The following is a 57,671-nucleotide window of genomic DNA, read 5'->3' on the forward strand; positions in this document are numbered from 1 at the left end:
GCAAATGCGCTGAGTTGAGCTTGACTGAGTGACTTAGGTTCGCCAAACTCCCCCCTTCAATCGCCGAGGCGGCTGTTTTTTCATGCGGTATTGCACTTGCAGACATCGCAAAAACTGCTTCGGTGAAGACAACAGTGGGAGAACATGCCGCTGTGTCGTCGACCGAGTGCATTTCGTTCGTCACGAGATGCTTGTCAACCTACCCGCTAGACGGGCAGTTTGGCCACTCCTTCGAATGGCCCAGGTCCGTGTGTGCTCGCCAAACCACCCGACAACATGAGTCGTGACTAATATGGGAAAGAAATCCAAGCGGTATCGTTCCGCTCTCGCTAAACAACCCAAGGAACTCCAGCCGCTTCCCAAAGCGGTCGAGACCTTGAAGACCTACGACGCAACTAAGTTCGACCAGACGGTCGAAGTTCATATGCGTTTGGGTGTTGACCCGAACCAAGCGGATCAAATCATCCGCGGTTCGTTGGTTTTGCCCCACGGTATCGGCAAGACCCAACGCGTCGTTGTTTTCGCCAAGGGTGACCAAGCCAAAGCCGCTGAAGCCGCCGGTGCGGACGAGGTCGGTCAGGACGATTTGGCCAAGAAAATCAAAGACGGTTACACCGATTTCGACGTTTGTATCGCCGCTCCCGACATGATGGGTTTGGTCGGTCCTCTCGGACGGGTGCTCGGTCCTCGCGGATTGATGCCCAGCCCCCGAGCGGGAACGGTCACCGCAGACGTCGGCAAAGTCGTCGGTGAGTACAAGGCCGGTAAGGTCGAGTTCCGAAACGACAAGGGCGGCAACGTCCACGCGATGGTCGGCAAGATGAGCTTCGAGTCGCAAAAGCTCGAAGAAAACATCACCGCGTTCGTGAACTACATCGCCGGCATGAAGCCCCAGTCTGTTAAGGGCACTTACATTAAAGGCGTTGCCATCTGTGCAACGATGACCCCTAGCGTTCGAGTTGCCACCTAGAATCATGAGTAAATACGTTAAAGAACTGGTCACCCGTGACCTGAAGCGTCGTCTCGATGGTGTCACCGACGCGGTTACCGTCACCTGCTCCGGCATGGACGCGATTACAACCAACGAGCTTCGCGGCGAGTTGGAAGCCAAAAACATCAATATGATGGTCGTCAAGAATTCGCTGGCACGTCGTGCCACCGAAGGCTCGTCGATCGCTCCGGCATTCGAAGGTACCTCCGGGCAAATCGCCGTCCTATGGGGCGCCGAAGATTTCGTCTCGCTGGTCAAAGAAGTGGTTCGTCTGGATAAAGACTCCGCAAAGTACGGCAAGTTTGTTGCTGTCGGCGGCGCGATGGACGGCGAAGGCCTCGATCAAGATGCCGTCAAGGCGATCAGCAAGTGGCCCAGCCGCGAAGAACAACTCTCGATGTTGATGGGACAGATCCTAGGCCCAGGTGCCAACTTGTCTGCCGCCATGCTCGGCCCCGGCCGAATGCTTAATAGCCAAATTAAAAAGAAGGGCGAAGGCGACGAAGAATAGGTCCGTCCCTCTTCGTTTCCCGCAATCCCTCTGCTCTTACCGTTTCCGAAATTCCCGAATCACCTTTTTCGTTTTTGAGGTAGTTTGACATGTCCGATGAAGCAACTGCGACCGTTGAATACAGCGCCGAAGCAAAAGAACTCGGCGACAAGATCGCCAACATGACCCTGAAGCAAGCCAAAGAATTGAGCGATTACCTCAAGGATGAGCACGGCATCGAGCCTGCCGCCGGTGGTGGCGCTGTGATGATGGCTCCCGCCGGTGACGCCGGTGCTCCCGCTGCCGTCGAGCAAACCGAATTCGACGTCGTCTTGACCGCCTTCGGCGACAAGAAGTTGAACGTCGTGAAGGTCGTTAAGAACATCACCGGCGCTTCGCTGATGGAAGCCAAGAAGATGGTCGAAGGCGTGCCCGCCACGCTCAAGGAAGCTGTCTCGAAAGAAGACGCCGAGAAGATCAAGGCCGAAGTCGAAGAAGCCGGTGGATCGGTCGAGCTGAAGTAGTTCGAAACTTTCACGGTTTCTTACCTGCATGGAGTCCTGCCCGATTCGGTTTGTCCGTTCGGAATGGATCGTGTGGTCGATGGCTTGACTTTCGATCGCGTGGTGTCGTGGCGTCGGCCATGACTGAATGATTGCGGTGATTTCGGAAACAAACAACGACGCTTGTTGACCGTATGGTCGGCAAGCGTTTTTGCTGCGCAGTCGGCGGTCAGCCTCCATCAGAGCTGGTTTCAAAAAGCTGCTCGACCTCACATGCTGCGTATTGATTTAATCGTAACCCGAAGCGTAAGCGAGGGATTCAGCGCCATTAAATTCTTTGTAGGTATCCCTCGCTCACCGGCGTGTTGATTTAATCGTAACCCGAAGCGTCAGCGAGGGATTGAACGCCAATAAATCCTTTGTAGGTATTCCTCGCTCACGCTTCGGGTTACGATGCAAACTAAATCAACAGCCCGTCACGCTGCGGGTTGCCAAAACAACTAAACCAACACGCCGCATGCGTCCGGGAGAGCTAGCCGCCGAGATCGAAGGCACGCATGTCTTGCAACTAATAGACAATTGCTAACCGCTAACAGCCAATCGCTAATGATTGCCGGGGCTTCGCCGAAGCGGCTTCGACCCAGCCTACGCTTGACGGCGGGATACGACGGCGGCTTGTAAGTCGGCAAGGATCTCGATCGTTTCGTTCCAGCCGATGCAGGCGTCGGTGACGCTGACCCCGCGAACTAGATTATCGCCGAGCTTCTGGCTGCCTTCGAGTAGATTGCTTTCGATCATCACACCCATGATGCGTTGGTCGCCGTCGGCCACTTGGCTGCAGATGTCGCGACAGACATAACGTTGTCGTTTATGCAGCTTGCGACTGTTCGCGTGGGAGCAGTCGATCATGATGCGAGGCGACAAGTTGGCTTTCTCGAGCAGTTCGGATGCCATGTCGATGCTGGCGGCGTCGTAGTTGGTGTGCTTGCCGCCACGCATGATCACATGGCAGTCTGGGTTTCCCGATGTCGCGAAGATCGCCGAAGTGCCGTCTTTGGTGACCGAAAGAAAATGATGCGGACGGAGTGCCGAACAAATGGCGTCGACGGCGATTTGCACATTGCCGCTGGTTCCGTTCTTGAATCCGACCGGGCATGACAATCCGGACGCGAGTTCGCGGTGTCCTTGGCTTTCGGTCGTTCGTGCCCCGATGGCACCCCAGGCGACCAGGTCGGCGACGTATTGTGGGCTGATTAAATCGAGGAATTCCGTCCCGGTCGGCAAGCCGATCGCGTTAATATCGCGCAGCAATCCACGGGCGGTTCGCAATCCGTAGTTGATCTCGAAACTATCGTCGAGTTTTGGATCGTTGATCAGGCCTTTCCAACCGACGGTCGTGCGTGGTTTCTCGAAGTACACCCGCATCACGATCAGCAAGTCGTCGCTGACTTTCTTTTGTTGTTCGGCGAGTAATCCGGCGTATTCCCGGGCGGCGTCGGGATCGTGAATCGAGCACGGACCGACGACCACGACCAAACGATCATCGCGATGCTCGAGAATATCTTGGATACCCTTGCGGCCGGCCAAGACCGTTTCGGCGACGTTCGGCTCGACCGGAATTTCGTCGATCAGCTCACGCGGCGGCATCAGATTCTTGATGGCGCCGATTCGCAAATCGTCGGTGGGCGGGGTTTGTACTGGATTTGTCATTGAAGGGGGTTTGCCATTGAAAGGGGCTGGTCATCGAAAAGCTGGGAAAACCGCCGGAACGAGAGCGGGCGTGGGTCGCCGGAGACCCATTTTATCTCGGCAAGTGATTTTCATCGACCACCAATGTTGAGCTTCTAGCAATCGGCCCAGGTCGGACCGGACGCGACGTCGACTTTCAGGGGGACGTCCAATTCCATGACGCCTGACATGGCTCGGACGATCAAATCGGTCAACGGTTCGACCTCGTCGGCGGGGGTTTCGAGCAATAATTCGTCGTGAATTTGCAGCAGTAGCTTCGCCTGCAGGTCGCTTTCTTGAAGTTCACGATAGACTTTTAGCATGGCCAATTTGATCAGATCGGCGGCGGTTCCTTGGATCGGCATGTTGATCGCAATCCGCTCGGCCTCGGTCAGACTGCGACGCTTGGACTCAGGCAAACTCGCCAAATCACGAACGCCTTGAATTTCGCGGCGGCGACCGAGCATCGTCGATACGTAGCCTTCGGCGCGGCAGCGGGCGAGCGTTTCCATCATGAAGGCTTCGACACCCGAGTAACGTTGGAAATACTTTTCGATGTAATCGCGCGCGTCGTCTTTGGAGATCGTCAACGTCTTGGCCAATCCGAACGGACTTTGGCCATACACGATTCCGAAATTGATCGTCTTGGCGATCCGACGCAGGTCACTGGTGACGTCCGATTCGTCGACGCCGAACACCTCGGCGGCCACCCGCGTGTGGATGTCCGCATCGTCGCGGTACGCTTGGATCAACGCTTCGTCGCCACTGTAATGGGCCAGCACGCGGAGTTCGATTTGGGAATAGTCGGCTCCGATCAGGACCCAGCCTTCGTGCCCGGCGGTGAACGCGCCTCGGATCGCTTTGCCCTGTTCGGTGCGAATGGGAATGTTCTGCAGGTTTGGTTCGCTGCTGCTGAGTCGCCCCGTTGCGGCGACGTCTTGGCGGAACGACGTGTGGACCCGGCCGGTGGATTGGCAAATCAATTGCGGCAACGCGTCGATGTAAGTGTTCTTTAACTTGGTGGCTTGGCGATACTGCAGTAAATGATTTGCGATGTCGTGGTTGACCGCTAGTTGAGCCAGCACATCGGCATCGGTACTGATGCCGGTTTTCGTTTTCTTGATGACGGGCAACCCGAGTTCGTCGAATAGAACCACGCCGAGTTGTTTGGGGCTGTCGATATTGAATTCGCGACCGGCGGCGGAAAATACGAGAGCCTTCAGGTCGGCGATCTCTTTCTCGAACCGACCACTCATCGCTTGCAGCGTTGCCGCATCGACCCGAATGCCGTTGGATTCCATTTCGACCAACACATCGATCAAGGGCACTTCGAGTGTCTCATAAAGTTCTCGCAATTGCTCGCCATCGAGTTCGGCTCGCAACGCATCGACCAAACGGAACGGAACATCGACGTCCTCACTCGCGTAGGGTGAGACTTCGTCAACCGGCACTTCGTCCATGCGGATTTGTTTCTTGCCGGTGCCGATGAGTTCCTTGATCGACGTCGTCTTGTGCGACAATCGGCGAAGTGCCATGTCGTCGAGCGTGTGATTGCGTCCGCCGGGATGCAGCAGGTAATCGGCGATCATCGTGTCGGTCGTGATGCCACGCAAACGCACGCCGGGGTTGGCGGTTCGCAAAACGATCGCATCGAATTTGATGTTATGGCCGACCTTTTCGATCGCGGAAGATTCCAACACCTCCCGAAGCGTCTCCAAGACCACGGACTCATCTAGGGTTGCTTCGCCCAGCGGCGCACGGATTGGAATGTAGGCGGCGCGGCCGATTTCCCACGCGACCGAGATGCCGACCAATTGACAGGCGACCGCGTGTGTCGAAGTGGTTTCGGTATCGACGGCGATGCGTTGGCAATTGGCGAGTGTTCGAGCGAGTTCGTTGAGTTGTTCCGACGTGGTGATGGTTTGGTAATCGGTCACCCACTCGGCAACCGTCGGTTCGGCACCGCCGGCACCCTCGAAACCGCCCAGCAATTCGGCGGCGCGGGTTCGCAGGCGGCGGAATCCGAACTCTTGCAACAGCGCGTCGAGCAATTTCAAGTCCGCCGATGACCGTAGGCTGCGGCTCCAAGGAATCGGCGACTCGACGTCTTTCTTCAGCGCCACCAACTCGCGACTGAGCATGGCTTTGTCGCGACCTTCCAACAGGTTCTGTTTGCGTTTCGCGCCGGTTAGTTTGTCGGCATTATCTAAGACACCTTCGAGTGTGTCGTATTGTTCGAGGAGTTGTTGGGCCAACTTGGGACCGATCAACGAAATGCCGGGAACGTTGTCGACGGGATCCCCGACGAGTGATTGATAATCGATGACTTGGTCGGGGCGGATCCCCCATAATTCGTGCAGCTTGGCGGCGTCGATTTCTTCGTTCTTGCGGATGTTGTAGATCAACGTTTTGTCGGTGATCAATTGTCGGCAATCTTTGTCGCTCGTCACAACCAAGCATCGTCCCCCGGCGGCTTCGACCTTGGCGGCGACGGTTGCCAACAGATCGTCGGCTTCGTATCCGCCTTGTTCCATGATGCCGACGCCCATCGCGTCGATGGCTTGGCGGATGAGAGGGATTTGTTGCCGCAGTTCATCGGGCATCGCGTCCCGGTTGGCTTTGTATTGTGGGAACAGTTCGTTGCGAAAGGTGACTTCGGACTTGTCGAACGCGGCGATCAGGTAGTCCGGTTGTTTCCGCTGGATCAATTCCAACATGTCGCCGACGAACCCGTAGACGGCCGAGACCGGCAGGCCGCCCGAACTGGTCATCGGGGGCAGGGCGTGAAAGACCTGGTAGATCAACGAGTGCGCGTCGACGATGACCACGAGTCGATCGGTCAGATCGGGCATCGATTCGTCGGCCGCGGGTGCGATTTCACGCTGCAAAACCGCGGGCAGCGATCCTCCGTCGATGGCCACGGCGGCGTGCCGGGCGGCCCGTTGTTCGGGGTTTTCCGCTTGCGAGCGTGGTGACGCCTCGCGGACCCGACCGGTCTGCTGGGCTGCAGCGGCAGTTTCAGTTTGCCGATCGGTTTGGGCGTGTGGGGCCGGTTTCGTTTCCTCCTCGAATCCGCTGAGCAACATCTGGTCGTCGTTGTTGTCTTTGGGACGAGATTTGGCCATCGGTTTTGGGATCTCGGTTGTAGAATCACGAAGGAACGAAAACCGTGAGCCTACCAGATGACCGATGCCTCGCCCAAGTGGTCAGACCGGGCGACCGGTCTACCGGCCGGTCATCTTGTCGGATTCAATTTTCCCGTCGCGAACCCGCAAGATCCGCTGAGCCGCATCGGCGACTTCTTCGCTGTGCGTGACCGTGATCAACGTCATTTTCCGCTCCTCGTGAAGCTGAGCAAACAGTTCCAAGATACTGTCGGCGGTGACCGTGTCGAGGTTACCAGTCGGTTCATCGGCGAGCAGCAAACGGGGGTCATTGGCGAGCGAACGGGCGATCGCGATTCGTTGCCGTTGGCCGACGGACAACTGTTTGGGCAGGTGTTTGGCTCGATCGGACATGCCAACCGATTCGATCAATTGACGGGCCTTGTCCACCCGTTGGGCACCCGTCATGCCGCGACCGAACATCGGGACTTGGATGTTTTCGAGCGCCGTTAAGGTCGGCAAAAGGTAAAACGATTGAAACACAAATCCGATGAATTGGGAACGTAGTTCGTCGAGATTGGTGCTCGCATCGATCTTCTTTCCGTCGAAGGAAACGGTCCCCGAAGTCGGCCGGTCGAGCGTTCCGAGGATGCTCAACAGGGTCGACTTGCCGCTGCCGCTGGGCCCCATGATCGCCACGTATTCGCCCGAGTGAATATCGAAGGTGACGTGATCAAGGGCCCGCACATTCCCGTCGGGGTAGTCCTTGCATACGTCGTCGATGGACAGCAGAGGAGCGGATAACGGAGCCGGCGTTGACGAAGCGGGCGACGAAACGGCTTGATCGGACAAGGTGATTCCTTCCGTTAAAAACGATACAGTGCGCAGCCGACTTGGAGCCCCGAACTGAGTTGCACGATCAACCCCCATTGGCCGGAGGCGGGCAAACCCCATTGGCCAGAGGCGGGGAGACGGTCGTGACGGCCGGTCGTGGGATGGCCTTGAGACGCTAACATCGCAAGCGGCACGGCCGATGTAAAGGCGTCGGTCGTGGCATCGGCATCAAAAATCATCCGCTCGACCGGGATTCCGAGTTCGTCGCCGAGTTTCGTTCGCAAGTCGTTGCTCATCGGAGACGGCAATAGCCAATCGATATCATCGATCGAGAGGTCTTGGGATTGCAAAAATCGCTCGACGCTTTGGCCGACCGCCGGTATCAACCTGTCCTTCCAATCGGATTCGATCTTGGTTTCCAGATAGGTTTTCCCCAGCTCGTTGCGCAGGTTGGCGACAACATGGTAGGCATCTTGGTGTTCGGGGTAATGATCAAAATGAAATGCGTGGAACCCGGTTTCGCCGTCGTCGGATTCGCTCAAGATGACCGCCGACGCCATCTCGGTCAGTCCCAAATTCGCTTTGCCATCGAAGGCCGCGTTGTTTTCAATTTCCGAGGCCACGACCATCGCACGTTCGATTTCGCCGGCCCGGCCCATTTCACAGATCAGATGACAAGCGTTGAGGAACCCCATCGAACCGTTAAGCAGATCGAATGCGAACGTCTTAATAGGATCTTCGGCGGGTTGGTCGGCGTTGATGTCCAAGTCACCGGCGAGCAAAGCCGCCAACGCGGGTTCGGTCATGAATTCGCTGCGATAAACGCCGACGGAAATGATCAGCTCGATCGTCGATCGATCAATCTCGCCCTGTTCGATGCATTGCTTCGCGGCCGAACAAAGCATCGCCAATGTGTCCGGCGGGGTCGACGGAGTATTTTCCGATTTGTTGGGATAGGCGGTCGCGATGGATTCGAAACGAAACGGCACTGCCATGGCCAATTCGACCGAGGCGGCTTCGTCGTGCGTATCGTCCGTCGATGATAGTTCGCCATTGCGGTTCGACGGTGCGTCCGAATCGACCGATTGGTTGGCATTGGCCGCGCGGATGCGATCGGGCAAATCGTTGCACGTGTAGATCGCCGTTCCGGTCGTTTGGCCCGATCCAGAAATCGCGAATAGGATCTGATCACCGGTACGAATACGTCCGTTGTCGATTTGGTCGCGATAGGCGAGGAAGTGCGTCGTGCTCGCCGTGTTGCCTCGAACTTCCAAGTTATCAATCATCTGCGCCGAACAATCGGAATCGAACTCTTTGGCGATCTCATCCAGCGCACCTCGAATGGTCATTCGGGACGTTTGGTGAGGAATGATGTGTTGCACGTCGTCGACATGACGGCCGGATTGGCGGAGCGTGTGAACGGCGTGAGCGGCCGCGTGGGGCACGATCGCGGCGGTAACCTTCACCGCATCGGTATACATCACCGCGCCGCCGTGAGGTTTGTCGCTCGGTTTGGCGATGCACAGCCGACTGTAAGCGCCCAGCGTATACAGGTCCAGTTCGTTGAAGCCTTCGCCACTGCGTTGCGATCCGCACAATGCAACCGCGACGCCGGCATCACCAAGAGTCAGCGATGCCAATTGCGAATCCATGTAGCCGTCGATCTCGAGCTGCGCCGTTCGTGTCAGGTGCGAGATATACTCGCCACTGACAACGAGTGCATTGCGAACGGCACCCGAAGCGATGAACTTGTCGGCAACGTAAACCGCCGTCCACATGCTCGCGCAGGCGTTGGAGATATCAAACGCAATCGCCTGATCGAACCCCATCAGTTTTTTGAGCGCGATGGCGGTGGACGGTTCGTATCCGACGACGTTGAGGCCGTCGTAGCGGGAAATGTTGGCGCTTATCAACAAATCAAATTGGTTCTTGGCGATTCGCGAATGTTTCAGGCAATCGTCGATCGCTTTGGTCGCCAAGTCGATCGCGAACTCTTTTTCTTCGGCGAAATGCCGAGACTTGATCCCCGTTAGCCGCTCCAGCGGAACCCGCACTCGGCTGACGCACCCTTCGAGCACTTCGGCGGTAGTGACGATATTGGGCGGCAGATACGTGCCGACACTTTCGATGATAGATTGAAACGAGTTCATAGAGAAAGAGTCGTCACAGGATTCAGGAGGTGGGGCAAGAACTGGGGTGGGCCGGATTCAACTCGGGCGCACCAAGGTGTTGATGTAGATCGGCGATCGACTGGAATTCGAACAGCAATTCTGGGTTCAGCGGCTCGTCGCGCGGATTCAGTCCGGCGTCGTTTGCACGTGCGATGATCCGCAAACTGGTTAACGAGGCACCACCGAGGTCAAAAAAGTTATCGTAGATGCCGACCGGAGACACACCGAGTTCATCGGCCCAAATCTTCGCCAGCGCCGTTTGCCATGCGTTTCGCGGGGGAACATATTGATGAACGCCGCTCCGTGCGTTCAGGACCGGCATGGGCAACTTCGCGTAAGCGATTTTTCCCGATGCGTTGATCGGCAGGGATTCCAATACGACGACCCGACGAGGGACCAAGTATCGAGGCAACGTGGTGCGAAGTTCGGAAAGGATTTCCGCTTCGATGCTATCGGCGTGTTCGGCCAAAGTGGATCGGCGAGGGTCGTTATCGGTGAGCTGAACCCAAGCGATCAAGTCGGCCGACTTGCCGCCGTCCGAGGTTGTATTCTCGGTGACGTTCAATCGCACACAACTGATCGCGACCTGATCGAGTTGATTGATCGCGAGCTCGACCTCGGAGGTGTCGGCGCGGATCCCGTCGAGTTTGACTTGTTGGTCGACCCGTCCGAGAAATTCGAGGTTGCCGTCGGCGTTCCATCGTGCCAAATCGCCGGTGTCGTAAATGATTCCCGATTCAACAAAGGGATCATTGCGAAATCGAGCTCGGGTTGCATCGGGATCACGGTAATACCCGTCCGCCAAAATCGAACCACCCAGGTGCAAGTATCCGGCCGTTCCGAGCGGGCAAAGTCGACCTTCATTATCGAGCAGATACGCTCGTGTTCCGGGGCGGGGACGGCCGATCGGCGTGGTGCCGCGTGACCCGGCGGGGTCGACCTCATGAATCGTTGCGGTGATGACGGCTTCGGTCGGGCCGTAGGCGTTGAGAATTCGAACTTGGCGAGATTGCCACGCTTGAACCGATTTCCCGGGGAAGACGTCGCCCCCAAGAATCAGCAAACGTAATGATTCCAGCCCCGAGTCGTCGGCGGTTTGTTTGTCGCAATGTTGGAAGTAGGCGGGAGGCAAATTAACAATCGTCACGGAATGCTGATCGATCACTTGCCAGAGCGTTTCAGGTGACCACAGTTCGTTTCCGCGGGCGACAACACAGGCACCGACCGCCCATGCCGAGAACATTTGTTCGAGCGATGGGTCGAACGTCATGTTGCTGAACTGCAATACACGATCGTCGGATGTCATCTCGTAGACGCTGACCATCGAAACGATGTGTCGGGCGATCGCTTCATGCGAAACACAGACCCCTTTGGGAGTCCCGGTCGATCCGGAAGTGTGAAGCACGTAGGCGGGCGAGGTGGCCTGGGCCGTGCGACCGGCGAGTGCGTCCAATGACGACGATGACAAATCTCGATCGCCGTTCAAAACCGGAGCTAAGTCAGGCAGCCAGCCAACTTGGGTACCCTTATCGGTCGCCAGGTCGGCAACCTCGGATTGATCGGTGAATAAGAACTTGGCATCGCAAGACCGCATGACGCAATGCGTGTGAACGGCGGGGGCATCGACGTTGAGCGGCACGTAGACACAGCCCGCCTTCAAAATCCCAAGCAGAATTGCGGCCGAGGCCGGGCCGCGTTGATGGCAACAACCAACAAGGTCGCCCGATCGCAAGCCACGATCGATCAAGTAACCTGCGACGCGATCACCGGCTGCGTTGAGTTCCGCGTACGTTTGTTCTTCATCACCACAAACCCACGCGGTATGCTCGGGGCGTGAGTTTGCGTTCTTTTCCACCCATTGGTGAATCAGCGTCCCGTCCCACGTGGGCGGTTGATCGGTTTCACACAGGCGCATCAGTTCGCTGCGTTCTTGTGGTGAAACCAAGTCATACTGCGACAATCGCTTGTTCGGATCACGGGCGATCTCGCCGCACAGATGAACAAATTGATCGCCGATCCGCTTCGCCGTCGTCGGCGAGAAAAGATCGGTGTCGTACTTCAATGTTCCGACGAACGTTTTATCGGTATCGAACATCTCCAAGGTCAGATCGCATTGGCCTTCTTGTTGATCCATCGGGAAGGGACGGACCGGGAATCCTGAGATTTGGACCTGGGAATCGGTTTGATTCATCAATGTGGCCGCTTCACACAATCGCGGTTTTTGCAAACCGAACATGACCGTGAAAACGGGATTGCCGCTGGAGCGACGTCCGCTCGAGAAGCCCGGATTGACCTTGCCTTGATCTTTCGAATTCAGTGCCGCTTGACTGATTTTATCAACGATCGAAACGAACGGATAACTTTGGTGTTTCAACGCGCCGAGCACTTTGGCTTTGACGTTCGTTGCGAATTCCGCGAAAGTGAGTTCGTTGTCAACGTTCGAGCGAATCGCCATCGAGTTGACGAAGTAACCGATGACGGAATTGAACTCCGGTTTGGTTCGACCAGACGTTGTCGTTCCGACGATCAGGTCATCCTGGCCGGTGATGCGATGGAGCAATACCTTGAAGATCGCCATGGTCAACGCGAACGGTGTCACTCGTAGCGACTTGGATAACTCGCGAAGATCCGCCGTCAGTGACTCGGGGATCTGGAATCGAAGAGTCGCCCCACGGTATTCCGGTCTAGCCGGGCGTCGATAATCGGTCGGCAAATCGAGCGACGGCAACGGTCCGGCGAGTTCGCTCATCCAGTACTGCAAATCGTGCCGGCCTTCGACGCTGTTGATCCAGTCCTGTTGATGGATCGCGAAATCACTGTAGGTCGCTTGAGGGGAAGGCAACTTCGCGATCTGACCGCCGTGAACTTGCGCGAGAATCTGAAACAGCTCGTCTTGCAGGATCCAAAGTGACCAGGCATCAAAAACAATATGGTGCAAAGCGACCAACAAGACTTGTTCGTTTTCATTGATGCGGAACCAACGCACTCGAAGCAGCGGCCCGGTTTCCAGATCGAAGGGACGTTCGTACTCGGTCTTGACGCGTTGATCCAACGTGGCGGTGTCCATGTCACGGGCATCGACCGACGCGAAATCGACTTTGGCATCTTGGTGAATTCGACGTTTCAGATGGCCGGACTGAAACTCCATCGTCGTCCGCAGCGATTCGTGGCGTTGGACGAGAAGCTCCGCAGCGGTTTGAACCGATTGTTCGTCGACGGCGGCGACCACGCGGCAGGCCGAAGCGACGTTATACGCCGGGCTGTAGGGCGCCGACAGGTGCAAGAAGTACAAGGCTTGTTGACCGACGGTGGCCGCCTCGACGCGGCTTTCGTTCGATTTCGGAAGTTGTTCGTTTTGCAGAATCTCGATGAGTTGTTTTTTGAACTTGCGGAGCTGAGTCATCATCTCCGCATCGAGGGCGTTGTCGGGCGCACGGAACCGCAACATCTTGCCTTGGCACCAAAGCTCGACGCGACGCCGTTTGAGTTCATCATAAAGTTCGGCGGCGTTCATAACGCACCCTCCACCCAATCGTCCGATTGTTCCGCTCGTGGTCCCGCTTCGGCGATCTGTTGAAGGATTCGGTCCAAGAACGTTTCTAAGCTGATCGCCTCGAAGAACATCTCCAAAGGAATTTCGATCTGGAACTGGCTTTGCATTTCATCTCTCAATTCGAACGCCATCAAACTATCCAACCCCAATGCGTCCAATGATTTTTTCAGAGGAACCTCGTTGAGTTCCAAGCCCATGATGCTCGCAATTCGGTGATGCAGGAACTCGCGTAACAAGTCGGGGTCTTCACGTACCTCATCCAGATCCGCCTCCAGAACCGAAGCGTCGCTGGTTCGAATTTGAATCGGCTTGAGATGCATCGCTTCGATGCGAGCGACCGCTTGATCGTTTTCGTCTTGAATGATCAGACCGATTGACAGTTCGTCGTCTTGATTGATGTCGCCATCGACCGCTGCCCTGCGTGTCGCAACGACGGTCAGGATCTCATGGTCGGCCGGTTCGCGACAAAACTCAATGGAATCAAATCCGACCGGTACCCAAGTACGATCGACATCAGGAATCACCGAGGCGGCGACTTGAAAACAAGAATCCATCCACGCCGGATGGAAGCGATAGCCGTTGGCGTCGACGGCATCGGGAAGACACGCTTCACCCCAACATACATTCCCATCGGCGGACGCGGTGCGATTCCGCAATCCGGCAAATGCGGGGCCGTAATCGAGTCCATGATGACGCATCGATGCGTAGTGTTCGGTGGCATGAACGGGGACGCCATCGCACTGATCCATCAAAGTCTGCGTTGTCAGAATCGGAGCGTCGACGTGGCGTTGACTCAACACTTGAGGCGTCGGCGACTGAAAGTCGCCACCACGGATTCTTCCTGCGATACCCACTTCCGCCTGGGCGACCTTGGTCCAGCCCGATCCGTCCCGCATCGCAATGCGAACTCGACGGCATCCGGATGCCTCTTCGTCGACCGGCGCAACAATGATCTGCACGGTGCACGCCTGGTTCTTTCTCACTACAATCGGGCGGAGCAAACGCATCGATTCGATCGTGCATTTGGGCTCGCCCACCGATGCCATTGCCGCGAGTGTCAGTTCAACCATCCCGGCGGCGGGAAATAAAATGTTCCCGCGAACGACGTGGTCCCCGAGATATTCCAAACGATTCAGTTCGACCTCGAAGATCGTTTCATCGCCTGCGGTATCCAACTTTCGATCGAGCATCGGGTGGTCCGCCAGGATCCCAAGCGAGGCGTCTTTCGTTGTCCTGATTGCCGAACTGGATGCGGGCAGTTTGACCGGCAGCTCGTCCATCCAACGTTGAGTTCGCTGGAACGGGTAGGTCGGCAAATCAATCCTTTTCGAGGTCGGTTCAAACACAGAAGCCCAATCGATCGTGTCACCTCGCATGAATGCATCGGCCAGAGCCGACAACGTCGGGCTGGTGACACTGATGAGCGAACCTCGGGACGTCGGCATGGAGATTTCCGGCATGCTCGTTTGTCCGCTGGCAAATGCGTTCAATTTCATGACCAAGTCAGTGGTGGACTCGACCACGAATGCGACCCTATGTTCAAACACTTCGCGGGTCGTGGCGGCTGAATAACAGATATCCACCAATCGTTCGGGTACGCGCGAAAACTTGTCCGCAAACCTCTGGGCGTACTCCCGCAGGGCTTTGGGTGATTTAGCCGACAACACGAACAGACTTTCCGGGGAGGTTTCTGAATCGTGTTTGACGAATTCGCCCGAAATGGTGTCCGGACGTGTCGCACCTGGAGATAGCGGATTGGAAACCGGAGCGTCCGACAAGATCACATGTGCGTTGCTTCCGCCGAACCCGAACGAACTGACGCCGGCGACTCGCATCTTGGACGACCATCGTTGAGCGTGGGTCGTGATCTCGACCGGCCATTGCCAATCGATGGAGGGACTGGGGGCGTCGCAGTGCAGATGCGCGGGAATCGCGTTGTGTTTGATCGACAGGACGACTTTCAGGACACCGGCGATTCCCGCCGCACCTTCGAGATGGCCCATGTTGGTTTTCACCGAGCCAATCTTGAGTGGTTGATCGGGGCGGCGAGAGTTTGCAAAAACTTGCCGCAGCGCATCGACTTCAACCGGATCGCCGAGCGGCGTGCCGGTTCCGTGTGCCTCGATGTAATCGATTTGGTCGGGGGTCAACGAGGCGTCATTGATCGCTTCGCGGATGACGGCCTGTTGGGCATTGCCGTTGGGTGCGGTCAGCCCCACGCTGCGACCGTCTTGATTGACCGCTGTGCCGCGGACGACACAGTGGATCGTGTCTCCGTCACGGACCGCGTCTCGCAATCGTTTCAACAAAACGGCACCGCAACCTTCGCCGCGAACAAATCCATCAGCGTTGGAAGAAAACGTGTGGCACCGTCCGGTCGAAGATAACATTCCCGCTTGCGAGAAACTGATGCTCAATTCCGGTGCAAGGATGACATTGACGCCCATCGCGATCGCCATGTCGCAATCGCCATAACGCAAACTACGCGTTGCCAAATGCAAGGCGGTTAATGAGGACGAGCACGCCGTGTCGATCGCGACGCTAGGGCCACGCCAGTCCATCACATAGCTCAACCGACCTGCTGCCGCACCATGTGCATTGCCTGTGCTCAAGTAAGTATCGATCGAACTGAAGTCGCGACGATTTAGTCGATACAGGTAGTCGTTGCTGCAGATCCCGACAAACGCACCGATGCGTTGGCCTCGACTTTTGGCAGGGACGATTCCGGCATTCTCGAATGTTTCCCAAGCAATTTCCAACAGCAGACGTTGTTGAGGATCCAGCGTCGCCGCTTCGCGTCCGGTGATGCCGAAGAACCCGGCATCGAATTGGTCGATCGCATCCAACCAACCGGTTCGATTTGCCGTGATCCGTCCGGGTTGTTTTTCATGTTCGGCTTGCAAACTTTCGTCCCAACGGTCGCCGGACGCCGTTTCAACGGATCGGCCTTGATGAAGCAGATCCCAGTACTCATCCGGATTGGCCGCTCCGGGGAATCGACATCCCATCCCGATGACCGCCAACGGTTCACTCAACCGCTCGTGAACCCGCTGCATCCCCGCCTTGGTCTTACGGAGCGTTTCGAGAACGTTGTTGATATCGATCGAACGCGAGTCGTCAGGCGGCGGCAATTGAATCAAGATTCGGCTCCCCAGGTTTCGAATTGGTCGGTCAGATCGCCGATCTCTCGTAGCAAATCAGTGACTTCGTCGCGGTCGACGCCATCGGCGACCGAATCGGCTTGGATCTCGTTCATCTTCAGTGGTACATCTTCAAACGCCTCGGCCAGCGGACGCGAATTGTCCGATGGATCGTTCAATAGTTCGACGAGCCGTCCGGCCAAGGACCGCACGTCAGGGAAATTGAACAGCTCCACCGTGCTCATTCGAACGCCGAGCGTCGACTGCAAGTGATTGACCAGCTCCAACGACGTCAGCGAGTCCATCCCGAGGTCAAACAGCGGACTGTCGATGGGAACCGACTCGGCCGAAGGCATCGCCAGAGCCCCTGCAATGGCTTCGGTTAGGTGGTTCATCACCCGTTCGGCCTGCTCTTCTTGAGAATAGTCTGAGAAATTGCCTATCCAGCAAAGTTTTTCTTCGCGGAACGACCGGAATAATTCGGTTCTTTCGGAAAGTCCGGCGAACAGCGGGTCAGCCTTGAGGTGTTCAGGCAATTGCTCGATGAGCAACTTTCCGGCCGCGATCCTTGCCGGCACAGTTAATTGATGAGCGACATCGCCTTGGGTTGCCCCCAAGATTTGCTCCAATAGTTCGGCTCCTTCGTCGGGCATCAACATCCCGATCCCGGCGAGATCGCCTTTGCCGAGCCGATCTCGCTTGGCCGCCGATCCCACCCGAGCCCAAGGTCCCCAACCGATCGAAACGGCGGGTAGCCCGGCACGCCGTCGATGATCGGCCAAGGCGTCTAAGAACGCGTTCGCGGTGGCGTGGTTGGCTTGACCCGGTGATCCCAACCATCCCGACATGGACGAAAACAGCACGAACGAATCGATCGGATCGTCCAAGGTCGCTCGATGTAGATTCCATCCGCCCTTGGCTTTGGGATCCAAAACGGTTTGGAACAATTCCGTCGATTGCTCCGAGATCACGGAATCCTGCAAAACGCCCGCAAGGTGATAGACCGCCGTGATCGGACGCCCTTCGCTTCGGATTCGATCGAGCGTGGATTCAACCGAGTCCAATTGATCGATCGCCAACACCTCGACACGAACACGGGCACCGGCGCGATTCCAATCCTGCAGAATCGTCGCTTCCCGATCCGTCGGTTCTCGGCGGGTTAGCAACACGATGTCGTGAACACCACGCCGAACAAGCACGTCGCACGTCAGTAATCCCAAGCCACCTAAACCGCCGGAGATCAAATGGACGCCCGACGACGGTGCCGTGGCCGATTGTTCGGATACGTCATCACAGCGAACAATGGGCTTGCCCACGTTCAGCCCTTCCATCATCCAAGCGAACGCTTCCTCAGCATGATCGAGAGTGAACAACCGAGACGGAAGAGGATGGATCTCTTGGTCCGCTATCCGCTTCAATAAATCTTCCAAGCGACAGCGGATCGATCCCGGATGTGAGGCCAACGTTTGCGACAAGTCCAATGTGGAATAATGAATGTCGGGTCGGTTGGATTGAATTCGCCGAGTCAAGGTTTCGTTGGATAACGCGATATCGACGTAACGACCCTGAGGGGCAAGGCAACGCAAATTTTCGTCGACAAAGTCTTCTCCCAGCGAGTTCAAGACCACGTCCACGCCCCGACCACCGGTGAGACTCAAGATCGCGTCGGCGTAACCCAAATCTCTCGAATCGAATACGTGTTCCAGGCCGCCTGCGATCAAGAAATCGTGTTTCGACCGACTCGCCGTGGCGTACACGTTCGCACCGAGTGATCTGGCGATCTGGACGGCAGCCATGCCCACGCCGCCTGCCGCCGAATGGATCAATACGGATTGCCCGGCACTTAACTGGGCGATCGATTCGAGCGATTCCGACGCGGTCAAGAAGGCCACCGGCAAGGACGCCAAACCGACTTCGTCGATCCCTTCGCCGATCGGGCAAACCGAATCGACAGGCAATGTGACAAAATCAGCCAACGTATCCGGTGTGATCGCGACGACATGATCACCGACCGCAAACTCATCGATCCCTTCGCCAACCGACGCGACCACGCCGACGCATTCGGCACCCAGGGGCGGATTGCCGGGATAACTCCCCAACACATTCAAGACATCCCGAAAGTTCAATCCCGCGTAACGAATGCGTATTTCGATTTCACCCGTTTGCGGTTTGCGCCGTGGTTTCGCTTTGATCGTTAAACCGTCCAACGATCCACGCCGACGAATCGACAACTCGCGGCCTACCTTGTCGCTGATCCGAATAGGAAGATCGATTCGAGTTAGCTCGCGAACCCGACGGCCATGGATGTCGAGGCGTACTTCGCTACGGTCCGCAGCCGTGCCGACCAACTCATCGCACAACATCGCAAGAGCGTCATTCGAATCACCGTCAACAGCAACATCAATGCTCCGGCATCGCCATTGAGGATGCTCTAAGGTAGCCGTTCGCCAAAATCCGGACAGCGCATCGCTGATCATGCTCGAATCGCACCGCCGGGTGACCCAGTCGATTTGCATGTCGGGTCGACCAGACGGCAAAGACTCGGACCAGTTCTCGATCGTTTGCAATGTATCGAGGACGCACCGGCTGACAACCATCAGCCCGTCCGCCGGCGAATCAAACGCCGTGTCATCGATCTCCAGCATTAGCACCCAGTGGGTCGGACGCGAACGATCGCAGACCGCTTGGACCTGTTCGACGATCCGATCAGACGAAGTGACAGCCGGACGAGTGAACTCCACCGCGTCGATCATGGCAATCGCGTCGGAGTGGTGTTCATTGAGTTGTTGGATCAGTTGACGTTGACAATCACCGGTGCCGATTCCGACGAACCCGACCCGGCTTTCGGGTTGATTCTTGTCTTGTTGACGATGGGAACAAATCAAATGACTCGGTGAGGGCTGTTTTTCGTTGTCGACCGGGTCGATAAAACACGTGCCCTCGAAACCCGTGTTGCTCAGCAGTGATCGCCAACCATCGCACGACAACAAGGGGTAATCCGCACGCACGTCGGCGTCCGTGAATCGCCACCATCCATCGGTCAAACCGAATGTCAAATCCATCCATCGAGCCGGACGGGTGCCTTCGAGTACGATCAGACTGCCTCGCGGCGATAGCATCCGGGCGATATTTTGTAACGTCGTCGTCATGTCCGCCGTCGCGTGCAGCACGTTCGCGGCGATCACCAAGTCGTAGGTACCCAATCGAGAATCAAATCCCTGGGTGGCGGGATCGTTTTCAATGTTGAGAACTTGATAGTTCACAAATCCGAATTCTTGGAATTGCTCTTTCGCCGCGATGAAGAAACCGGGCGCGATGTCGGTGAAATCATAGCGGCATCGATCCGGCGGCAAACAAGGCAACACGGATGCGGTCGTCGATCCCGTCCCCGCTCCGATCTCGAGAATCCGCATTCCGCGTCCGGGCGGCAAGGCATCTACCATGCGTTGCACCGAAGTCGCCGCTAAATGATTCAGCCGTCGACCGCCGATCGAATCACGATAAACATGGGCGACGGTCGCTTGTCCGTCGCTCGGAAACAACAACGGCAAGGGATCCTTTCCCGTCCGCATGATCTCAGCCACTGACGCGGCGCATCGATCGAGCAAGACGAACTCGTTCTGGCCAGCGATCCGAGGCATTTCGGCGACCGTGGAAGTCGGAACGGCCTGGATCGTCCAACGCGTTTCGTCCGAATCGTGATCGGCATCGTCACGTCGTTGAGCGTCCCGCGTCAGCCATCTTTCCTCCGCCGCGATGGCGAGTATCCGATGTAGCAACCGTCCATGGGCGCGCAAGACGCCGGCCTGCGCGGAGAACTCGGATGTGGTGAAGGACCGACCAATCTCCCAACGTAGTCCCAATTCACTCAAAATATCGGCGACCCAACGACCGGCGAGGGCTTCGAGTGCGTTGCTGATCGTTAGCACGCCATGGTCCGCCTCAGGCATGCCGATGTACCAATCGACGTCGTTCAACTTGGGCGTGGGGCGATTCGCCGGTTCGGTCAAACGAATGCGGGGAACGAAGGTATCTTGGAACAGGCAATGTTGCGTATCGATCGGTGTGGTGGCTTGAACTTTCAAACCGACGATGTGGATTAAGACGCGATCGGACGACTCGCCGCTGATCCAGATTTCCGCCGTCGCGGACTCGTCGTCCTGCTCGAGAAGACTCGCCTGTACGTGAAGACGCCCGCTGAAATTGGACTCAACATCCGATGCGAATTCGATCCGTTGGGCACCGACCGGAACCCACGTTCGCGATCCCCACTGGTATCCTGCTGCGGCGATCGTCTGCAACGCACTGTCGAACAATCCGATACGATCGGTGTCGTCGGGACTTGCCGGCGCGATCACCGCGTCGACCCATTTGCCGGTCGCGCGAATCTGTTCGATACAGCGATACGACGGACCGTACTGCAAGCCGGCGTCGGCAAGTTGTCGGTAGTGTGTCGCGACGCACTGTGATTGCAATTGTCCGATCCGCGTTGCCGGCAAGGGCATCGACGGCATCTGGACAACAGAATCTTCCGATCGCACTCGCCAATCCGCATGGCGTTGCCAGCCGTTTTCGTGACGTACCGACCACTGGCCCGAACGCTGGTTCGCGTCCCCAGGTTTCAGACTCAGTTGGCTCGTTTTGGATTCGCCGGGCGACAAGACGAGCGATCGTTCGATTCGAACATTTTCCAACACCACTGGAGCCGTTGGAATTGAGCTTTTGGCCTGTTCTTGACCGGCCCGGCAAGCCCACCAAAAAATTCCCGCAGCGGGGAACACGATCGAAGACATCACTTGATGATCGATGAAATCGTCCGCCATCAAGACATTTTGGTAGACGACATCGTCGCCCGCTAGGTCCAAGCGAGTCCCTGGTGAATCGGTGCCACGGTGTGATTCGTAGGGAACTGCCGGCGGCGAAATTTGCAACCCGGGCGCAGAAGCTGGTTCTTCGGAGGACGGCGTGATCCAGTGGCGTGAGCGATCAAAGCAATAGGTCGGCAAACTGATCATTGGTGCTGGTGCTCCTAACGCCAGCCGCCAATCGATCTCCGCACCATGCAAGTATAACTTGGCGAGCGTCGCCCCGTGATTCGTTCCTGAGTCTGGATGATCGATGATGCCGGGCAACACGTCCAAGCCAAGTTTGGACGCGCGGGCCAACCCAGACAAGGTCGAGCCGGCTCCGATTTCCAGGCCGATCGTTGTGTCGTCCGACTTGCCAGCCTTATCGGCGGAGAGTGTTTTCAACGCCGAATCAAAACGAACCGTGTTTCGCAAATTACCACGCCAGTAAGCCGGTGTGGCCACTTCATCGCCCACCGGCAGACCTGTTTGCGACGAAATCATCGGTCGAGTCGGCGGACGCATTGGTATCGTTGCCGCGTAGGCTTCGAACTCGTCGAGCATCGGATCGATCAAGCGACTGTGGAATCCGTGTGTCGTCGCCATCGGTCGGGTCGTGATCCCCCGGTCGTTTAATACGACGGTTAAACGCTCGAGGGTTTCCGGCAGTGCCGCGATCAATGTTTGACGAGGACCGTTGACGACCGCGATATCCCAATCTTCGGTTCGACCTTGGCTTGCCTCTTCCAGTGCGGCTTGTGTATCGGCTTCACTTGCGAAAACCGCCAACATGCCGCCACGTTGTTGGATCGCTCCGGCAAGTCGGCTGCGGGTGTCGACTAACTTCAAGCCGTCTTCGAATTCGAACACGCCCGCGATCGTGGCCGCCGCGTATTCGCCCAAACTGTGGCCGACGACTCGGTGTGTTTCGATGCCGAGCTTTTGCCAAAACCGTGCGGTGGCAACCTGAATGGTATAGATCGCCGGTTGAATTTGGACATCGGACCAACCGTTGGCATCACCCCACACGCGAGATTTCAAATCATCGCCGGTAACGCGTTGATAGGACCTGGCGGCTTCATCGAACAAACGCGCGAAGGTGGGATTGGATTGATGCAACGACCGCGCCCAACCGGGATGAATGCCCCCTTGGCCGGTGAAGTAAAAATCCACGTGCGGATTTCGTTGAGCAGTCGCGTGAATCCAAGTCGCGTCGCGGGCGTCTCCGATCTTGGCTGCCCGGTATCGATAGTGACTGCGCCGGACGGCGAGAGAAAACGCGAGTGAAGTGTGATCCACTTGGGATGCGAGTGACTCGATCGATTCAATCTGTTGAGCGAGCGCGGGTTCCGATTTCGCCGACATGACGAGCGGATCGCCTTGGCGTGTGATCGTTTCTGGCTTCGCTGTCGCTGCCGGTGCCTCGGCGACGATCACGTGCGCGTTCGTGCCACTGAACCCGAACGAACTGACACCGGCAACCCGAGGGCGATCGACCTGACGTTTCCAATCAGTCGGTCGCGTGGGCACCGTGATGCTTTCATCCCAAGCGACGTTCGAATTGGGACGCTCGAAATGGATCTGCGGTGGCAATTGTTCGTGGTGCATCGCCAACGCGACTTTGATCAACCCCGCGATCCCGGCGGCGGATTCCAAATGCCCGATGTTGGACTTGACCGAGCCGACTTGCAAACGTGTCGAAGAACCGATCACTTCGCGGATCGCTCGCAGTTCGATCGGATCGCCCAGCGGGGTACCCGTTCCGTGGGCTTCGACGTAATCCAGATCCTCCGGCGATAAGCCTCCGTCGTGAAGAGCTTCGCGGATCAGTTCCGATTGCGCTTCTCGGCTCGGCGCGGTCAAGCCGTTGGTACGTCCGTCTTGATTGATCGCGGAGCCTTTCAAGACGCCATAGATTCGATTTCCGTCGGCGATCGCATCGTCGAGGGGCTGCAACAGGATCGCCGCGACACCCTCGCCACGAACGAATCCGTTGGCTTGATCGTCGAACGCGCGGCACACACCGGTCGACGACAACATGCCCGCTTTGGCGAAAGATTCGGTGGCTTCGTCGGAAAGAATTAAGTTCACGCCGGCGGCGATCGCATAGTCACATTCGCCGTTGCGGATCGATCGAATCGCTTGATGCGTGGCAACAAGCGACGACGAACACGCGGTATCGATGGTTAGGCTCGGGCCGCGAAAATCAAAAGTGTAAGAGATTCGTCCCGAAGCCATCGCGAGCGAGTTACCCGACGCGGAATACGCCGTCACCGACGACGCGTTGCTCAGTCGCAAGTAGTCCTGGTGACTCGAACCGACGAACACACCGACCGATCGGCCTTGCATGTGCGTGATCGGGATGCCGGCGTCTTCGAATGCTTCGTAAGTTGTTTCAAGTAGCAAACGATGTTGTGGGTCGATCGCGTCGGCTTCGCGGGGACTGATGCCAAAGAAACCCGCATCGAACTGATCGACTTGATTGAGATATCCGGCCCGGCGATAGGCGGCATCGAGGGAACTCGGTGACGAGGACCAGCGCATCACATTCGCCGCGTCACGAATCGCGTCCTGCCCGGAGCTTAGCAAGTCCCAGAACGCGTCAGGCGAGTCCGCCATGGGGAAACGACAACCGATCCCGATGATCGCAATGGATTGGCAGTCGTCGGAACGTTTGGATCGTTTAGATTGTTTAGATTGTTTGGGTAGATCGGATCGCGAAGACGGTGAGACCCCACACAGGAACGCGACGAGTGCGTTGATCGTGGGATATTCGTAAGCCAGCGTGGGTGGGATCTCGCGTCCGAGATACAGCGAAAGTTCTCCGGCCAATCGAACCGCACCGGGGGAATCGAGTCCGTACATCGAAAACGGCTCGCCGGGATCGATCGACTCAGCCGGCAACTTGACACGTTGAGCGACTTGCCGAACCAACCATTCGGTAAGCTTGGAAGCTTCGAGGTTGTTCTCGACCCGATCGGATCGATCGTCCCGAATGGAACAAGTCGTCGGCGTATCGATTGCTTGGTTTGAAAAGAGATCCCATCGATGCTCAACCCGCATTTCGTCGGCGAGGTATTGTCGTCGGGCTTCGCTTCGTTGCACCTTTCCGCTGGTCGTTTTGGGCAAGGCTCCCGGTCGCAACAGCAGGATCGAGATCGGCGGTAATTGATGTTCGTCGACGACGGCCTTTCGAATCGCATCGACGACCTCATCGGCATTCATCGTTCGCCGCGCCGACCGTCGCACTTCCTGAGCGATCACCAACGACTCGGTGCCGTCACGCGTGATCGAGAACGCGGCGCAACCGCCGGTCGCGGACGCATCGTGGGCCGATTCCGAGGTGCGTTCGATGTCTTGCGGGTAATGATTGACGCCGCGAACGATTAACAAGTCTTTGCACCGACCGGTGACATACAGTTCACCGTCTTTGGGATCGATCCACCCCAAGTCGCCGGTTCTCAAGTAGCGACGATCGGAACCCTCGAGGGTTGCTTCAAACGTTTCACGTGTCGCGTCAGGTCGTTTCCAGTAACCGGCCGCCACGGAAGGGCCCGAAATCCAGATTTCACCAGTCTGCGCCGGAGACACTTCTTTCAACGTGGCCCCGTCGACGATGCGGATGTCCATGTCCTCACGAGGCACACCACATCCGACCCAACGATCCGGAGTGGAGATCCGCACCGCTTCGTCACGCACGCTGCTGGTGACCAGCAAGGTTGTTTCGGCCATGCCGTAACAGGGGCAAAATTGCTGGTGCGAAAAACCGTACGGCTTAAATCGTTCGGCAAAACGATCCAAGACGTTCGGGTCGATCGGTTCAGCCCCGTTGAAGGCGACTTTCCATGCCGAAAGATCGAGGCCTTCCAGTTCCGAGTCGTCGATCTCGTCGACGCACAGACGGTAGGCGAAGTTCGGTCCACCACTGACTCGACCGTCGAACTGATCGATCGCCCGCAACCACCGAACCGGCTTTTGCAAAAAATCGATCGGCGACATGAACGTTAACGAAGAACCTAAGTGGAGCGGGTGCAACGCGTTGCCGATCAATCCCATGTCATGATGCAACGGCAACCAACCGGTCAGGTTGCAATCCTCGGTCGATCGGAAACTGTGTTGAATCAGCGTTTGGTTATGAATCAAGTTGCCGTGCGTCACCATGACACCCTTGGGCGTTCCGGTTGAACCGGACGTGTATTGCAAAAACGCGAGGGTGTCGGAGTTGATCTGCGGTTCAGCCCAATCGGCGTCGCTCACTCCGGATGATTCGACCGACTCGATGCTGTGCCACTGCACTTGCTTCGCATCAGCCATGGATTCTTGGACCGATTCGAGCAACCCCTGCGTCGTTAACGCGACCCGGACATCGGCGTCGGCGAGGATCGCGTGCAGCCGCTGGTCGCGTTGGTTGCGGCGTGGAGGATACGCGGGGACGGCGACGACACCCGCGTGGAGGCATCCGAAATAGGCGGTTAGGTACTCGCATCCGGGAGGAAATGCCAGCACGACGCGGTCACCGGGTGCGACCCGGTCGAGCAACCAGACGGCCATCCGCTGTGCCGCCCGCTGTAAATCAACATAGGAAAGCGTTTGGATATCGAAGTCGGCGGCGTTCTTCCCCCGACGTTCGGGCTGGTCGGATCGCGGCTTCAGGAACCGATACAACACGGCGTCATCACGTCGATCCACTCGGTCCCGCAGCAACTCGACAAGAGTGCGCGGCGTGGAGCGAGGTGGCTTGCTAAGATCGTTCATGAAGACGTTAAGAGCCCAAGATGCTATTTTCGCTGGGACGAGCCTTCGTCGGCGCGGCTGTGCGTTAATTTAGGCCGAGAAGGCAATTTATCACACCCCGTTCGGGGTGTAATTTGGTTGATCGCAGGCCACGATTGGTCAATTTCGATTCAACCGTCAGAATTCACACTGTTCCTTCACCCATTTCTTGTCGAAAGCCTGGAAAATTGACTCGATCCCTTGTCACCGGGGCCGCCGGATTCGTCGGGCGTCGCTTGGTCGCCGAGTTGCTCGCTCGCGGCGATCATGTGATCGCGGTGGATCGGTTCTCTCGTTTCGATCCCGAAGATGTCGACTGGACAGAGCCCACCGGGCACGTCGACTTGAACGAGCAGAAGTCACCCCCCCGTTCGGTTGGTCTTCCGGAGCGATTGTCGTTGGTCCGAACGGATATCCGTGACACCAACGCGATCGCCGGTGTCCTGACCGGGGTCGATCGGATTTTTCATTCGGCGGCGGCCGTCTCGACTCAATCACTGGCCCTATCACGAAGCATCAACGTCGACGCGACGGAGGGGATTGCCAAGGCGGCCGCCTTGCAACCAACGCCACCCGTGTTCGTCTATCTATCATCGCTCGCGGCGGCCGGGCCGCATCACGCCGCAGTCAACGAAATGGATGACTGTCATCCCGTATCGCACTACGGGCGCACCAAACTCGAAGCCGAGTCGCGTTTGCACGACTTAGCGGGCGAACTTCCGATCACAATCATTCGCCCTCCCTGCGTGATCGGTCCCGGCGATCGCAACCTGTTGGCATTGTACCAAACGGTGCGCTTGGGGTGGAACTTGGTGCTGTCCAAGACGGCACGCTATTCTTACATCAGTGTGGTCGATTTGGTTCCCGCGTTGCTTGTAGCTAGCGAGCGTGGCCGACGGTTGCAGGGACTGAATGAAGCCGGGCGAATCGATCAAGATCGCGTCGGTATCTATTACTTGACCGATCCCAAACCTGTTACGTTCGTTCAATTGGCCGACATGATCGCCTCAACGATTCAAAAAGACCGCGTGCGACATGTCCGTGTGCCTAAAACGATCGGATGGATGATCGGCGGTTATGGTGAAGTTTTGTTGCGAGTGTTGGGGCGACGCGTATTTTTGAACCTCGACAAGATCCGGGAAGGCGTTGGTGGTTCATGGGTCTGCGACGGAACACGGGCGGCCAAAGAATTGTCGTTCGCCCCGGCCGCGGATCTCTCCACTCGGATCGAGCAAACAACACAAAGCTATCGGCAAGCTGGGTGGGTTTAAGGGACAATCAAAAAGGCCGATTCACCCCAGCTTGATTTGCCGAGAGAGGCGGTGCCAAACTTGTGCAATTTGCGGATCGTCGCGATGCCAACCGTTCGACAGCCCGCTAGCTCGCTTTCGCGATCAAATCCAAAAGCGTTTGCCGAACGGCTTGCGGATTAGCGTTGGGGTTTTTCTTGCGAGCTTGACCGATCAACGCCCCGACGGCTTGTTGTTTGCCCTCGCGGTAATCGGTGACGACTTGCGGGTTGGCAGCGAGCAATTCCTTGCACAATTCGACAAGTGCGTCGTCGTCGACTGCTTCGATGCCGAGTTGGCGTTTCGCTTCGGTGATCGTGACGCGGTTTTCGATCAAATGTTCGAACACATCACGGGCGCGTGAATTGTCCAACTTGCCGTCGGAGACCTCTCGCACCAACTCGCCCAATGCGGTGGCCGATACCGGAAATGTTTCCACGGTGAATTCGCGGTCTTTCATCGCCCGCATCACGTCTTGCATGATCCACGACGATGTTTTCTTGCCGTCGCCGCTCGATGTCGCGGCCGCTTCAAAATATCCAATCATCGCCGGACCTTGATTGACAATCACGTCGGCGTCGTAGGGCTTGATGCCGTGTTGGGTTTGCAATCGTTCCCGCGTCGTTGCGGGGAGTTCACCGAGCGACTCGCGAATCGCATCAACAAACTCGACGGGCAATCGCACGGGCAACAGATCCGGGTCCGGGAAATATCGATAGTCCGCCGATAATTCTTTTTCACGTTGCTCGAACGTTTTCTCGGCCGCGTCATCCCATCCGCGAGTGGTTTTGGGCGCGGTGTCGATGGTCGCTCCGGTGTCTTCCCAATCCACTACCTGTCGTTGGACTTCGAACTCGATCGCGCGTTGGACGTTACGGAAGCTATTCAGATTTTTGATCTCGACGATCGGCGTGGCGACTTTTTCACCTTTGACGTCGATGTGTAAGTTCACGTTCGCGTCGACCCGCAAACTGCCCTGGGACATTTCGCAGTCGGAAACGTCCAGGTGAGTCAACAAGAGTTTGAGCTCGTTGAGATACGCTTTCGCCTCGTCGGCCGACCTTAAATCCGGTTGGCTGACGATCTCGAGGAGCGGCGTGCCGCACCGATTCAAGTCGATCTTCGTATCGGAGACGCCGGCGGCCTCGTCGTGCATGCTCTTGCCCGCGTCCTCCTCGAGGTGAGCGCGGACGATGCCGATGTGCCGCCGCGACTCATCGTCGGCGGGGTCTTGGATCTCGAGAAATCCGTCCGCACAGATCGGCAGATCGAATTGGCTGATTTGGTAACCCTTGGGCAGATCGGGATAAAAGTACTGCTTGCGGTCCCACTTCGTCACGGGCGGAATCGAGCATTTGAGTGCCAGACCGGTCCGCACGGACAGCTTGATCGCTTCGCGGTTCATCACGGGCAACGCCCCCGGCATCCCTAAACAAACCGGGCAGACTTGGGAATTGGCGGGCATTCCGAACTCCGTCGTGCAACCGCAAAACAGCTTCGTGCGGGTCTTGAGCTGGACGTGAACCTCCAAGCCGATGATGACGGTAACCGGATGGGTGCCCAAGGCAAGTAATTCAGAAGAAGCCATGAAGAATCGCTGCGTCGCGGTGGGTGGGAGTCGGCGAATGTTTCGCCGACGCAAAATACCCGATTACTACGGTCAAACGAAGTGGACCTGGCTACTGAAGCCCACCCCCATGGCCGTCGTCGTTTCGGGATTCGTCGTGTCTGGATAACGAACGCGAGCGGCCCGCCGCGAGCATTGACTTTTCGAGGTATCCGGCGATAATGAAGGGTGAATCCGCTCCCTAAAGAGGATCATTTAGGCGGAGAGGCCGCCGAACGTCTCGTGGAGTCGGTTCTTCACCCCTGTAAGATAAGCAAATTCACGTAATCTTGACGCAAATCGGATAGATCGATCGAATCTTTGGCGGATATCCTACGTCCGTTACGCATTTTTACGGTGGATGGTTTTCCATTTTACTTTTTGTTTTTACCTTCAATCGCAGACGGAACCCATGAACTTTTCACCGAGCACCCTCGCTCCCGAAAAGCCGATCAACGTCGCGTCCAACGGCTCGGCCAAGGCCCAAGCCGCCCAAACGTCCGCCGGAATCGGCTCGGAGCCCGAAACTCCCGAGATCACTGACGAGCAACTCATCGCCCGCTATCGCAAGACCGCCGACCGGGCGATCTACGAGACACTGATGCGTCGTTATGAACGGGAAATTTATGCCTACCTTCGTCGTTACATTGGTAACGCCGAAATGGCCGAAGACGCCTTCCAAGGGACTTTTTTGCAAGTCCACCTGAAGTGCCAGCAATTTGATCCGTCACGTCGATTCCGACCGTGGCTCTACGCCATCGCAACCAACCAAGCCATCGACGTGCAACGCCGTAACAAGCGTCACAAAATGGTCAGCTTGGATCGCCCGGCCGGCGGTCAAGAAGACGATCGAAGCGGCAGTTGGTCCGAGAAATTGGTCGGAGCGAGCACCGATCCTCTCGTTGAAGCATCGCGTGAGGAAAATGGCCGGTGGGTTCACGAAGCCGTCGAATCGCTCGGCGAACCGATGCAACAGGTCGTTGAATTAGTTTACTACCAAGGTCTGAAGTATCGCGAAGCCGCCGACGTATTGGGCATTCCAGTCGGGACGGTCAAAAGCCGATTGCACGCTGCGGTTAGCCGTCTGACCGGACTGTGGGACGAAACCCACGAAGATTCGATCGTCGAAACCCCATAAGCTGGTTCGACACGTAGGCTGGTTCGATACGTAGGCTGGGTCGAAGCGATAGCGGAGACCCGGCATCTCGGTACCTAAACCCCCAAGAGTCCAGCCAGCTTAGCATCGCGTGAACATTAAGTGGTGGCGACTTTCAGTCGCCAAACCCTGAAACGTCGACTGAAAGTCGACGCCACGTTAAGAATCCATCACTTATTGTTCACCCGATGCTTAGCATCGCGGTATCAATCAGCGGCGCATTCCGCCGGCGGTGACGTTCCGCCCCGAATGTCTTCCGACTCCGGCTACGATTGGCGTGAATGATTCGTTAAGGTAAACACTCGTTCGAGTTCCTTTTTCCTGACGTTCTTCACGCCAACGAAACTTCTGATGACATCCACCGCTGCTACTTCCGGTTCGGTTCGTCCGATTCGCAAAATTCTGGTCGCCAACCGCAGCGAGATCGCTACGCGAGTGTTTCGCTCGGCGACGGAATTGGGCATCAAAACGGTCGCGATCTATTCACACGAAGACCGGTATGCGTTGCACCGATTCAAGGCCGACGAGGCTTACCAGATCGGTGAGCCCGGCGAACCGATCCGATCTTATCTCAACATCGATGCCATCGTTGCAATCTGCCAACTTCACGGCGTCGATGCGGTTCACCCTGGATACGGTTTTCTTTCCGAGAACCCGGACTTCGCCAAAGCTCTTGAAGAGGCCGGCATTCTGTTTGTCGGACCGAGCGAACGTTCCTTGCGTGACCTCGGCGACAAAACCAGCGCTCGCAACTTAGCCAAGATCGCCGGCGTTCCCGTTCTCGGCGGAACCGCTCAATCGGTCACGTCGCTTGATGAAGCCGTCACCGCCGCCAACGATCTCGGCTATCCGATCATGTTGAAAGCTGCCAAGGGTGGCGGCGGTCGTGGAATGCGAGTCGTGATGACTCCGGACGAGTTGGCCTCGTCCTTGGAAGCCGCCCAGCGCGAAGCCAAGACCGCTTTCGGCAGCGACGAAGTCTTCCTCGAAAAATTCGTGCAACGAGCGCGTCACCTCGAAGTCCAATTGCTCGGCGACCGCCATGGCAACTTGGTCCATCTTTACGAACGCGATTGCAGCGTCCAACGTCGACACCAAAAAGTCGTCGAACTGGCACCCGCACCCAACTTGTCGCCGCAGATGCGGAGCGATATCTGCGACGCGGCGATCAAGATCGGGCGGGCCGTCGGGTCCGTCTCTGAAGGCGGCAGCGGTGGTTATGAAAACGCCGGTACGGTGGAATTTCTGCTCGACGTCGACGACAACAAGTTTTACTTCATCGAAGTCAACCCACGCATCCAAGTCGAGCACACCGTCACCGAAGAAGTCACTGGCATCGACATTGTTCGCAATCAAATCTTGGTCGCCCAAGGTTATCCGCTGACAAGCGAAGAGGTCGGCTTGAAATCGCAAGACGACATTCGCACCAACGGCTACGCGATGCAGTGCCGCGTTACGACCGAAGACCCGGCATCGGATTTCCGGCCCGACTATGGGCGCATCAGTCACTACCGCAGCGCCGCAGGATTGGGCATTCGTTTGGACGCCGGTAGCGCGTATTCGGGTGCGGTCGTCAATCCGTTCTACGATTCGATGCTGGTCAAAGTAACTGCCCGGGCGGCAACGTTGGCTTCGGCCGCCTCCCGCATGGACCGGGTGCTGCAAGAGTTTCGCATCCGCGGCGTCAAAACGAACATTCCGTTCTTACTCAAACTCGTCAATCATCCGACATTCTTGGCGGGCGAAGCGACCACACGTTTGATCGATACCACGCCCGAGTTGTTTCGCTTGCCACGTCGCCGCGACCGGGCGACCAAGTTATTGACGTTCCTCGCCGAGACCATCGTCAACGGCAACTCCTTGGTCACCGGCCGTCCCGTTGCCACGCGGACCACCCCCGCGCCGATCCCACCGTTCAAGCCGACCGAGAAACCGCCACGAGGAACCGCCGACATCTTCCGTGAAGAAGGTGTCGACGGTTTGGTTCGTTGGATCGGGCAGCAGAAAGGTTTGTTAATCACCGACACGACGATGCGAGACGCGCACCAATCGTTGCTCGCAACCCGCGTCCGCACGTATGACATGCTTCAAGTCGCTCCCGCCTATTCGCACTTGGCGTCGGAGCTGTTCTCGCTCGAAATGTGGGGCGGGGCGACATTCGATACCTCGATGCGGTTCCTGCGTGAATCACCCTGGCAACGGCTTGCCGACTTGCGTGCGGCGGTGCCGAATATCCTTACGCAAATGTTGTTGCGGGCTAGCAATGCGGTCGGCTACACGAACTACCCGGACAACGTCGTGCGTTTGTTCGTCAAGGAAGCCGTCCAAGCGGGCATGGACATTTTCCGCGTGTTCGACGCCTTGAACTGGGAAGAAAACATGCGGGTCGCGATGGACGCGGTGCTCGCCGAAGGCGGCATCTGCGAAGCATCCATTTGTTACACCGGAGATTTGCAAAACCCAGGCCGAACGAAATACAACTTGAAGTATTACGTCGATCTGGCCAAGAAACTCGAAACCGGTGGAGCTCACTTACTCGCCATCAAAGACATGGCCGGATTGCTCAAGCCGCAAGCGGCCGTCACCTTGATGCGTGCCTTGCGTCAAGAAGTCGGCATCCCGATCCATTTGCACACGCACGACACCGCCGGAATCCAAGCCTCCACGATCCTCGCCGCCGCCGGGGAAGGGTTGCAGATCGCCGACGCGGCACTCGCACCGATGTCGGGCGGAACCAGCCAGGTGAACCTGAACACGTTGGTCGAAGCCCTTCGTTTCACCGAACGCGAATCAAGCCTCAGCGGCGACACGCTGACCAAGCTGGCCACCTACTGGCAAGCCGCCCGCGAGTTTTATCGTCCGTTCGAGTCTGATGTTTTGCCTGCCACGGGTGACTTGTACGAACATGAAATGCCCGGCGGACAATACACGAATTTGTTTCAACAAGCCCGTGCCCTCGGGTTGTCGGACCGATGGGCCGGTGTGTGTCGCGCGTACGCCGAAGTGAACGAACTGTTCGGCGATATCGTCAAGGTCACCCCAACAAGCAAAGCCGTCGGCGACATGGCGTTGTTCTTGGTCGCCAACGAGATGTCCGCCAAAGATGTCTTAACCAGCGACAAACAACTCGCCTTTCCCGCCAGCGTTTTGGATCTGATCGGCGGCCGAATGGGGCAACCGCCGGGCGGTTTCCCGGCCGAAGTAACGCGAGTGATCCTGGCAGGCGAAGAACCGTTGTTGGTTCGTCCGGGATCGACGATGCCTCCGACAGACTTGGAAGACGCCAAAGCCAAAGCGGCCGAGATGACCAAGGAAACCCCTAGCGATCGAGACGCGGTGACTTACCTGCTGTATCCAAAGGTGTTCGAGGAGTTTTGCCAACACCGAGAGAAGTACGGCAACGTCGATGCCTTACCGACACGGAATTTCCTATACGGGCAACAACCCGGCGATGAGATCGCCGTCGACATCGAACCAGGCAAACGTCTGATCGTCAAATACCTGGCCGTCGGCCAGCCGTATCCCAACGGAGCCCGCACAGTGTTCTTCGAGCTCAACGGGCAACCTCGCGAAGTCGAGGTCATCGACCGTTCGCTCGATATCGAAATCAAAGCGGCAATGAAAGCCGACCCGAGTGACCCGACGCACGTCGCCGCGTCCATGCCGGGAATGGTCATCACCGTCGCCGCCGCCGAAGGCGAGAAAGTCAAAGCCGGTCAAAAGCTATTGGTACTCGAGGCGATGAAAATGGAAACGACGATCAACGCCCCGGCCGATGGTACCGTCAAGAAAGTTTACACGCCACCGGGAACCCAAGTCGAAGCCGGCGACCTGCTCGCGGTTGTCGAGTGACGGGTTGCATCCAACGCCGGGCTTTCGAATGTGTATGATTGTCCAGGGGCCATTGCCACGTCGGCCATTGCCACGTCGATACGACAACGACTCTCGAAATCACTCCACAAGGTTCGATCTATGAAGTCCGCTCTGTTTTTTGCCTGCATTCTCGCGGTCGCTTCGCCTGTGTACGCGCAAGTCAGCGATCTCCCACAAGTCGAAACGGCAGCGGTCGAATCATCCGACGCAGCCGACGTGATCGAAGTCACCGTTCCCTCGGTCGACGGTAAGGTTGCTTGGCGAGAGGTCGCCCGGATGATCGCTGAGTCCATGACACTCGACGAAGAGTCCGTCGAACGCATGCTTCCCAAGGGCGAGCTGAACTTGAACAGCCCACTGGTCGGTATCGTGTTGACCGGAATCAACTTAGCCTCCAAGGAGGCGATCAAGCTCGATCGGGTCACGACCGACGAAGGCGAACAAGCCTTGCGGGTTCGATGCCGGCGTGGACTGATTCGAGCCGCCGCCCCGGTCGAATCGATCGCGTGTACGTGTGATTGGGATTCCGATCTACTCCAACGCAGCACCACCAAACCGATCTTGATCTTATTGCACGGCTACCAAGGTGCCGCCACAAGTTGGGTTGAGTTTCGTGAACACGTCCGTGCGCTGGGGTATGGAACCGCGACGATCGCCTATAGCTTCGATCAACCCATCGCGGCTGCGGCTCAAGAAATCGCCTTGGCGACTCAAAAGGAACTCACCGAACGCAACGTGGCCTCAGCCAAAATCGTCTTGATCGGCCATTCGATGGGCGGCTTGGTGGCACGCGAATGGACCGAAAATCCAGACTTGCCCGGAAAGTCAATCATTGGACTGATCACGCTCGGTTCGCCCCACGCCGGATCGAACTGGGCCACGATGCCGCCCATGTCGGACTTGTTCACCGGTCACGAATTCAACAGTCAAGATCTCTCCGAAATCTTGTTGCACCAGTCCTCATCCCAGGGGCTCAAGGATTTGGTTCCCGAATCAGAGTTTTTGAAACAACTTGCCGCTCGACCGCGTCGTCCGGACGTGGCTTACACCGCAATCATCGGCAATCAGTCGCCGCTCGAGGAAGCCGACGTCGTCGTGCTACGAGGCACGCTGAGAACGTTCGACCGTGAAGGCAGTTTGATGCGGCTAATCCGGCCGCGTATCCGTCCTCTGATGAGCAGTTTCGACGAACTGTCCAATGGCAAAGGCGACGGAATGGTTGCCTGCAAGAACGCATCGATCCCCGGTTGTGAAGACTGCGTCATGATTCCCGTAACGCACTTGGAAATGGTACGCCGCACGCCCCGTTTCCCCGCCGATCAACCGCACCCGGTTTGGGAAGTGATCGTTGAACGGCTGGAGAAAATATCCCTATAACGGTTGGACGTACATCAGTTATCCCCGCGTTTCGTGTGACTTTCATGCAAATGATACAAGCCCGACGCGCAACGGCGTGTTGATTTAATCGTAACCCGCTGCGTAAGCGAGGGATGAGTCAATATCAATGATCCCTCGCTCACGCTTCGGGTTACGAATAAAGTGCAGTCTTCAAAACTGACGCGTCGGGTTATCATTGAGTGGATTAGGCCATTCTTGTGAGCCGATGGGCGTTAGCCCCGGTTGGCGTCCGGTTAACCGCCGCTAACGCGGTACGGCTAATTAAATCAACAGCCCGCTAGCGCAGTCGGCTCACTCAATCAACGCGTGCTGACGCGTCGGGTTTGTAAGTTTGTGACGAAGCCGCATTAAACGGACTTAAGGATGATTGCGATGAAAATCAGAAAACTGCGAGCGAGTTTTGTGTCCCAAATGAAAACAGGACGCGATACAGGGATTGTGCCAAATGGGTATGCGAATCTCGCCGCCGGAGTGAACGCGGAAGCTCGGCGCATTGTGGAAGCCAAGTACGCCGACCAATGGCAAGCGGCCGGGGTGATCGGCCGCTGGAAATTACAGCGCGTCATGGATGCCGAAATCAATGAACTTGCTACCAAGTTGATGCCTGATGTTTCATCGAAGGCGGTTTTCTAGTGTTCGTTGCCTGTTCGAGCAGCTCTCGCTCAAGCGTTTTCAAACCGTCTTCGGTCATCACAGTGAGCCGGTAGGGGCGAGCGCTTCGTTGGGGGTAGTCGCGAGATTCGGGATTCAGGCGTTCGTCCATCCCGAATCCCGCGTCTGACCCCGGGAAGCCCTCCCAGACAGTCGTTTTGCAAATCCGAAACCACATCCTGCCGTCGCTCCGCGACTCCCAAGCCGTTTCACGTTCATCGTCCCCATGCTCACGCATGGGGCTAACTGCTACCGTCGCTCCGCGACTCCCGAGCGACTCCCGAGCGACTTGAACGCGACGTTCCGCGAAGCAGTCGCGATGGCATGCCTCTAGCGGCGGAGCCGCGACAGCACGTAGCCATGCGTCAGCATGGGGACACCGGAACAAAACGAATCACCCAGCCGCGGAGCGGCGACACATCCGTCCGATGCTTCACCTAGTCTCAGTCAAACGATACTCGCGGATCGCGTTGCCCGGGAGCGGCCAAATGGGTCGGAGCGGCCAAATGGGACAGTACGCTTTGATTGTATGACCATGTCTGTTCTGATGCAGTTTTGCTCCCGTTGCAGGAACGACGAATGCCTAGACCACCTCGTGCTGACGAAGCTGGAGGACTTTCCCACGCACTCGGCCACCGAACCCGGGGACAGAGTACTTTTTAGAGAAGGATGATTGCGAGGAAAATCAAAAAACTCGCTACCCGGTTGTTTCCTGATGTTTCATCGAAGGCGATGTTTCGACGGCGGTCGCCCTATTATGGCTTCGCTGATGGACGTTGTTTCGTTCTCTCCAGACGCCTTTCCAATTCCAGCCGACCCTTTTCTCGTAGGTTCCCTACGGTTTGCTCCATTTCGAGCAATTCTTGAAGCATCGACTCGGCACGCTCAGGCATTTGGTCGGCCAAATTCGTCCGCTCGCTGATGTCCTTGCTGAGGTCAAACAACTCCGTCAGGTCTTCATCGATCCATTGAACGAGTTTGAAGTTGCCGTCGACCAAAGAGAGGGCTCGCGTGTCGCCTGTGCTATCAGGGCGGGCCTGCCACTTGTACCAGAACATCGCGTCTCGCTGGTACGTTTCGCCTTGAAGTGCTTTCAGGTAGCTGCGTCCGTCAACATGTTGCTCCGGTCGCAAAGGCGCGCCGGTGATCTCGAGCATCGTGGGATAATGGTCGGTGCCGGTTACTTGAACGGAGGAATTTGTCCCGGGCTCGATCTTGTTCGGCCATTTCACGATCAAGGGAACTCGCGTGCCGCCTTCGAAGATCGATCCTTTGCCTTGGCGAAACGGCGCGTTGGAAGTGGCGACGGCTCGTTTGTTGCCGAGTCCTCGAGTGGACAGCCCGCCATGGTCGGAGGTCAGAATAACAACCGTGTTGTTCGCCACTCCGGCTGATTCGAGTGCCCGCATGATCCGTCCGAGTGAATCGTCCGTCTTTTCAATCATGGCGGCGTAGGTCGGGTTGTTCTGCAGCGTCTTGGTTATCCCTTGCCGGTCACGAACAAAGTCGGCGTCGTTGTTCTTGCCACCAATTTCCACGCCCGCTTTGCGAAGCTTCTTGGAATATTTCTTCGTGATATCTTCGGGCGCTTCGATCGGTGTGTGAACGGCGTAGTGCGCCATCACCATCAGGAATGGTTTCGCTTTCGCGGAGTCGATGTACTTCACTGCTTCATCGGTCATGCGATCGACCAGATAATCACCTTCTTGACTCGCGATTGGGTTTTCGACCGAGTGCCCCTTCTCGACCGAGAACGGGTGAAAGAAACTACCCGTGGCCCCGGCCGACCCGGAATGAATGACGGTGTCGAAGCCTTGCGCCCCCGGATCGCCGCCTTCATGGCCAAGGTGCCATTTGCCGATGTAACAAGTTTCGTAGCCGTACTCTTTCAGTGCTTCACCGAAGGAAACCTCGCTCAGCGGCAAGTGATGTTCCTTCCCTTTCCTTTGGTCCGACTCGAACTGGACGCGAGCCGGATATTTCCCCGACAGCAATCCGACACGAGAGGGAACACAACGAGGATACGCCGAATACGCATCGGTGAATCGCATGCCCTCGGCGGCGAGACGATCCATGTTCGGTGTTTCGTACAATCCACTGCCGTAGCACGACAAATCCCGAGCACCGAAGTCGTCAACAAAGAACAAAACGATGTTGGGTTTCGCGAGTTCGTCGGAAGCGGACAGCGTGCGAATCGCGAAGGCGGGAATCAGTGTCAGGATGGCAGCAAGAAGCGTTCGCATGGGCGTAAAGAGTGCGGTGGTTGATGGGAATTTAGAAGACACTGTTAGCGGACAAAAAGGGGCTAACTTTGTGTCGCACTTCCCGGTGAAGGTGAAGGTGACGGCGACTTAGAAGTCCGTTTGCGTCTCGCAATTATACCACCAGCAATCGCAAGCGAGATGAAGGCGAAAGAGGTTGGCTCCGGGACGGCAGAAGCTGTTGCGTTAAACTGGAATTCTTGAACACCGTAGTTGCTATTAGGACTTCCACCACCATTCATTCCCAGCATCTCGATCCACACACCCGCCGTTGTGATGTTCGTGAATGATGCCGCACTGGTGGCGCCACCGGCAATATTGGTAATCCCAGCGATCGTGTTCCCGCCCAATTGAAACCAATCAAGTTCCAATGCGTTAACGTTACTTGTTCCCGTTAAGTGAATCTCCTCAGACACGTACCAAGCTCCTGCATTCTCGAGGGCAACGCGAGTGCCTGTGCCAGCATCGTCGATCCTAAGAGTGTTGCCCCCCGTATTGATTACAATGTCATCATCCGCACCGGCCGTGAAAACATAAGATCCCCCTAGATCAAATCCGAATAATGCGGTGCCGATTCCGCCGTCGGTCGTATTCCGGATGCGAAGACCGTTGCCAGAGAAATTCCGGATCCCGGCATGGACGGTTGACGTTTCGTTGTAGGTGATTCCGATCGGACCGTTACCGGACGTGTTGTCTATCGTGTAATTCTGAGAGTCCTCAACGGTAACATCAGCCGACGTATTGTTTGCATTGAAGTCAATAACTAAGGCTGCTTGTAGGGGATCGCAAGCAACACCGAACGCCGCGATCAAGGTGAAGAATTGTAAAAGTGTTTCTTTGTTCATAGGAAAATTCACGTCTCGTAGGACGAAACCGCTCCGCAGAAAACAAGATTCAGTCATGCAGCAATTCGTCAATGGCATTGATGACTTCCCGGCAAGGGAGCCACTTTTGCGACAAAATGTTTTTTTTCGATGACTTTCGCTAATCGCTTCCTTTTTCGCCCTCTTCAGTCCTAACCACATCAACAATACCTACTGAAACTTCATCAGTTCGGCTTGCACCGCGTAGTAGGAAGGGCGGGGATTGCCGTCGGTGTCGAATAGGTTTCCCTTTCGTTCGGGCCGTTGGGTATCGGAATCTCGCATCTGCCACGCGTTCCATGTCACGATGCCGTTCTTGCTGTGAGAGAGAAGTGTGCGGATGATGGCGGCGAACGTGGCCGCTTGGGCTTCGTCGTCGCCATCCTTGGTCCAAACGGTGTTTTCGGTGACGTGAAATTCGAGGTCGTGGGCGTGAGCCCACGCGATCAGTTTGTTCAAGCGGTCCATGTTTCCGGCGTCTTGCTCGAACCCCGAATTCACATGAGCTTGCCACCCGATGCCATCGATTCGCACATTCTTTTCGCGGAGATAAAGCACCGTCGCACAAAGCTTCTTCCAGGCGGCTGACTCCATGTCGCCGTGTTGGTTGTAGAGAAGTTTGACGTTAGGGGCATGTTCGTCGGCGATCTCGAAGGCTCGTTTGATATACAACGGTGGACGTAGCGGATGGGTCTCATCGAATCCGATCTGAGTCCATGGGTTCTGCCATTTTCCGACACCTTCTCGAGGACCAAACCACTCACCTTCACGAGTGATCGTTTCATTGACAACGTCAATCCATTTGACATGCTCGTAGTGGCCGTAACGTTTGCAAATGCCTTCGACGTATTCTTCCATGTTCTGCCGCAATTCTTCCGGCGTGCGATGATCTTCCTCGGCCCAAGCGGAGCATTGAGGGCTGACGCAGGCGTGCAACCGCATGATCTCGCCTCGTTCCCGGCAACGTTCGATCCACGCGTCCGGTTTTTCCCATTTCCAAACGCCCGGCTCGGGGTGCACGCCGGCTTGTTTAAACGCGTTAGCGGGCGTGATGAATTGGAACTCCCGATTGATGATCGTCTCCGCTTCGGTTCCAAGCAATTGGATACTCGTCGAGCCACCGATGACGAGTGGGCAAGATCCACCCAGCGGTGCGATTTCGCGAAGGCGGGGACCATTCGGAGGCGACAAAGTCGGTGGTTCGACTTTCGATATCTTGAAACCTTTCTTTCCACCTGTGCCTCGCGAGGCCGCTGTTTTCTCGGCACAGAGCGTTGGAACGAATAGAAAGGCCGAGCTGATTAGGAACATCAAACTCAATGCCGAGATCAGCATGATCCGATGAACGTGGTGGGGACTTGATTCCATTATTTCTTTTCAAAACATGGTGGAGGTTGATTCATTTTTGATTCGAATTCGACGACATCAGTCGTTCGCAGCCTTGGGCGTCGGCTTTCATGTGTTGCCCGAGTTTGCTAATGATCTCGTCGTATCGAGGATCCTCGGCGAGATTTTGAGTTTCCTGCGGATCGATCTGATAGTCGTACAATTCCGAAGCGACATTCTTTCCAGCTCTGTTAAGCCAGAGCGTGTAACGGTATCGCTGAGTTCGATAGGAATAGCCGAGCGCACCCTTTGATTTGAACACCGTCATCGCGCCGTCACGCACCGATTCATCCGAACCACGAATGATGGGCAGTAAACTTCGTCCGTTGATCGAATCGGGAACGGGTAGACCGGCAAGCTCGCAGAGCGTCGGAAACATATCATCCAACTCGACCGGAGCGTTCGAGCGTTTCGTAACGGATCCATGGCGTGGTCGAACGATCAGCGGCACACGAGTGGCGTGTTCCAAAGTCGTGTGCTTGCCCCACAAGCTATGATCGCCGAGGTGGAACCCATGGTCCCCCCAAAGGATGATCGTCGTATTCTCAAATAATCCTAGGCGCCGCAGTTCGTCGAGCAATCGTCCGACCTGGGCATCGATAAACGAAACACACGCGTAGTATCCATGAATCAGTTCTTGTTGTAGTTCGGTCGAAATCGGACCGGCCTTCGGAACGCCTTCGTAGCCGCGCAGTTCAGGATTATCATGCAGCGTGTAGCTGCTATCGTTCTTGATGCCACCGCGATGGGACGCAAACTGAAATTGGTCACGATCGTAAAGGTCCCAATACTTTTTCGGCGCGACGAAGGGTAGGTGGGGCTTCTTGAATCCGACGGCAAGGAAGAACGGCTTTTCAGATCGGCTGAGTTGCCGCATGAGTTCGATTCCGTTAGCGGCGATTTGGCCATCGGTTAACTCGCCGTCGGCGATCTCCGGCGCCAATACGACCTGCTTGACATCACCATACTGGATGGACGAGTGGCTCGGGGAAACGAATGGAACTGACCAAGAGAGCGTATCGAGCGATCGCTTATTGTCCACACATCGCGGGTCATAAATTTTGCCGGTCCCGGCACTGGAGTAACCGTGGTTTTTGAAATGCTGTGCCAATGTCAACACATTCGGATCCTTGGCCCGCATGTTCGTTTTCAGGTCCATGACGCCGACCGCTTCGGGGCGTAAGCCGGTCATTAAGCTAGCCCGGCTGCCACCACAAACGGGCCATTGGCAATGAGCGTTAACGAACACGGTTCCCTGTTTGGCAATCTCATCGATTGACGGCGTGATCGCAGTCGGATCGCCATAACAACCGAGAACTGGTTTCAGGTCGTCGACCGCGATAAATAACACGTTCGGCTTGGGGGACCTAGCGCGGGCGATGGTACACGAGACGCCTTCGGTAACGACTAATACGCAAATGAGAATCAAGCCGGACGCAAGACGCGCGAACGTTAGATCGTTCCGAGGAGAAAGCATGATCGGCCTTAATATCGTTTACTCGTGCGTCGTAGCAGATTCGACTAGGATTCGAAACTGATCAATGAAGTCTTCTTGCTCCGCCGCCTCTCGTCCGTGAACATGCAACCGAAACGTTAGCGTCATGCGGTCTTCACTGATCGTGAGCATGTCAGCGAAATCAGGCTGATGCTCGATGGTGTCTTCCAAGCCGGTGCGTTTGTCGCCCGGGTATACCGTTTCGGGGCAACGAAAGGCGTCCGGCATTTTTCCCGGTTCCGCTGACACGATCGCCTGGATCGGTCGCTTGAACTTTAGGGTACCCGCAGCGATCACCGATTGATCGGTACGTCGGACCGCTTTAGGCACTGCGAGATGAACGAAGAAAGTGTTCACGCGGACTCCGGTCGGCAATTCATCCTCATTGGATTCCAAAGTCGTCGGCTTCCCCGGTTCGGCGAAGGTAACCGGAAGTGGTTCGATCAATTCGATCGAGTCTTGCTCGGCAAAGACGACCGCTCGGCCGACATCCACCAACTCGCTGTCGATACGTCGAACCGATCGGGGCGGTGAAACCCGCAATTCGATATCCCCCGCGACACGAGGCATGTCATTCAGCTCGGTAATTGATTTCGCGAAATGCCGACGGGTGGCTCTCATCCGTTTCCATTCGTTGCCGGCCCGAGCCACCATGACCGCTTCGCCGGCATCGAGCATTTGCTTCTTGGAGGTACCTTTCAGGATGGTCTGCGCTTTGCCTTCGAAAACATGGACTTCCATGCCGCGTTCTTCGCTAACGAAGATACCGATTCGCGTTCCGCGATCGACGACGGTCGCTTGCGGTGTCGTGACTCGAAAACCGGTGGCCGTGGGTGGAACGTACAGACTCAACGAACCAGCTAGCAGTGTCGCTTGCATTGCGTTATCAAGAGCGAACACGGATGGGGCCTGAACGAGCAATTCGGCCTTGTTCTCATATCGCAATCGAACCGCGCCACTGACCAGTGAATACGACCCGGCGACCATCGCGTCATCATCGTCGAACGATTGTTTGTCCTCCCAAACCGCCTGATGGACTTCGACGATGCTCGCGAGTACTTCCTCGTTGCCCGGACGATAAAAACTCGCCAACGCGAACAAAAGGAGAGCGGCAATCGAGGTTGCTGCCACGATGATCTTGTACGGTTGAATGCGTTCTCGAGCGATAGGGTCTTGATTCCGATCGGATCGTTCGACAGTCGTGACCAGCTCGCGGGCTTGTTGAGCAACCAGGAATTGGTTATCGATCTCGGACGGAATCCAGTCGTCGGCCCAATTGAACCTACTGGTGTCGTCGCCGTCGTCGGGTGAATCAAGTGTTGAATCCGTTGCCGCATCGATTTCCATTCGCGCGACCTGTTCAAGGCCAGAGCACAACGTCATGAATCGCCGATACGCTTTCAAGGCTGCCGAGTCGCTAAGAAGCTTGGCTTCAAGTTCGGCTAATTCGTCCGCAGAAATCGTTTCGTCTCGGACTTTGCCGAACAACACGAACAGCTCTTTGGAACTATTTTGATCCTTCATGGAGTCGCCCCTGAGATCTCGTTTTGCACACACTTCATGAGACTCACATACAGCGAATTGATCAGTCGGCTCATTCGGGTATCGGTATATCCGATCTCCTTGGCCAATTGACGCGCCGTCGTGCCAGGACGATGACGTCGAATCAATAATTCGCGATGCGAATCCTTCAGTTTGCCCAAGCAACATTGCAGGGCCTCGAGGGAGTCTTCACTCTCGCTGTCCGACTGAGCTGCGGCTGTCATCGCGTCAACCAACTCAGATGAAAAACAGAGTTTTTGTCGCTTTTGCTTATCGATATACTTCATCACGCGATTGCGGGTGATTCCGAACACCCAACCATCGATCGACTGCGACGAATCAAAGCGGTGTGAGTTCTCGATCGCAATGACGGCCACTTCCTGCAAGATGTCATCAACGTCCGATGGATTGAACACCATTGACCGAATGAAAGCACGGAGCTTGGGTTGAGAAAGCGCGAAATAGCGGGCAACGTCGGAGCTTGTCATATCAATAACCGTTCTAGAAATCTTCGCTGATGACTTCCTTGCTGGCACGTGTGCCAAGCGATCCCCACAGACCATAACTGCTTTGCGAACCCGCGACGGCGAAACCCGTCCCTTGGAAGTGAACCGGCGTTTGATTTTGATTGCCTGATTCGATCGAGTCGGTAACAAACTTAACCGCGCCATCGCTCATCAAGACGTGACACCCACCTTGGTGACGGCTACTGGGCGGCAAAAATCCGGTGCCGTGTCGGGAATTGAAACCCATGACGGCGGCACCTCCGCCGGTCGTGTCGTCTTCGGCAGCCGCACTGGTGCAGACGGGGCTATTGGGCGGCAAAATCGTGTTCATTACGGTGAAGACAGGAAACCCAGAGGCCCACCGATAACCACGTGCGTTCGGCGTGCCGGTCGTTGTGGCGCCGGGTGACCAAAACTGCGGCCGAGCCGCATTAATCCCTGCGTGCCGCGAACAGCCCGTGGGCAGCACGTTGGCCGGCGTGGTTAAGTCCAAATCGATTGCCGGCAGCGTTCGCGTGTCACGATCGCCGAGGTCGGTTGTGATTTCGCCCATGATCAAAGTGTTGGCAAGGCCATCTAGGATGTCTCGAAAACGTTTGATCTCTCGCGGAACAAACGCTCCCCGCATCGACGCGCTTGTTTGCTGCGCGAGTCCCGAGGGATGGTTCAATCCTGCATCGGTACCTCCCGCAGTACCACGATAGGGGCTATCACCCAAGCAAGCGGCATAATTCGTCCGTCCATGACTGGGCAACCCCACGCCGGGATCACTCGGACAACGCAGTGTCGGAAGTTCGGTATGCCACGGACCATATCGATCAGGATCGCCACTGGTCAGACCATTGTTACGCGGCGCCGGTCCCATCGCCGGATAGATGATCGGCGTCCCGCCTTGGCTGGCCGTGCTGAACGGATTTGAGATTTGTTCCCAAATCGCTTGCTGCTCGATAAACGGCGTCAGGCCCACCAACATGCTGAGGCTCTCGCGGTTCGACGCCGCCCCTCCACCGCTCCAGTCCGCACCGACGCCGGACGTTCCGCCTTGATGAATCGGCAGCTGCTTGTAAGCGCTATGATAATTGTGAATCCCGAGACCGAGTTGTTTGAAGTTGTTACTGCAACTCATTCGCCGTGCGGCTTCTCGGGCGGCCTGAACGGCGGGCAACAGTAAGCCAACGAGAACGCCGATGATGGCGATGACGACGAGAAGCTCCACCAAAGTGAAGCCGAAACGGGATTTCCGGAAGACTGACATTGTTTGATCTTGATGGAAAAGGACGGCATCGATGACAAAGTGAAGAAAGGTCACACGCGTTACTTCCCCGACAAGAACTCGTGTTTGCGGAAAAAACACAAATAAAGAAATCTTTGATCTCGCGATTCTTAGAACCAATGGACCAGGAATTCCGCAAAACACTTAAGGTGGCTATGCCGCAAACATATGAACCCGACGCGCAAGCGAGTGGAGTCGCTTCCCTCGCTCGGCGGCGAGTTGATTGAATCGTTTAACGGCAAGCCGCAGGCGACAGAGTTTGAAAACGCAGACGCCTGCGGCTTGCCGTTAAACGAAAACGCATAATCGTGCACTAAATCAACAGCCCGCTAGCGTCGGGCGTTGAGCAATGCCCGTGGGTAGCGCCGTCGGCTAACTTCACTAACCCTAATTTGGGGGTTTGACGAAGCACTGGTGCGTTTAGCCCAAGAGCTTCTGTTTGGGTGCTTAAAGCGTTTTCAAACCGTCTTCGAGCGTGACCGTGGGCCGGTAGCCGAGACGCTCTTTCGCGGCGGTGATGTCAAAGTAATGATCTTTGGCCAGTTGAGCGGCGACGAAACGGGTCATCGGCGGTTCCTCTTTGCGGCCGGTGACTCGATAGATCGTTTCGCATACGGTTCCAATCGTATGCGCAGCCCGAAACGAGATCGAACGCGTCGGCGGTGACACCTCAAACCGGTCACACAGCCGCGCGATCCATTGCCAACAATTCACCGGTTCGTCTTGAGCAATGAAGTACGCGCGACCGGCCGCGTCATCCGGATCGGACGCTAATTGATCGACCGCCGCCACATGAGCGGCGGCAGCATTGATGACGTGAACGGTGTCGATCACGTTTTCTCCATCGCCGATGACACGCAACTTGCCCGACCGTGCTCGATCGAGCACGCGTGGCAACAAGTGCGGGTCGCCGTTGCCCCAGATCAAATGAGGGCGCAGCGAAACGGTGCGCAATCCTTGGGGCTGATCGGCGGCTAAAATTTCTTGTTCGGCGATCGCTTTGGTGTGGGGGTAGTGACACATCCAACGGGTCGGATAGCTAACTGATTCGTCCACACCGCTTTGATGATTCCCGTCGAACGTGACGCTCGGGCTGCTTGTGTAGACGAGGCTTCGGACACCCGCCTCGCGACATGCCGCAAGCACGTTTCGGCTTGCGATGACATTGTTTTGAAAAAAATGTTTCCACGGCCCCCAAACGCCAGCGACGGCTGCGGTGTGGATCACCGAGTCGACGTCGTCGATCGTTCGTTGCACGTAATGCGGATCGGTCAGATCGCCTCGGTGATGCGACATGCCTTGTCGAACCAGATCGGGAGTCTCACGGCGGGACAAACCCACGACTTCGTCGCCCCGGTGCAGTAATTGGCGAATGATCTCGGAACCTAAGAATCCACTGCAACCGGTTACCAGGACTCGCATCTCAACCTTCCTTGACCGCCCGCGGGTGGCGCCGCAAAACGACGACGAGCGCCGACAGCGATAGCATCAAAAGGAACGATCCAAACACAAACGGTGCACCGGCGAAGGGCTCGCCGAAATACTTGAACGACACTCGCTCGGACGTGAAATAACTGAACAAGCCGGTCGTGAAAATCAACGGCGCGGCGATGTTCGTCAGACTGATCAGCGATGTCAGTGAGCCTTGAATGCGTCCTTGCTCGGTAGGGTCTACCGTTCCCGTCACGAGACTTTGGATCGCCGGGCCGGCCAACCCCGAAAGACTTCCCACGACAATGATGCAAGGAATCATCCAACCGGCCGTCGCCAATCCGTACCCCAGGAACGACAACACCGAAACCGCCGTTGCAAAGATCGCGATGTTGCGTTCGCCGAACCGACGGATGGTCGGACGAACCAGCCCTCCTTGCACGATCATGGCCATCAGCCCGACCAAGGCGAGGATCATTCCGTTGGTAAACTCGTTCCAACCGAATCGAAACTCCATCGACAGGATCCAGACGTTCTCAAGCCCGCGCTGCGCCAAGGAACTGAATACGAATGCGACGGCGAGACCGGCCACCATGGGATATTTCCGCAATCGTCGGACGGAGCCGAGCGGATTGATCGATTGCAATTGAAAGGCACTGCGTTTTTCCGGTGGCAATGACTCGGGCAAAATGAAATAGCCGTACAACCAATTGACCAGCGACAAACAGGCGGCCGCAAAAAACGGCCACCGCAGATTGAAGTCCCCGAGAAAACCACCCAGGGCGGGGCCGATGATGAACCCGAGGCCGAACGTCACGCCCACCAAACCGAAATTCCGAGCACGGTTTTCGTCCGTCGAAATGTCGGCGATGTACGCGTTGCACGTCGAAATGCTCGCCCCCATGATTCCCGCGATCAAGCGGGCCAAGAACAACCATGCGATCGTCGGGGCCAGCGCCGTGATGATGAAGTCGATCCCGAGGCCGAACAATGACGCCAGCAGCACCGGTCGGCGACCGAACCGGTCCGACAATGCTCCGAGGATCGGGGCAAAGAAAAATTGCATTAGCGAGTAGGATGCGGCGATCACGCCGAAATACCACCCGGCCAGAGATTCATCGCCGCCGACAAATTCTTTTACCAGCGCCGGCAAAACTGGAACAATGATCCCGATCGCCAAAATATCGATCAACAGCGTCAACAAAATAAAGGCCATCGCGGCGCTGCGTCGCTGGTGCGGTGGCGTATTCAAGACGGTTTGACTTTGTGAGGCGGGCAAATAGGAGGGGACCGATTCGAGTGGACAAGTTAGATGCCCGGACCGCTCTCGTCCAGACAAGCGGGTTGTTGATTTAGAGCATTACGGAATTCTTGTGAGCCGATGGCGCTAGCCACGGGCTGTTCAAAATTTGGTATTGCGACATTTTTGTTCTCCGCAACTTCCTGTCACCTCTCCCAGCGAAGCTGGGGGAGGTCGGATCGAGCGAAGCAAGATCCGGGAGGGGGCATCCCCAGGGCAAACCAAGCCGATTCAATCAAATAACGCCCGTGCCCCCTCCCTCGCGGACTCCTGAACGTCGTCGCTCGACCTCCCCCAAACTGCGTTCGGGAGAGGTGGCTGGCGGACAAGAAACTGCTGAGAGATAAAGTAAAAACAACGAGTCAACACCGAATTTTGAACAGCCCAGCGCTAGCGGGCTGTTGATTTAGTGGTATCGCGACCCCTTTTCGTTTAACGGCAAGCCGTAGGCGTCAATTGGAGGCATCGCCGACGCCTTCGGCTTGCCGTTAAACGACTAAATCAACAGACCGCTAGCCACGGCCTCGAAGTGTGAGCCGATGGCGCTAGCCACGGGCTTCGAAGTGTGAGCCGATGGCGCCTAGCCACGGGCCTCGAAGGGCAGAGAACATGCACAAACGCCCGCGGCTAGTGCCATCGGCTCACTCAATCAACAGCCCGCAGGGGCGGTCCGACTTTCCGTTCCGAAAAATCGAGGTAGCGTGTAAGATGGGGCGATGATTGAGTTCCTTCAGCAAATTTCCGTCACTTGCTTCACCACCAGCTACGCCGTCGTGCTGGTGATCGAGCTGCTCCGCGTCGCCGGTCGGATGCCCGGTCGCGGCTTGGCGGGGTTGATCATGATGGCGGTGGGTATTTTCACGCACGTCACTTACTTAATGCTGCAGGCGACCAGTCCGGCCGGCTATTCGGTCGATCTCCCCGCCGAAATCGGACGTTTGGCGACCTGGACGGATTGGTCGCTGATGGTCGCCTTGGGTTTGGCGATCGCGTATTTCGTGCTGTACCTGCGTCGGCCCGATACGATCGTCGGTTTTTTTTTCTTGCCGACGATTCTAGGAATGATCGCGTTGGCGATGTCGGTCCGGCACCTGCCCGCATTCAACCGGGGCGAAGCGGTCGAATTTTGGCGAAACGTTCACGCGATTTCGATGGTCGTCGGATCGGCGGCGGTCCTTTTTGGATTCTTGGCCGGGGCCATGTACATGGTCCAATCGGCCCGGTTGAAACGCAAACGGGCCGGTTCAGCTTTGAGATTACCGACGCTCGAGACGCTCCAAAAACTCAACCGTCAATGCCTCGTCGTCAGTACGGTCGCCGTGGGCGTCGGTTTGATTTCGGGCGTCGTGATGAACCTGAATCGTTGGGGCGAAATACCTTGGACGAATCAAGGCATCATGTTGTCGGCAGTCTTGTTCGTGTGGCTCGCCTCGGCAACGGTCGTTGAGTTTGCCTACGCTCCAGCAAGCCACGGTCGCAAGGTCGCGTATTTGACTCTGGCCAGCTTCGGGTTCTTGGTTCTCGCGATGATCGGTGTGCTATCGACTTCCCACGGCAGCACCTCGGTCGAACCGACGAACGAGCCGGCTACGGTTCAACCGCCCCCGAACGAATCGGCCGCGAACCGACCGGCAATCCATCATCAGTCGCTTCTGCGGAGTCCTTCATGACTCTGCAGATGATCGGGTGCAGCCATCACGACACGGCCGTCGAGATCCGCGAACAGCTTTCCTTTTCCAATGAACACACTCAGTGGGCGCTCGCTCAGTTCGGCGAACGGTTTGAGGGTGCCGAGCTGGTCGTACTGTCGACGTGCAACCGTGTCGAACTATATGCCGCCGGAGGCGTCTTCGGTGTGGGAATCGGCGCGGTGGCGCAGGCGACCGGCGACGGGTCGGGAGGCCTGTCGGGCGAGAAAGCGAGACTCGCATTGAGCCGTTTCGTTAGCGAGTGTTTGGGAAAACCGCACGACTTGGTTCAAGAGCACATGACGATCCGCCAAGGCCGTGATGCGGTCGATCATCTGTTTCTCGTCGCTGCTAGTCTCGACAGTATGGTCGTCGGCGAAGCTCAAATCCTGTCGCAAGTGAAGCAGGCTTACGATCTTGCCAATGCCGCCAACGCGACCGGGCCGATCACCCACGCGGCGTTTCAAGCTTCCAATCGGGCCGCCAAACGCGTGCAAACCGAAACGACGATCCACCGACGGCGGCTCAGCGTACCCAGCGTCGCGATCGGCGAAGTCGTTCCGGAGGTGTTCGATACACTCCGTGGTAAACGCGTCGTGTTGTGTGGTGCCGGCGAAATGGCCGAAGAAACCTTGCGTTATTTGCAAGCGGGTGGCAGCGACAACCTTTGCATCGTTAACCGTGGGCTGGAACGCGCTCACGCGTTGGCTCAACAGTTCGACGTCGAGATCCAACCGTTGACGGCGTTGCCGGAGCAGATCGTTCAAGCGGACCTTTTGATCGGGACGACGTCGTCGGAACATCCGCTCGTCGACGCCGAAACGTTCGCGCGGTTGAACGCCCGCCGCAGCGGTCGGACAATGTTGGTTTTGGATTTGGCCGTCCCGCGAGATTTTGATCCGGTCATCGGTGATCTACCGGACGTGTTCTTGTACCAGATCGACGATCTGCGAGCGGCGTGCGACCGCAACCGTCGCGAACGCGAAAAACAATGGCCCAAAGCCAAAAAGATTCTCGACGAAGAAGTCGAACGGTTTTTCGAATCGTTGCAACAACGGGCGACCGGTCCGGTCATCGCGCAACTTCGACGACGCGCCGAAGAAGTCAAGACGGCCGAGCTACAACGTTTGCTCGGCAAACTTAATGGCGCGACCGATCCGGCGGTTACCAAGGAGATTGAAAAGTCATTCGATCGGTTGACCAATAAGTTGTTGCATCCACCGATGGCGTCTCTCCGCGACGACGCCGCAGCGGGTCATTCCCGAGGATTGCTCGAGGCGCTGCGACATCTGTTTAACCTCGGCGACGAAGGCTAGGCGATAGGGCTTTACTTCCACGCGTCACCTCTTCAAAACGGTGAGCGAGGGATTCCTCGCTCTTAATCGACTACGATGAATCCCTCGCTCACGCGTCGGGTTACGATTAAACCAACAGCCCGCTAAGGTTCCGGCTTCTTATAGTAACGACTTAGGTCGAATTCCTGACGCTGTTCTTGCTCCATGAGCTTGATTCGGGATTCCAATCGTTCCATCCGACGCAGTAGCGCCGGGATCGTATCCCGATCGGTCTTGGGTTTGACCGGTCGTGGAACCTTGGGGTAACCCAAGTGACGTTGCATGGCACCGAACAGATAGACCGGATCCTTACGACGGTTCGCTAGCGCGATACTGCCTTCCTTCTCGCCGAACAAGAACGGTCCCTTGCCGGTCGATTCGAGTCGCTGGGCGATCAGCCGTCGTCGATACTCTTCGCTCGCCAAAAAAATCAGATCGGCGATGTCAACCAAGCCAACCTCATCACGCAGACGATTCAGCCAATTCGACCATGCGTCGTCATAAACAGGATCAGCGGCCATCGCTTTCATTCCAGTCGGATAGCCGAGACGGTTTCGAGAAATGCATTCGAACTGAAAGAAAAAGAAGCCGCTGCGTCCGCGTTGCCGGAGTGATTCTTCACTCGCGGGCGCACCAACGCGAGCAGTCGTTAATGAACCGTCTGGCGATGATGACATCCCGGGGATCTCTTGTGCCGCATTCGATGCCTGTGCTTCCAATCCGGCGGTGTAGTTGGTCCGGATCTGTGCGTCCGCGTGGAGGATCTGCAACGCAACATCGATCGAGAATCGGCCCGTTTCTTTTTCGGACTCTTCGACCAAGAAGGTTTGAAAAGGAGCGAAGTAGTGCGACAACTTCGCCATCGCTCGGCCCATCAAACCGGAATGCTTCAGCTCGGTCAGCATGAAGTCGATCGCCATCGGCAGACGAGTCGTCGCCAGCAACTCATGTTGAAGTTGCTTCAGCAATTCCTGCATCGGTGTCTGTTCAGCGATGCGTTCACGCAGCAGACCGAATAGATAAGCCTGTTCAACGTATTCGGCGTGGGAGAGCATGGAGATTGGAGATTGAAGATTGAAGATTGAAGATTGAAGATTGAAGATTGAAGATTGAAGAGTGAAGAGTGAAGAGTGAAGAGTGAAGAGTGAAGAGTGAAGAGTGAAGAGTGAAGAGTGAAGAGTGAAGAGTAGGCTGGGTCGCAGCCGCTTCGGCGGAGACCCGGCAACCACTCACCACTCACCACTCACCACTCGCCACTCGCCACTCGCCACTCGCCACTCGCTACTCGCTACTCGCTACTCGCTACTCTCGACAAATGTCGGTACTTTCGGCCGGCGGAATCGGGGGCGAACGTTTGTTTGAGCTCTTGGCGATGCTTGCGGAACCAGGAGGCGACGACGGAAATCGTGTGGGGGTGTTCGCTGGCGAAGGTGGTTTGTCGCGGGCCCAGTTGGCCGCCCCAGATTTGGAGAAGCGGTTTGAGTTCGCGGTAGTCTTGCGGTCCCGTCGGGGCTGCGGCCACATCGACGACCTCACCACGACGAATCAAATACCAGATCGACCGACCATCATAACCTTTGGCTGCGTAGACGAACGAATAAGTTTGCCGGGCGTCAGCCAAATGGGTTAACTTTCGCAGCGCGTAATTGAGCGATTTGAGCGTATCGCGAGCCCGTCCGGCTAGTTCGTATTGCTGATTCGCGGAGGCGAGCTGCATTGTCTCTTGGGTCGCGATCAGCGGCTCATCGTTAAACCCGTCGATGAAACTTTGGGCGGCGTTGACCCGTTCGAGATATTCGGCTCGGGTACAAGCCGCTGCGCAGGGCCCCAGGCACGTCCCGATTTCCAATCGCAGGCATCCTGGACGCGGTTGCAGGTCAAACAACGACATCTGTTCGGAGTACTGAAACACGGTTTTCTGGCTGCAATCACGCAGCCGAAAAGTCTTATTGAGTGCATCGACGACGCGGCTCATGCGGGCAACGCCGTAGAACGGACCTTCCACGGCGACGCAATCCGTTGTCGGTGGCGACGAAGCGACAAAAAAAGTTTCGGCCGGTTTGCGTCCCAAGCACAAATAAACCGGTCGCTGTCGTTGTGGGACCCCCTGAACGTTGAATCGAGGCGTCCACCGACGGATCAGGTCGAGTTCGCGAAGTTGGGCGGCGAAGTCGCTCGGTTGCGTTTCCCACTGGATCGCACGAGTGTGCTCGATGATCCGCCCCGCTTTTTCTCGCTGGGACGAGTCGCTGAAATAGCTCATCAGTCGATGACGCAACGAGCGGCTCTTACCCACATAGATCAACTCGCCGGTGCGATCGAACATGCCATAGACCCCAGGCACGGGTGGGCAAAGCGAATTGACTTGGTCATGCAATTCACGGCGACGGACTCCCCCAACGATCTCGCTCGGGCGGGCCGTGTTGGAGGCCGGGGTGCCGGCCACCCGATCGACATCGACGGACGTTTGATAAGGATCAAACGGATTGGCACCGAACCCGCCTCCGGCACAGGGATTGACCTTCTTAATCCGTTTCGTTGACTTGGCACCGGCCGGACGCACCGTAAGCACGGCGTTTGAACCAATCCGATACCCGGGCGTCGCTTCGCCGACAGCCCCGTCCGAATCCGCGAGACGAGCGAACAGGGGAGCCTCCGGTGGCGGGGCCTTCCTCGAACGTGTTCGTTTGATCATCCGTGAACTTTCCCTTCCTGAGACATCGAAGTCGGCCGATGCGATCCCGCCCGATCAGCCGACGTTCTCGCTTTTCCAGCGACGGCTGATTCAACGAGCCGTCTATGGCACTGCAGACGCGACCAGTATGTCGCACATGTCGCAGCTTACCAAGCGGAATTTCCTCAGGGGACTTCTCGGGAAGCGTTTTTTTTCGTCTAATAGACGTTTGACCTTCCCCGCTTCCACGAGTGTTCTGAGACCCTATGGCCACCGAGCAGACAGACGACGCCGAACAAGAAGACCCCGCTGCCGATATCGTTCTCCAATACAGCAAAGAGGACGTCGATGAGCATGGATTCACGTCCGTTTGGAACATCGCTGCGGCTACTTGCGACAATGACACGAATCGGACCCGCGACATGGCAGGTCGTATTTTGGGGTTTTTGTGCAAGAAAGAGTACGAACACATCGTCATTAGCTCGACCGACGCGACCTATTTGGACGAGTGGTTCGAGCGAGAAAAGGCGATCCTGTACAACTGGAAGGCCGATTCGGAGACGACCGACGCGATCACCCAACACGCGATGGTGCCCGCCGCATCAATGATTAGCTTTCTGAAACGCGAAAAGTTCAAGCCGAACGCCAACTATAGCCCCCGCCGGGCCGATCGGGTTGCTTGGTTCCAAGAAAAATGGGGCGTGGGCTGAGCCTTGCTGTTCGCGTTGGCGACGATTGATTCCGCCGCTCCGCCCGATGCCGCTGGTGTTTGGGCGGACGTCGATCGTCAAACCGTGTTGCCTCTTCTAGCTTGGCTGGATTGCCTCGCACCTCACGCTCATCCGCTCGCGGTGCCGCTACGACGCCATTGGCTGCGAACGCGACGGATCGTCCAGGTCGACCCAGATTCGTGCGGCGATGCCGCCGGTCAGGCTTGGCTGCAGTGGGCGTGGCGAGCCAACGCCATCTGGGTTTCCGAGAATGGACGCGTGCTGTCCGATCCAGCCCGTCTTGCATTGCTCGATCGTGATTTGATCGATGATCTCCTGGTCACCCATCCTGACGCCGTAATCCCGGCCCCGAAAGACGCACGTCAACGACAAGCGGAAGTCGCTGCGGAACTTCGCAACCGGATGGTCGATCCGATCGAGGGGGCAATCCCGGTCCCTGGGGTGGATGAAGTCGCACCGAGGTCGGCAAAAGAGACCGCCGAACGAATCTTGGCGTTGTTTGTGGTTGCGACGCGGGCCGAATCCATTCTCAACGGCCATCCCCTCGATGTCGAGCGGATGCGAGTTCGGTGTCCGCTCGGTTTTGACGCATTGTCACCTGACGAGCGGGCTTTTTTCGCATCACCCAGCCCGCCCGCCGACGCATTTGTGTGGCGATACGAGTCGTTGATGTGTCTGCAGTGGGCGCTGGACATGCAATTCGAACTACCCTGGCCGGACGAGCATGCGGATCTCACTGCGGTGACTCGGTTGATGGTCGACTTGCCGGATCAAACGATCATCGAGCACTCGCGATTACGTTCGCTCGAAGAGCTACTCAAGGAAGCCGAACGCCACCAACAACTTTACTTCGCCGTCGCGTCCGCTCAATCCCAGGGCCAAGAGATCCCCGCCGGGATTGATCCCGGCGTAGTGTGTGAGCGACTGATCGCACTATCGTGGCTGTTGGACTTGCCGATGGCTTCGAGTTGGGACGAAGCCATCAAGTGGGTCGACAACGGGCTAACTCACTCGTGACGCAGGGCGTCGATCGGATTCATCTTGGCGGCTCGGATCGCCGGGTACAATCCGCTGATCAAACCGACCGCGACGGCGATGAACACCGCCAACGGAATGGTCTCGTAAACGATCGCCGGCTGTGAGTCGCGGATCGCACTGGGCAATGCGGCGAACTGATCCGGAAAGCTGCGATTGATTACGAAGATCGCCGCCCGATACATCGGCGGCCCCAGGAATCCCAAAACGATCCCGAGCGCCGCGCCGGCGAACGACAGTAAGATCGTCTCGACCAAGAACTGTCGCACGATATCTCGCCGCTTGGCCCCGAGGGCGCGGCGGATGCCGATCTCTCGGGTCCGCTCGGTTACGCTTGCGAGCATGATGTTCATGATCCCGATGCCGCCGACCAATAGCGAGATGCAGGCGATCAGGATCCCGATACCGAGAAACATCAAACGCAAATTCCGAGCTTGTTCGAGCAACTCCAACGGCACGACGACCGCAATGTCACCCAGCGTCGCATGCTTGGGTCCGAGCATGCTTTCGATCACCTTGGCCGTCGTCTTCACTTGGCTGACCCGCTGGACCTGCATCGTGATCTGGTTCAGCTCCATGATTTCAATTTGGAACTGACCACTTCCCCGAGTCACGATGGTGTCGCCGATGCGGGCCTGCATCGTTTCGATCGGGATATAAACGTCTTTGGAAAAGTCTTGCGAGTCGAGTGATCCGCCGATCGCGGCGGACGGATTGCGAGATTCCAAGACGCCGACGATTCGGTAGTAATCGGTATGCTCGGGCACGTAGATCTGTTTGCCGATCGGGTCTTCGTAGGGAAACAGCTCGTCGGCCACTTCCGCTGAGATCACGCAAACATTCTTGAGTTGCAGACCGTCCGCGTCACTGAGGAACCGACCACCGCGACGACGGATCTTGAGCTTGTTGACGTCCGCGTAGGCAGGAGTGCTGCCGACCAAGCGTCCCGAAACCAACTTGTCACCGTGAGTGAATTGGCGTTTGATTTCGCGAATCGGCACGGCTTGCTGGATCGTCGGCAACGTCGCGATGATGTTCTCCACTTCGCTGCGTTTGAGTCCGTACTGCGACGCTTGCATTCCCGCCATCTTTTCGTCCGGCGGCTTAATGCTGCGGACAATGATCGTGGTCGCACCGAGCGATTCGATTTGTTTCTGAACTTGGTTGCTCGCGCCTTGGCTGACGGCTGTTAAGACGATTACCGCCCACACTCCGATCAAGATACCGAGCATCGTCAGCCCGGTGCGCAGCGGGTGCAACGTCAAGCTTTTGACGCCGAGCGTCAATGTTCGCAGCCACATCATCAGCTAACACCCTGTTTCGCTTTCACGGCCAAAGCCGATTCGCGTTGTGCCAACCGGGCGGCATCGCGTCGGGACTCTTCGACCGGTTCATCGCTGTAGAGCAAACCGTCCTTGAGTCGCACAATACGGCGGGCGCGTTCGGCAACATCGTCTTCGTGGGTAACCAGGATGATCGTTCGGCCTTCTTCATTGAGTTGATCGAACAACGCCAAAATCTCATCCGTCGTGACGCTGTCGAGGTTCCCGGTCGGTTCGTCCGCCAAGATAAAGTAAGGGTCATTGACCAAACTGCGTGCGATCGCGACCCGCTGTTGTTGGCCCCCGGACAATTGATTGGGGCGGTGATCGAGTCGATCACCCAAGCCGACCTGTTCGGCCAACTCGACGGCACGGGCTCGCTGTTTCGGACCAAGTTTTCCTTGGTAGTACAGCGGCACTTGGATGTTCTCAACGACCGTCAATTGTTGGATCAGGTTATAGGACTGAAAGACAAATCCGATGCGACGACTGCGGATCTCGGCGAGTTGGTCGTCGGTCATCAATGAGATGTTGTCATCGCCCAAAAACAGATTTCCGGATGTCGGTTGATCCAGACAACCGAGCATGTTGAGCAGCGTACTCTTGCCGCTGCCCGACGGTCCCATGATAGCGACGTAATCTCCCTCGGGGACGTCAAACGAGACGCCTTGGAGCGCACGCACGGTTTCGCTCTTGAGCACGTATTCCTTGACGAGCGAATCG

General features: G+C 56.8%; 34 protein-coding genes (2 of these 34 running past the window's edge). 12 read left to right on the forward strand and 22 right to left on the reverse strand.

Features of this window, described 5'->3' with window-relative positions:
• Positions 1 to 172, reverse strand: partial view of a hypothetical protein gene (locus tag Pla100_RS01215; RefSeq protein WP_197167620.1) — the 5' portion only. Its footprint begins 125 nt before the window's first position; 172 of the gene's 297 nt are visible here — the first part of the coding sequence; it begins with the start codon at positions 170 to 172; its stop codon lies beyond the left edge, outside the window.
• A 120-nt stretch (positions 173 to 292) separates the two neighbouring features.
• Here Pla100_RS01215 and rplA point away from each other — a divergent pair, with 120 nt between their 5' ends.
• From rplA to rplL, 3 genes are all read left to right on the forward strand, one after another.
• On the forward strand, positions 293 to 970 hold the full coding sequence (rplA, locus tag Pla100_RS01220; protein WP_146575870.1) for a 50S ribosomal protein L1: 678 nt from the start codon (positions 293 to 295) through the stop codon (positions 968 to 970).
• A gap of 4 nt (positions 971 to 974) precedes the next feature.
• Entirely contained in the window at positions 975 to 1,502 is a 528-nt protein-coding gene (gene rplJ / locus Pla100_RS01225) for a 50S ribosomal protein L10 (protein WP_146575871.1), read from the forward strand.
• A gap of 89 nt (positions 1,503 to 1,591) precedes the next feature.
• Entirely contained in the window at positions 1,592 to 2,005 is a 414-nt protein-coding gene (gene rplL, locus Pla100_RS01230; protein ID WP_146575872.1) for a 50S ribosomal protein L7/L12, read from the forward strand.
• A gap of 624 nt (positions 2,006 to 2,629) precedes the next feature.
• Here the strand turns inward: rplL and Pla100_RS01235 are convergent.
• The 7 genes from Pla100_RS01235 to Pla100_RS01265 form a co-directional block, all read right to left on the reverse strand.
• On the reverse strand, positions 2,630 to 3,694 hold the full coding sequence (locus Pla100_RS01235) for a 3-deoxy-7-phosphoheptulonate synthase (protein WP_146575873.1): 1,065 nt from the start codon (positions 3,692 to 3,694) through the stop codon (positions 2,630 to 2,632).
• Positions 3,695 to 3,828: 134 nt separating this feature from the next.
• The gene (gene polA, locus Pla100_RS01240; protein ID WP_146575874.1) at positions 3,829 to 6,837 is read right to left on the reverse strand and encodes a DNA polymerase I; all 3,009 of its coding nucleotides are present in this window, start codon (positions 6,835 to 6,837) and stop codon (positions 3,829 to 3,831) included.
• A gap of 99 nt (positions 6,838 to 6,936) precedes the next feature.
• Positions 6,937 to 7,668, reverse strand: a complete 732-nt coding sequence (locus tag Pla100_RS01245; RefSeq protein ID WP_231602540.1) for an ABC transporter ATP-binding protein — start codon at positions 7,666 to 7,668, stop codon at positions 6,937 to 6,939.
• Between the two features lie 14 nt (positions 7,669 to 7,682).
• Positions 7,683 to 9,800 (reverse strand): 3-oxoacyl-[acyl-carrier-protein] synthase III C-terminal domain-containing protein, encoded by a 2,118-nt coding sequence (locus Pla100_RS01250; protein WP_146575876.1) that lies wholly within the window; start codon positions 9,798 to 9,800, stop codon positions 7,683 to 7,685.
• Positions 9,801 to 9,822: 22 nt separating this feature from the next.
• Complete coding sequence (locus Pla100_RS01255; RefSeq protein WP_146575877.1) at positions 9,823 to 13,335, reverse strand: non-ribosomal peptide synthetase; 3,513 nt, start codon at positions 13,333 to 13,335, stop codon at positions 9,823 to 9,825.
• A complete protein-coding gene (locus Pla100_RS01260) occupies positions 13,332 to 16,514 on the reverse strand; it encodes a type I polyketide synthase (protein WP_231602541.1) in 3,183 nt (1,060 codons plus the stop codon). Before Pla100_RS01260 ends, Pla100_RS01255 begins: the two co-directional genes overlap by 4 nt.
• Positions 16,511 to 26,116: a type I polyketide synthase gene (locus Pla100_RS01265; RefSeq protein WP_146575878.1), complete on the reverse strand. Its 9,606-nt coding sequence runs from the start codon at positions 26,114 to 26,116 to the stop codon at positions 16,511 to 16,513. Before Pla100_RS01265 ends, Pla100_RS01260 begins: the two co-directional genes overlap by 4 nt.
• Before the next feature lie 206 nt (positions 26,117 to 26,322).
• Between Pla100_RS01265 and Pla100_RS01270 the strand changes: the two genes are divergently transcribed.
• Positions 26,323 to 27,405 (forward strand): NAD-dependent epimerase/dehydratase family protein, encoded by a 1,083-nt coding sequence (locus Pla100_RS01270; protein ID WP_146575879.1) that lies wholly within the window; start codon positions 26,323 to 26,325, stop codon positions 27,403 to 27,405.
• Between the two features lie 106 nt (positions 27,406 to 27,511).
• Here the strand turns inward: Pla100_RS01270 and gatB are convergent, their stop codons facing one another.
• Positions 27,512 to 29,011 carry an Asp-tRNA(Asn)/Glu-tRNA(Gln) amidotransferase subunit GatB gene (gene gatB / locus Pla100_RS01275; protein ID WP_146575880.1) on the reverse strand — a complete coding sequence of 500 codons (1,500 nt, stop codon included), beginning with the start codon at positions 29,009 to 29,011 and terminating at the stop codon, positions 27,512 to 27,514.
• Positions 29,012 to 29,441: 430 nt separating this feature from the next.
• On the opposite strand from gatB, the gene Pla100_RS01280 reads away from it, so the two are divergent.
• The 4 genes from Pla100_RS01280 to Pla100_RS01300 all read left to right on the forward strand — a co-directional run bounded on the left by Pla100_RS01280 (position 29,442) and on the right by Pla100_RS01300 (position 36,089).
• The gene (locus Pla100_RS01280; protein ID WP_146575881.1) at positions 29,442 to 30,167 is read left to right on the forward strand and encodes an RNA polymerase sigma factor; all 726 of its coding nucleotides are present in this window, start codon (positions 29,442 to 29,444) and stop codon (positions 30,165 to 30,167) included.
• A gap of 369 nt (positions 30,168 to 30,536) precedes the next feature.
• On the forward strand, positions 30,537 to 34,037 hold the full coding sequence (locus Pla100_RS01285) for a pyruvate carboxylase (RefSeq protein WP_146575882.1): 3,501 nt from the start codon (positions 30,537 to 30,539) through the stop codon (positions 34,035 to 34,037).
• A 120-nt stretch (positions 34,038 to 34,157) separates the two neighbouring features.
• The gene (locus Pla100_RS01290; protein ID WP_146575883.1) at positions 34,158 to 35,435 is read left to right on the forward strand and encodes a lipase family alpha/beta hydrolase; all 1,278 of its coding nucleotides are present in this window, start codon (positions 34,158 to 34,160) and stop codon (positions 35,433 to 35,435) included.
• Between the two features lie 393 nt (positions 35,436 to 35,828).
• The gene (locus Pla100_RS01300; protein ID WP_146575884.1) at positions 35,829 to 36,089 is read left to right on the forward strand and encodes a hypothetical protein; all 261 of its coding nucleotides are present in this window, start codon (positions 35,829 to 35,831) and stop codon (positions 36,087 to 36,089) included.
• 773 nt (positions 36,090 to 36,862) lie between these two features.
• On the opposite strand, the gene Pla100_RS01305 is transcribed toward Pla100_RS01300, so the two are convergent.
• The 9 genes from Pla100_RS01305 to Pla100_RS01345 all read right to left on the reverse strand — a co-directional run bounded on the left by Pla100_RS01305 (position 36,863) and on the right by Pla100_RS01345 (position 48,116).
• A complete protein-coding gene (locus Pla100_RS01305; RefSeq protein WP_146575885.1) occupies positions 36,863 to 38,350 on the reverse strand; it encodes a sulfatase in 1,488 nt (495 codons plus the stop codon).
• A gap of 62 nt (positions 38,351 to 38,412) precedes the next feature.
• Complete coding sequence (locus Pla100_RS01310; protein WP_197167621.1) at positions 38,413 to 39,213, reverse strand: PEP-CTERM sorting domain-containing protein; 801 nt, start codon at positions 39,211 to 39,213, stop codon at positions 38,413 to 38,415.
• Between the two features lie 189 nt (positions 39,214 to 39,402).
• Positions 39,403 to 40,599: an endo-1,4-beta-xylanase gene (locus Pla100_RS01315; RefSeq protein WP_146575887.1), complete on the reverse strand. Its 1,197-nt coding sequence runs from the start codon at positions 40,597 to 40,599 to the stop codon at positions 39,403 to 39,405.
• Between the two features lie 31 nt (positions 40,600 to 40,630).
• Positions 40,631 to 42,094: a sulfatase gene (locus Pla100_RS01320; RefSeq protein WP_146575888.1), complete on the reverse strand. Its 1,464-nt coding sequence runs from the start codon at positions 42,092 to 42,094 to the stop codon at positions 40,631 to 40,633.
• Positions 42,095 to 42,112: 18 nt separating this feature from the next.
• Complete coding sequence (locus tag Pla100_RS01325) at positions 42,113 to 43,636, reverse strand: FecR domain-containing protein (RefSeq protein WP_146575889.1); 1,524 nt, start codon at positions 43,634 to 43,636, stop codon at positions 42,113 to 42,115.
• Positions 43,633 to 44,142: a sigma-70 family RNA polymerase sigma factor gene (locus Pla100_RS01330; RefSeq protein ID WP_197167622.1), complete on the reverse strand. Its 510-nt coding sequence runs from the start codon at positions 44,140 to 44,142 to the stop codon at positions 43,633 to 43,635. The genes Pla100_RS01325 and Pla100_RS01330 overlap by 4 nt, the downstream gene beginning before the upstream one ends.
• 13 nt (positions 44,143 to 44,155) lie before the next feature.
• Positions 44,156 to 45,415: a DUF1559 domain-containing protein gene (locus tag Pla100_RS01335; protein WP_146575891.1), complete on the reverse strand. Its 1,260-nt coding sequence runs from the start codon at positions 45,413 to 45,415 to the stop codon at positions 44,156 to 44,158.
• 465 nt (positions 45,416 to 45,880) lie between these two features.
• Positions 45,881 to 46,855: an NAD-dependent epimerase/dehydratase family protein gene (locus Pla100_RS01340; protein WP_146575892.1), complete on the reverse strand. Its 975-nt coding sequence runs from the start codon at positions 46,853 to 46,855 to the stop codon at positions 45,881 to 45,883.
• Position 46,856: 1 nt separating this feature from the next.
• A complete protein-coding gene (locus Pla100_RS01345; protein ID WP_146575893.1) occupies positions 46,857 to 48,116 on the reverse strand; it encodes a TCR/Tet family MFS transporter in 1,260 nt (419 codons plus the stop codon).
• A gap of 764 nt (positions 48,117 to 48,880) precedes the next feature.
• Between Pla100_RS01345 and ccsA the strand changes: the two genes are divergently transcribed.
• Complete coding sequence (gene ccsA, locus Pla100_RS01355; protein WP_146575894.1) at positions 48,881 to 49,834, forward strand: cytochrome c biogenesis protein CcsA; 954 nt, start codon at positions 48,881 to 48,883, stop codon at positions 49,832 to 49,834.
• Complete coding sequence (gene hemA, locus Pla100_RS01360) at positions 49,831 to 51,168, forward strand: glutamyl-tRNA reductase (protein ID WP_146575895.1); 1,338 nt, start codon at positions 49,831 to 49,833, stop codon at positions 51,166 to 51,168. The genes ccsA and hemA overlap by 4 nt, the downstream gene beginning before the upstream one ends.
• 122 nt (positions 51,169 to 51,290) lie before the next feature.
• Here the strand turns inward: hemA and Pla100_RS01365 are convergent, their stop codons facing one another.
• Both Pla100_RS01365 and Pla100_RS01370 read right to left on the reverse strand, forming a co-directional pair.
• Positions 51,291 to 52,241 carry a hypothetical protein gene (locus Pla100_RS01365; RefSeq protein WP_146575896.1) on the reverse strand — a complete coding sequence of 317 codons (951 nt, stop codon included), beginning with the start codon at positions 52,239 to 52,241 and terminating at the stop codon, positions 51,291 to 51,293.
• Between the two features lie 233 nt (positions 52,242 to 52,474).
• Positions 52,475 to 53,881, reverse strand: coding sequence for a GIY-YIG nuclease family protein (locus Pla100_RS01370; protein ID WP_146575897.1), 1,407 nt, complete (start codon positions 53,879 to 53,881; stop codon positions 52,475 to 52,477).
• A 245-nt stretch (positions 53,882 to 54,126) separates the two neighbouring features.
• Between Pla100_RS01370 and Pla100_RS01375 the strand changes: the two genes are divergently transcribed.
• Together Pla100_RS01375 and Pla100_RS01380 are read left to right on the forward strand one after the other, a co-directional pair.
• Positions 54,127 to 54,570, forward strand: coding sequence for a hypothetical protein (locus Pla100_RS01375; protein WP_146575898.1), 444 nt, complete (start codon positions 54,127 to 54,129; stop codon positions 54,568 to 54,570).
• Between the two features lie 3 nt (positions 54,571 to 54,573).
• Complete coding sequence (locus Pla100_RS01380) at positions 54,574 to 55,608, forward strand: DUF4272 domain-containing protein (protein WP_146575899.1); 1,035 nt, start codon at positions 54,574 to 54,576, stop codon at positions 55,606 to 55,608.
• Here the strand turns inward: Pla100_RS01380 and Pla100_RS01385 are convergent.
• Together Pla100_RS01385 and Pla100_RS01390 are read right to left on the reverse strand one after the other, a co-directional pair.
• Positions 55,599 to 56,930: an ABC transporter permease gene (locus tag Pla100_RS01385; RefSeq protein ID WP_146575900.1), complete on the reverse strand. Its 1,332-nt coding sequence runs from the start codon at positions 56,928 to 56,930 to the stop codon at positions 55,599 to 55,601. The two genes, Pla100_RS01380 and Pla100_RS01385, sit on opposite strands and share 10 nt — an antisense overlap.
• On the reverse strand, positions 56,930 to 57,671 hold the 3' portion of the coding sequence (locus Pla100_RS01390; RefSeq protein WP_146576547.1) for an ABC transporter ATP-binding protein. 14 nt of this gene lie beyond the right edge of the window; only the last 742 of its 756 coding nucleotides appear in the window; its start codon lies off the right edge, out of view — the gene reads right to left on this strand; it ends in the stop codon at positions 56,930 to 56,932. The genes Pla100_RS01385 and Pla100_RS01390 overlap by 1 nt, the downstream gene beginning before the upstream one ends.

Source organism: Neorhodopirellula pilleata, assembly GCF_007859915.1.
In the GTDB taxonomy this organism is placed as follows: domain Bacteria; phylum Planctomycetota; class Planctomycetia; order Pirellulales; family Pirellulaceae; genus Rhodopirellula; species Rhodopirellula pilleata.

Coding starts and splice junctions, on each gene's coding strand:
- rplA (WP_146575870.1), top strand. CDS start 293: ATGGGAAAGAAATCCAAGCGGTATCGTTCCGCTCTCGCTAAACAACCC.
- rplJ (WP_146575871.1), top strand. CDS start 975: ATGAGTAAATACGTTAAAGAACTGGTCACCCGTGACCTGAAGCGTCGT.
- rplL (WP_146575872.1), top strand. CDS start 1,592: ATGTCCGATGAAGCAACTGCGACCGTTGAATACAGCGCCGAAGCAAAA.
- Pla100_RS01235 (WP_146575873.1), bottom strand. CDS start 3,694: ATGACAAATCCAGTACAAACCCCGCCCACCGACGATTTGCGAATCGGC.
- polA (WP_146575874.1), bottom strand. CDS start 6,837: ATGGCCAAATCTCGTCCCAAAGACAACAACGACGACCAGATGTTGCTC.
- Pla100_RS01250 (WP_146575876.1), bottom strand. CDS start 9,800: ATGAACTCGTTTCAATCTATCATCGAAAGTGTCGGCACGTATCTGCCG.
- Pla100_RS01255 (WP_146575877.1), bottom strand. CDS start 13,335: ATGAACGCCGCCGAACTTTATGATGAACTCAAACGGCGTCGCGTCGAG.
- Pla100_RS01265 (WP_146575878.1), bottom strand. CDS start 26,116: ATGAACGATCTTAGCAAGCCACCTCGCTCCACGCCGCGCACTCTTGTC.
- gatB (WP_146575880.1), bottom strand. CDS start 29,011: ATGGCTTCTTCTGAATTACTTGCCTTGGGCACCCATCCGGTTACCGTC.
- Pla100_RS01280 (WP_146575881.1), top strand. CDS start 29,442: ATGAACTTTTCACCGAGCACCCTCGCTCCCGAAAAGCCGATCAACGTC.
- Pla100_RS01285 (WP_146575882.1), top strand. CDS start 30,537: ATGACATCCACCGCTGCTACTTCCGGTTCGGTTCGTCCGATTCGCAAA.
- Pla100_RS01290 (WP_146575883.1), top strand. CDS start 34,158: ATGAAGTCCGCTCTGTTTTTTGCCTGCATTCTCGCGGTCGCTTCGCCT.
- Pla100_RS01300 (WP_146575884.1), top strand. CDS start 35,829: ATGAAAATCAGAAAACTGCGAGCGAGTTTTGTGTCCCAAATGAAAACA.
- Pla100_RS01305 (WP_146575885.1), bottom strand. CDS start 38,350: ATGCGAACGCTTCTTGCTGCCATCCTGACACTGATTCCCGCCTTCGCG.
- Pla100_RS01310 (WP_197167621.1), bottom strand. CDS start 39,213: ATGAACAAAGAAACACTTTTACAATTCTTCACCTTGATCGCGGCGTTC.
- Pla100_RS01315 (WP_146575887.1), bottom strand. CDS start 40,599: ATGGAATCAAGTCCCCACCACGTTCATCGGATCATGCTGATCTCGGCA.
- Pla100_RS01320 (WP_146575888.1), bottom strand. CDS start 42,094: ATGCTTTCTCCTCGGAACGATCTAACGTTCGCGCGTCTTGCGTCCGGC.
- Pla100_RS01325 (WP_146575889.1), bottom strand. CDS start 43,636: ATGAAGGATCAAAATAGTTCCAAAGAGCTGTTCGTGTTGTTCGGCAAA.
- Pla100_RS01330 (WP_197167622.1), bottom strand. CDS start 44,142: ATGACAAGCTCCGACGTTGCCCGCTATTTCGCGCTTTCTCAACCCAAG.
- Pla100_RS01335 (WP_146575891.1), bottom strand. CDS start 45,415: ATGTCAGTCTTCCGGAAATCCCGTTTCGGCTTCACTTTGGTGGAGCTT.
- Pla100_RS01340 (WP_146575892.1), bottom strand. CDS start 46,855: ATGCGAGTCCTGGTAACCGGTTGCAGTGGATTCTTAGGTTCCGAGATC.
- ccsA (WP_146575894.1), top strand. CDS start 48,881: ATGATTGAGTTCCTTCAGCAAATTTCCGTCACTTGCTTCACCACCAGC.
- hemA (WP_146575895.1), top strand. CDS start 49,831: ATGACTCTGCAGATGATCGGGTGCAGCCATCACGACACGGCCGTCGAG.
- Pla100_RS01365 (WP_146575896.1), bottom strand. CDS start 52,241: ATGCTCTCCCACGCCGAATACGTTGAACAGGCTTATCTATTCGGTCTG.
- Pla100_RS01370 (WP_146575897.1), bottom strand. CDS start 53,881: ATGATCAAACGAACACGTTCGAGGAAGGCCCCGCCACCGGAGGCTCCC.
- Pla100_RS01375 (WP_146575898.1), top strand. CDS start 54,127: ATGGCCACCGAGCAGACAGACGACGCCGAACAAGAAGACCCCGCTGCC.
- Pla100_RS01385 (WP_146575900.1), bottom strand. CDS start 56,930: ATGATGTGGCTGCGAACATTGACGCTCGGCGTCAAAAGCTTGACGTTG.